The organism is Cupriavidus sp. GW822-FHT03E04 (assembly GCF_058801495.1).
In genome coordinates, this window is sequence record NZ_JBXANI010000013.1 from 170,200 (window position 1) to 227,162 (window position 56,963).

Genomic DNA, 56,963 nt, shown 5'->3' on the forward strand with positions numbered 1-56,963 from the left:
CCTCGACTGAGCCGTGTGCGGTCAGGATCAGCACGGGCATGGCATTGCGCCGTTGCCGCAGGCGCCGCAGCACCTCCAGGCCATCGAGCTTGGGCAAGCCCAGGTCGAGGATGACCAGCGCGTAGTCCTGAGTCGAGAGCAGGTGATCTGCCGCGCGGCCATCGTGCATGCAGTCCACGGCGAAGCCCGCCTGGCTGAGCGCCTCGACCAGGGCATTCGCCAGCATCACATTGTCTTCAACGAGCAGGATTCGCATTCTCTTGGCGGGCAGGGCGCCCGGGTGAAATCGGTAAAAGCGGGGGAGGGCCGCGAAGGCGGGCCGCGCTGAGAAATACAGGTATCCGGCCCGACTTTGAAGCTAGGGAAACTCCCAACCCCGAACGCCGGCGCGGCGATGAAATCCGTCGAATTTCGAAAGCGAACTGAAAGTGCGCCTGCCATACCATGCGTGCCATCCCGGGGGCCTGCCCGGACATCACCACAACAATCACAACTCACAAATCACAAGAGGAGACAGCATGAAGCTGAAATCGATCGCGCTGGCAGCAGTCGGCATGAGCCTGGCCGGTGGCGCAGCGGCGCAATCCAGCGTGACCCTGTACGGCATCATGGATGCCGGCATCGAATACGCCAGCCATGCCGGCCCGAATGGTTCGGTGGTCAAGATGACTTCGGGTGGCAAGAACACGTCGCGCTGGGGCATGCGCGGCAGCGAGGACCTTGGCGGTGGGCTCAAGGCACTGTTCCAGCTGGAGAGCGGCATCGCCATCGATACAGGCCGGCTGGATTCCGATGGCACGCTGTTCGATCGGCGCGCCATTGTTGGCTTGTCCAGCAAGTACGGCCAAGTGGTGCTGGGCCGCACCTTCACCACCACCTATGATTTCATGCTGCCGTTCGACCCGATGGGCTACGCGCCGAATTACTCGTGGGCGACCTCGGCGACCGCTACCGGCGAGCGCAAGGATGGCTTGTTCTCGCGCGCGTCCAACGCGATCCGCTACGACGGCACTTTTGGTGGCGTGAAGCTGGGCGCCACGGTGGCACTGGGCGAAGTGGCCGGCAGCTTCAAGAGCTCGTCCAAGTACGATCTCGGCGTGGGCTACAGTGCGGGCGGCTTTGCCGCGGCCGCCACCTGGGACCGCCAGAACGGCGCAGGCACCAGCACCACGCCGGCCGATGTCACGGACTACATTCAGGGCATCCACGCTGGCGCCAGCTATGACTTCGGCGACCTGAAGCTTTACGCGGGCTATCGCAACTACAAGCGGACCTTCACCACGGCAGCCGCGTCTCATCGCAGCGATATGTATTGGGGCGGCGCGTCGTATGACTTCACGCCGGCGTTCACGTTGTATGGCGCGGTCTACAAGCAGAATATCAAGGGCGGCAGCGATGCCGATCCGATCCTGTTCTCGGTGCGCGCCCAGTACGCGCTGTCCAAGCGCACCACGGCTTACCTGTCGGGCGGCTATGCCAAGGCGCGCAACGGGCAGAATGTGAGCTTGTCCAGGGACTTCATCGGCTATGCAAACAACCAGGTGGGGGTGACCGCCGGCTTGCAGCATCGCTTCTGATGCGCGCAGTGATGGCGGCGTGAAACGCCGCCGAGCAAGAAAAAAGCGCCTGGTGCTACGGCACCAGGCGCTTTTTTTGCTCTTGCACGGCGCCAGAGGCGCGCAACGTCAGGGCACGATGACGATCTTGCCGGTGACCTTGCGGGCTTCCATGTCTTTCAGGGCTTGCGGCGCCTGCTCCAGCGCATAGCGCGCGGAGATATGCGGGCGGATCTTGCCTTCCTTCATCCAGCCCAGCATCTGCGCCATGTTGGCTTGATTGGCCTTGGGCTCGCGCCGCGCAAAGTCACCCCAGAACACGCCCACCAGCGAGGCGCCCTTGAGCAGTGCCAGGTTCAGCGGGAGCTTGGGGATTTCGCCATTGGCGAAGCCCACCACCAGGTAGCGGCCGCGCCAGCCGATCGAGCGGAACGCCGGTTCGGCGTAGATGCCGCCCACCGGGTCATAGATCACGTCGGGGCCGCGGCCATCGGTCAGCGCCTTCACGCGTTCGCGCAGGTCTTCGGTGCTGTAGTTGATCAGCGCATCGGCGCCATGGTCCTTGCAGACCGCGAGCTTTTCGTCGGTGGAGGCGGCCGCGATCACGCGCGCGCCGATGGCCTTGCCGATTTCGATGGCGGCCAGGCCCACGCCGCCGGCAGCGCCGAGCACCAGCATGGTCTGGCCCGCTTTCAGCTCACCGCGGTCGATCACCGCGTGGTGCGAGGTGCCGTAGGTGAGGGTGAATGCCGCGGCGGTCTCGAAGTCGATGCCCGGCGGCATCGGCACCACGGCGGCGGCGGGGGCCTTGGCCTGCGAGGCAAAGGCGCCGTTGCCCAGGTAGGCGATGACATTGTCGCCGGGTTTGACGTGCGTCACGCCTTCGCCCACCGCGTTGACCACGCCGGCCAGTTCCGAGCCGGGCGAAAAGGGCAGTTGCGGCTTGGCCTGGTATTTGTTCTGGATGATGAGGACGTCGGGAAAATTCACGCCTGCTGCCTTCACATCGATGACGACTTCGCCCGCGCCGGGCACCAGGTCAGGCAGGGTTTCGAGCACCAGCGAATCAGGCGGGCCCCAGGCTTTGCAAAGTACGGCTTTCATCATGTCTCCGGTGATATGTTCGATGCCCGGCAGAAGACGGCGCAAAAGGGTGCATGCACGGTGCACGCGTGGTCCATGCCAGTTGCGCCAGGCAGGCCCGGGCAAGTGTAGCGCAAAAATAGCACGGTCGTTCTGTTACAAGCTGGCGAGCCGCCGCCGGTTACTGGTTTTGCAGCAGGATTTGCGCTGCGGACGGGCCGCTTGCGGCAGCCTTGTCAGGTACAATCCCGGCCATGCATATCCTCCTCGCAAACGATGACGGTTACCTGGCGCCGGGGCTAGCCGCGCTACATGCCGCGCTGGCGCCGCTGGCGCGCATCACGGTGATTGCACCTGAGCAAAACCACAGCGGTGCATCCAACTCGCTGACCTTGCAGCGGCCACTGTCCATCTATGAAGCCCGGGAGGGCGTGCAGAAAGGGTTCCGCTTCGTCAACGGCACGCCGACCGATTGCGTGCATATCGCGCTGACCGGCTTGCTCGACGAGAAACCCGACCTGGTGGTGTCCGGCATCAACCAGGGCCAGAACATGGGCGAGGACGTGCTGTATTCCGGCACCGTCGCCGCCGCTATCGAGGGCTTCCTGCTTGGCATTCCCTCGATCGCTTTTTCGCAGGTGGACAAGGGCTGGACCCATCTTGACGCCGCCGCGCGCGTGGCACGCGACATTGTCGAGCGCTATATCGCCAGGCCCTCGGCCGAGCCGTTCCTGCTCAACGTCAATATTCCCAGCCTGCCGTTCGAACACATCAACGGCTACCGTGCCACCCGGCTCGGCAAGCGCCATCCGTCCCAGCCGGTGATCAAACAGGTCAACCCGCGCGGCGATACCAACTATTGGATCGGGCCCGCCGGCGACGCGCGCGATGCGAGCGAGGGCACGGATTTCCATGCCACGGGCGAAGGCTTCGTGTCGCTGACCCCTTTGCAGCTGGACCTGACTCACCGCGGGCAGCTCGAGCAGGTCAACCAGTGGCTGGCATAAGCCCTTGCCCGCGCAGTAGCCGGCCGTCATGAGTTCCGTCCCGCGTCGCCCAAAATTTCCCCTGTCGCTGGACGCGGTGGTCGAGCGCAAGCCCGCGCCGGCGCGTACCGCTGGCATGCCTGCCGTGGGCGGCGCGCGCGGCGCGGCGATGGCTGCCAAATCGCGCGCGGCCAAGGCGCCCGCTGCGCCCACCCCGGCAGCGAGCGCCGTGCAGGCGCGCGCCAGTGCCGCCACGGCGGGCGGCGGCGGCATGGCCTCGGAACGCGCGCGTGGCGCGCTGGCGGCGCGGCTGCGCGCAGCCGGCATCCGCGACGACCGCGTGCTCGACGCGATTGCCACCATCCCGCGCCACCTGTTTGTCGAGCCCGGCCTGTCGTCGCAAGCGTATGAAGATGCGGCGTTGCCGATCGGCCACCAGCAGACCATCTCCAAGCCGTCGGTGGTGGCTCGCATGATCGAGCTGTTGCGCGATGGCCTCGGCGCGGATGAGCCGCTGGAGCGCGTGCTGGAAATCGGCACCGGCTGCGGCTATCAGGCGGCCGTGCTGAGCCTGGTGGCGCGCGAAGTGTTCTCTATCGAGCGGATTCGTCCGCTGCACGAACAAGCCAAGGCGAACTTGCGGCCGCTGCGGGTGCCAAACCTGCGCCTGCATTATGGCGATGGCATGCTGGGTTTACCCCAGGCGGCGCCGTTTTCGTCGATTATCCTGGCGGCGGCCGGCATGGAGGTGCCTCAGGCGTTGCTGGAGCAGCTTGCCATTGGCGGGCGGCTGATCGCGCCCGTGGCGGTGCCTCCCTCCGCCGGCGGCCCAGGGCAGACCGTCACACAGCAATTATTGTTGATCGAGCGGCGTAACCGGCATCGATTTCACCGGACCGCGCTTGAAGCCGTTTTCTTTGTGCCATTAAAATCGGGCACTATCTGAGTCGAACTATGCACAATATCGTGAACACGGAACGTTTCGCCCGCGCCGGGCAGCTCGCTACCGCCTCCCTGCTGCTGGCCTTGCTGGCCGCCTGCGCCTCCTCGCCCATGCCGGCGCCCGTGGTGGACCGCACCTCCGGAGCCGGCGTCGCCGGTGTCGTCCCGCTGGAGCCCGCGCCGCCTGGGTACTATCGCGTCAAGCGAGGCGATACGCTTTATCGAATCGCGCTCGAGAACGGCCAGTCCTATCGCGATGTCGCGGCCTGGAATTCGCTGGCCAATGCCAACCAGATCGAAGTGGGTCAATTGTTGCGCGTGGCGCCTCCTGGCGCCGACGTCAACGCGGGCACCGGCGTCGCCACCATGCCGGTGGCGCCAGGCGGCGTGCAGGGCCAGCCGATCGACCAGGCGCGTCCAGTGCCCACGCCGGTTCCGTCGACAGCCACTGCTGGCGGGGCTTCCGCGCCCGTGGCGGCGGGCTCCGCGCCAGCCGCCGATGGCTCGGTCAAGCTGGCATGGCCGGTCACCGGCCAACTGATCGGGCGTTTCGACGAAAAAGGCAACAAGGGCATTGATATTGCCGGCAAAAAGGGCGATCCGGTGCAAGCAGCCGACGATGGCCGCGTGATTCACGTTGGCCCCTTGCGCGGCTACGGGAATCTTGTCATCATCAAACACAACGATACATATCTCACTGCGTACGGCCACAACGACAAGGTGCTGGTGACGGAGCAGGCAACGGTCCGCAAGGGACAAAAGATTGCAGAGATGGGCAACAGTGACACCGATCGTGTGAAGCTGCATTTCGAGGTACGCAAGAACGGGAAACCAGTCGATCCGATGCGGTATTTGCCGCCACAGTGAGGGTTCATGCCACGCCAGAAAACTGTCTCCACCGGAAGCACCAGCCGCGCTCGGCGTCCCAAGCAGCCGGAGTTGCAGCAGTCCACTGGCGTGGCGCAAGCCGATGCCGATGCAGATTCCGAGTCCTACGGCCAGGACCCGGCCGCCGACTTGGTGCCGCTTACCGATGAGCCCATCACCACGGGTACGGCGGTAGGCCTGCGCGAGGCCGACCTGATGGTCGAGGAAGTCGAGCGCCAGGCCCGCGACGAGGACGAAGAAGAGTCCGAGGACGAAGAAGAAGGCGAGGCCGCAGCCGAGCCGGCTGCGCCCGATCATGACGACTTCCGCACCGTGCTGCACACCGAACTGGCAGCCGACACCGTCCAGCATTACCTGAATCGCATCAGCATCAAGCCGCTGCTGTCTGCGCCGGAGGAGCTGCATTTTTCTACCCTGGCCAAGGGCGGCGATTTCTCGGCGCGGCAGGTCATGATCGAGCGCAACCTGCGGCTGGTGGTCAGCATCGCCAAGGGCTACCTCAATCGCGGCGTGCCGCTGCTGGACCTGATCGAGGAAGGTAATCTCGGCCTGATGCACGCCATCGAGAAATTCGACCCCTCCCGCGGATTCCGTTTCTCGACCTACGCCACATGGTGGATCCGCCAGAGCATCGAGCGCGCCATCATGAACCAGGCGCGCACCGTACGCCTGCCGGTCCACGTCATCCGCGAACTCAACCAGGTGCTGCGCGCCAAGCGTCATCTGGAGAAGGGCGGCACCGACGGCCGCGATGCCAGCCTGGAAGATATTGCCCACCTGCTGGGCAAGACCCCTGACGAAATACAAGACGTGCTCGCGCTCAACGAGCACACCACCTCGCTCGACACGCCATTCGATCTCGATCCCGGATCCAGCCTGCTTGATTTCCTCTCGGACGAGCACAACGCCGCGCCCGACCAGGAAGTCGCCCACCGCGAGCTGGAAAACCTGATGAAACAATGGTTGGCGCGTTTGTCCGAAAAGCACCGCTATGTTGTCGAGCGCCGCTTCGGGCTTAATCACATCGAGCCGGCCACACTGGAAGAACTTGCCGAGGAAATGGGGCTGACGCGCGAGCGTGTGCGCCAGATCCAGCAAGAGGCGCTGGTCAAGCTCAAACGCCATTTTGCTTCGCAAGGCGTGCGCAAGGACGCTGTTCTATGACACCTGTGCTGGTATTCGACATCGAGACGATTCCCGATGTCGATGGTTTGCGTCGTCTGCACGACCATCCCGATTCCATGACCGATGCCGAGGTCGCCGAACATGCTTTCGCGGCCCGCCGCGAGAAAAACGGCACCGATTTCCTGCCACACTACCTGCAGCGCATCGCGGCCATTTCCTGCGTGCTGCGCCGTAATCAGCGCGACGGCACACCGGTTTTCCATGTGGGCTCGCTTGGCACGCTGGAAGACGGCGAGGCGGTGCTGATCCAGAAGTTCTATGACCTGGTGGCGCGCTACTCGCCCCAGATGGTGTCGTGGAACGGTGGCGGCTTCGACCTGCCCGTGCTGCATTACCGCGGGCTGGTGCATGGCATCGTGGCGCCGCGCTACTGGGAAATGGGCGAAGGCAGCGAGTCCGACAGCCGCGAATTCAAGTGGAACAACTACATCAGTCGTTACCACATGCGGCACCTGGACCTGATGGACTTGCTGGCGATGTACCAGCCGCGCGCTAGCGCACCGCTGGACGATCTCGCCAAGCTGTGCGGGTTTCCCGGCAAGATGGGCATGGACGGCAGCAAGGTCTGGCAGGCCTACCAGGACGGCCAGTTGCCCGCGATCCGCGATTACTGCGAAACCGATGTCGTCAATACCTACCTGGTGTACTGCCGTTTCCAGTTGATGCGCGGCGGCCTGACGCCGAAGCAGTTCGATACCGAAATCGAATTCGTGCAGGAGTCGCTCGCCGAGTTGCCGGGTTCGCAGTGGATCCAGTACCTCCAGTCTTTCCGCATCAAGCCGGTATATGCCGGCGGCGATGACGACGAAGAACCGGAAATCTAAGCGCCGCTCCGTTACAGGCCCCTATTCGTCCGCCAGCGACAGGTAGATCGGCTGGTGGTCGGATGCCCGTGTTTCGCCATCCACCTCGCAGCACAGCACGCGCGACAGCAGGTCCTCTGTCAGGAATGCGAAGTCACAGGCAAACGGCGCCTGCGGCCATTGCTCCTTGTCATACAGGGCGCAAGTTGGCGCATGGGGCTTGCCGGGGTGGGTATGCGTCCAGGCGTCGTGCCAGCCGATGATGCCGGTTTCGTGGCAACCGTCGTATGGCGCCAACATGCGCAGGTAAGCGATATCGTCCGGCGCGCCGTTGAAATCGCCGCACAGCACGGCGGAAGCGGGCCGCGCTTCGGGCGTGAACGGGCCGGGCCCAGTCTCGCGCAGGCCGGGTTGGCTGGCGTGCTCGCAGGCCTCGCGGTGCCAGGCGCGCAGCGCGTCGGTCTGGGCCGCGCGCTGATGTGTCGAGTAATACTCCAGGTGGGTGCAGATTACGCGCAGGCGACGCTCTCCCGCCATTACCGTCGCTTCCAGCGCCACGCGCGGCATCGACGGGACGGTTGGATCGGTGGGCCAGGGCAGGGCATGGCGAAACACTTCGAGCAAGGGCAGGCGGGTGGCGATGAGGTTGCCGAACTGGCGTGGCGCGCCGTCCGCGGTGAAACGGTCCACCGCAGGCGCGTAGAGGATCCGGTAGCCGGGCAGCAGCGCTACCAGCTCGGCCACCTGGTCGGGCCCAGGCTCGCCTGCGAGGTCGGAATAGCCGCGCGTCACCTCCTGCAGGCAGATTACATCGGCGTCGGCGATCGCGTGCAGCGTCCTGACGGTACGGGCCAGGTCGACGCGCCCGTCGGCGCCACGACCCCACTGGATGTTCCAGGAAATCAGTTCCATGTCGCCCCCTGCTCGGTTGCCACGGCGCGCGGTGCCGGTGTTCTGTGCCGGGAGTGCCTCGCGCGTGCTGCACCCATGTTGCGCCTATCTCGCGCGCTTGTCCCGGTCTTCATGCCGCCGGGCTTGCCGCAGGGCCGCCCGGCTGTGCGTCTGGACTACAATCGCGCTTTCACAAAACAATACGTCAGGTTCCCCAGGTGTCTCAAGCCGTGACTCTTACGCAAGCCCATTCTGCGCCAGAAGGTGGCGCCTTCGCCTCCCCGGCCGTACCCGCACCGGTCAAGCCTGCGCCCGTGCAACTGCCCGTCGTGCAGATCCACAGCCTCGACATGGAGGCGCGCGGCGTTGGCCGGCTGGTCAATGAGGATGGCAGCCCGGGCAAGGTGATTTTTGTCGAGGGCGCGCTGCCGGGCGAAACCGTCAGCTACAGCAGCTTCAAGCGCAAGGCCAGCTTCGAGCAGGCCAACCTGGGCATGATCAAGAAGGCCTCGTCGATGCGCGTGAAGCCGGGCTGCGAGTATTTTGGCGTTTGCGGCGGTTGTTCGATGCAGCACCTGGACGCACGCGCGCAGGTGGCCATCAAGCAACGCGTGCTGGAAGACGATCTCTGGCACTTGTCGAAGCTGCGCCCGGACGTGGTGTTCCGCCCGATCGCCGGCCCGGACTGGGGCTACCGCTACCGGGCGCGCCTGACGGTGCGCTACGTGGCAAAGAAAGGCGTGGCGCTGGTCGGCTTCCATGAGCGCAAGAGCAGCTATGTGGCCGATATGGCGAGCTGCAAAGTTCTGCCGCCGCACGTATCGGACCTGCTGGTGCCGCTGCGGGAACTGATCACGGGTTTGTCGATCCGAGACCGCCTGCCGCAGGTCGAGCTGGCAGTGGGGCAGGATGTGACGGTGCTGGTGCTGCGCATCCTGATGCCGCTGACCGAGGCCGACGAGGCACTGCTGCGCGCCTTCGCCGACCAGCACGGCGTGCAGTTCTGGCTTCAGCCCAAGGGCCCGGACACCGTGGTGCCGTTCTACCCGCTGGACCGCGAACTGGCCTACACGCTGCCGGAATTCAGTATCCGCATGCCGTTCAAGCCGACCGACTTTACCCAGGTCAACCACCAGATCAACCGCGCGCTGATTGGCCGGGCGCTGCGCTTGCTGGATGCCCAGTCGGATGACCGGCTGCTCGACCTGTTCTGCGGCATTGGCAATTTCACGCTGCCGCTGGCCACGCGCGGCCGCTCGGTGATGGGCATCGAAGGCAGCGAGGTCCTGACCACCCGGGCACTGGCCAATGCGGTCATCAACGGGTTGGACCACAAAACCGAGTTTGCCTGCAGGAACCTCTTCGAAGTGGGTGCGGAAGACATCGCCGCACTGGGCCGTTTCGACCGCTGGCTGATCGACCCGCCGCGCGAAGGTGCGCTGGCGGTCAGCAAGGCACTGGGTGAACTGGCCCAGGCTGGCAGCGACGTGCTGCCCAAGCGCATCGTCTACGTCTCGTGCAACCCGGCCACGCTGGCGCGCGACGCCGGCCTGCTGGTGCACGAGGCCGGCTACCGGCTTTCCGGTGCTGGCGTGGTCAACATGTTCCCGCACACCTCGCACGTGGAATCGATTGCGGTGTTCGACCGCGCCTGAGCGGCTGAGGAAGGCGGGCGCGGCCTTGCGGCCGCGGCAAAGAAAAAGGCCAGCGCGGATGCGCTGGCCTTTTTAGTCCGGGGCAGGGCGGCCGGGCCGCCGCCTTAGTCGCGGTTGCCGCCGAAAATGCCCAGCAGCGCCAGCAGGTTGGCGAAGACGTTGTACACGTCCAGGTAGATCGCCAGCGTTGCCGTGATGTAGTTGGTCTCGCCACCGTTCAGCACGCGCTGCACGTCAAAGAGGATGTAGGCGGAGAAGATGCCGATGGCGATCACCGAAACCGTGATCATCAGCGACGGCAGTTGCAGCCAGATGTTGGCGACGCTGGCCAGGATCAGCAGGATCACGCCGACGAACAGGAATTTGCTCAGCCCGGAGAAATCGCGCTTGCTGACAGTCGCGATGGTGGCCATGGCGCCGAACACCGCCGCTGTGCCGCCAAAGGCATACATGATCAGTGCAGGACCATTGGAGAACTGCAGCACCGACCCGATCAGGCGCGACAGCATCAGCCCCATGAAAAAGGTGAAGGCCAGCAGCAGGACCACGCCCATGCTGCTGTTCTTGGTCTTCTCGATGGCATAGAAGAAGCCGAACGCGATGCCCAGGAACAGGATCATCGACAGGCCGGGGCTGCCTTTCATCAGGCTGAAGCCCGTGGTGACTCCGATCCACGCACCGATGACGGTGGGGATCATCGAAATGGCAAGCAACCAGTAGGTGTTGCGCATGACCCGATTGCGCACCACGACGTCGCTCGTCGCGGTGCCGCTGCCGAAACTGTATGTGTTCAGCTTGTTATCCATGGTGACTCCTGTCTCAAAACGGTGAGGCGCCGGGGTAACCCAGGCGGGCACAACGCCAATGTGGCATCGCAGTAATGGAATTGCAAGGGTTGAGGGAACGTATCAGCCACATTTTCGCAAAATCCGCGCTGCCAGTGGTGATTTGATCGCAACTGGCCTCTCGCGTTCCCTGCGCGTGGCACGTCATTAAAAGTGCATTATTGGTAACTTTATGGTGTGTGCCGTGCCTTGGTTGGCTCCCGGGAACCTGCGGCCATGGGCCTTCTCGAAACCATAACCGTCTCGTGCTAGAATTGCACGTTTACTTGACTTGTAACCCCTTCATTTTTTGGAGTTTTTATGGCGATCGAACGCACCCTGTCGATTATCAAGCCGGATGCCGTGGCAAAGAATGTCATCGGCCAGATTTACGCTCGTTTCGAGGCCGCAGGCCTGAAGATCGTGGCTGCCAAGATGGTTCACCTGTCGCGCGGTGAAGCCGAGCAATTCTACGCAGTGCACGCTGCGCGCCCGTTCTTCAAGGACCTGGTGGACTTCATGGTTTCCGGCCCGGTCATCATCCAGGCCCTGGAAGGCGAAAACGCCATCACCAAGCATCGCGACCTGATGGGCGCAACCGACCCGAAGAAGGCTGAAGCCGGCACGATCCGCGCTGACTTCGCTGACAGCATCGACGCCAACGCCGTTCACGGCTCGGACGCAGCAGAAACCGCTGCCGTCGAGATCGCTTTCTTCTTCCCCGGCATGAACGTTTACAGCCGCTGATTGTCTGGTCTATTCCACAAGACTAGACTGCCTTAGAAGTTGATACTGCCGTCATGAACACTCTCGTCAACCTGCTCGATCTGGATGCGGACGCGCTTACCGCCTATTGCGGAGAGCTCGGCGAGAAGCCGTTTCGTGCGCGGCAGTTGCAGCGCTGGATTCACCAGTTCGGCGCCAGCCGTTTCGATGCCATGTCCGATCTCGCCAAGTCGCTGCGCGAAAAGCTCGCCACGCGCGCCGAGATCCGCTCGCCTGCCGTCATCACCGACAACCTGTCGGCCGACGGCACGCGCAAGTGGCTGCTGGACGTTGGCGCCGGCGATGCGGTGGAGACGGTGTACATCCCTGAGGAGACGCGCGGCACGCTGTGCGTGTCTTCGCAGGCGGGGTGCGCCGTCAATTGCCGGTTCTGCTCGACCGGCAAGCAAGGCTTCTCGCGCAACCTGTCTACTGGCGAGATCATCGGCCAGCTGTGGATGGCCGAGTTTGCCATGCGTGCCCAACTGGGCCGTGGCGCCAAGGACGACCGCGTCATCTCCAACGTGGTGATGATGGGCATGGGCGAGCCGCTGCTCAACTATGACCAGGTTGTGCCCGCCATGCGCCTGATGCTGGACGACCATGCCTACGGGCTGTCGCGCCGGCGCGTGACGCTGTCCACCTCCGGCGTGGTGCCGATGATGGACCGGCTGGCCAAGGATTTGCCCGTGGCGCTGGCGGTATCGCTGCACGCGTCCAATGATCCGCTGCGCGACATGCTGGTGCCGCTCAACAAGAAGTACCCGCTGGCCGAGCTGATGGCGGCTTGCCGCCGCTACCTGGAATTCGCCCCGCGCGATTTCATCACTTTCGAATACTGCATGCTGGATGGCGTCAATGACGGCGTCGAGCATGCCCGGGAACTGCTGAAGCTTGTGGCCGATGTGCCCTGCAAGTTCAACCTGATCCCGTTCAACCCCTTCCCGGAGTCGGGCCTCAAGCGCTCAAACAACGAGCAGATCCGCCGCTTCGCCCAGGTCCTGATGGACGCCGGCATCGTCACCACCATCCGCAAGACGCGCGGCGACGATATCGATGCCGCCTGCGGCCAGCTCGCGGGCGAGGTCAAGGACCGTACCCGCCTGGCCCAGCGTGGCAAGTTCGGCAAGATCACGCCGATTGTGGCGGCGCCCGCGGCCGGCCAGCCGCAAGAGGCCCGGCCTGCATGACCCGTCTGATAGTTGCGGCGCTGATGGGGCTGGTGCTGCTGTCCGCGTGCCAGTTGCCGCCGCCGGTCAAGCCCGAGTTGCAGACCGCATCCGACCAGACCGAGCTGAGCCGGCGTGCCACCATCCGTCTCCAGTTGGCTACCAGCTACCTTGAGGCAGGGCAGTACACCGTCGCGCTGGACGAGGCCAAGCAGGCCATTGCCATCGACCCGACGCTGGTCGACGCGTACCATATCCGCGCGTTGGTCTACATGAACATGAACGAGCGCGTGCTGGCGGAAGAGAGCTTCCGTAGCGCGCTGGCCATGCGTGCCGATGACGGCGACGTGCTGAACAACTACGGCTGGTTCTTGTGCGTGAACGGACGCTATGCCGAGGCCGTGCCTTACCTGGAGCGCGCGGTCAACGCGCCCTCGGCAAGCGGGCCTGGCAAGGCACTGACCAGCCTTGGCGCCTGCCAGCTACGCAATGGCAGCAGCGAGGCAGCCGAGAAGAGCTTGTTTGGCGCCTTGCGCTACGATCGCAACAACCCGGTAGCCAACAACAACCTGGCGCTGCTGTATTACCAGCGCGGGGACTACCAGCGTGCCCAGCAGTATGTCGGCCGCATCAACAGCAGCAATTTCGTCAGCGCGCAATCCCTCTGGCTGGGTGCGCGCATTGCCCGCCGTCAGGGTGATGTAGCGGCGCAGAATGCCCTGGTGGCACAGTTGCGCAGCCGTTTCCCCGATTCGCGTGAGTTGACCGCATACGAACAAGGAGCATGGGATGAGTGAGCACGAGCGCGCCGAAGGCCAGACTGCAGCGACGGGTCATGCGGGGGGGACCCCTGCGGATGCCGGGCGCGAGGCGGTGGCGCGCGAGATTGGCGAACGCCTGGCGCAAGCGCGCAAGGACCAGCGTTTCTCGCTGGAGGATGTCAGTGCGCGGCTGAAGGTCGCCTCGCACAAGCTGGCCGCCATCGAGCAGGGCGACGTCGCGGCGCTGCCCGACGTGACCTTTGCCAAGGGTGTGATGCGCGCCTACGCGCGCATGCTCCAGATCGACATCGACGCCTTGCTGGCGCGTTTCCACGCGCAGGCTGTGCCGGTGGTGGAAATCGGCATGCGCCGCGAAGGTGGCCTGAACGAGAGCTTCGACGACCGTAACCGCTTTGGCTCCGGCGGCTCCGGCGGCCGGTGGATCTGGCTGGCCCTGGTGGTCGCCGTGATCGGTGGCGGGGTGCTGTTCGGGCTGGACCACTTCAAGCAATGGATCGAAGCGCGCAAGGAAACCCTCACGGCGGCCCCGGCGGCGCAAGCCACGGTGCAAGGCAGCGAGCCCGGTACCGTCACGGCCGCACTGCCGCCGGTGATGGCCGCGTCCGATGCCCCCGCGCCGTCCGAGTCGCTGCCCGCCAGCGGCCCGGTGGCGGTGGCGCCAGCGCTTTCGGCAGCACCCGCACCTTCGGCGGCGCCGTCTCCGGCCGCCGTGGCCGCCGTCTCCGCGGTAGCTGCTTCAGCGGCAGTGCCTGCCCCCGCAGCGGCAGACGGTGCTGCCGAGCTGCGCATCCGTTTCGCATCGGATACCTGGTACGAGATCCGCGACCGCAGCGGCAAGGTTGTGCTCGGCGGTACTGCGCGTGCGGGCCAGGATCTCAGCGGCGGCGGTACGCCACCGTACAAAATCGTGATCGGCAACGTCAAGGGCGTCGAGTCGCTGACGCGCAACGGCACGCCGGTCGACCTGCAGGCGGCCAACCGCAATAACGTGGCGCGCCTGACGCTGCCCTGAACATCGTTTCTCCAGCCATGCGCAACGCCGCATTGCAAGGTGGTAATGCTATGAACCAAAAGGCTTGTATGCCGGTGCTGCCCGGCCCGCTGCCCCGCCGCAAAACGCGCCAGGCGCGCGTGGTGTGGGGCGACAATGTGGTCACGATCGGTGGCGACGCTCCCGTGCGCGTGCAGTCGATGACGAACACCGACACGGTGGACGCCATCGGCACCGCGATCCAGGTCAAGGAGCTGGCGCGTGCCGGTTCCGAAATTGTGCGCATCACGGTCAATACGCCGGAAGCCGCGGCTGCGGTGCCCGCCCTGCGCGAGCAGCTGGACCGCATGGGCGTGAACGTGCCGCTGGTGGGCGACTTCCACTACAACGGCCACACGCTGCTGCGCGATTATCCCGACTGCGCCCAGGCGTTGTCGAAGTACCGCATCAACCCCGGCAACGTGGGGCAGGGTGCCAAGCGCGACACGCAATTCGCGCAGATGATCGAAATGGCCTGCCGCTACGACAAGCCGGTGCGCATCGGCGTGAACTGGGGCAGCCTGGACCAGTCGCTGCTGGCGCGCATCATGGACGAGAACGCCCTGCGCGCCGAGCCGTGGCCGGCGCAGAACGTGATGGTCGAGGCGTTGATCACCTCCGCGATCGAGTCGGCGAAGAAGGCCGAGGAAATCGGGCTTTCGGGTGATCAGATCATCCTGTCGTGCAAGGTCTCGCAGGTGCAGGAACTGATCGCTGTGTACCGCGAGCTGACCAAGCGCTGCGACTACGCATTGCACCTCGGGCTGACCGAGGCGGGCATGGGCAGCAAGGGGATCGTGGCCTCCACCGCCGCGCTGTCGGTGCTGCTGCAGGAAGGCATTGGCGACACCATCCGCATTTCGCTGACGCCGGAACCCGGCGCTGCGCGCGAGAAGGAAGTCTACGTGGGGCAGGAGATCCTGCAGACCATGGGCCTGCGCAACTTCACCCCGATGGTGATTGCCTGCCCGGGCTGCGGCCGTACCACCAGCACCACCTTCCAGGAACTGGCGTCCAGCATCCAGAGCTACCTGCGCGAGCAGATGCCGACCTGGAAGACCGCCTACCCTGGCGTAGAAGAAATGGATGTGGCCGTGATGGGCTGCATCGTGAACGGGCCGGGCGAAAGCAAGCATGCCAATATCGGCATCTCGCTGCCGGGCTCAGGCGAATCGCCGGCGGCGCCGGTATTTGTCGACGGCGTGAAGGTCAAGACGCTGCGCGGCGATCGCATCGCCGAGGAATTCCAGGCGATCGTGGACGATTATGTGCGCACCCACTACGGCAACAAGGCCGGGAGCGCCGGCAATGAGGTGGCAGCCTGAGCCGTTGCGGCTAGGCGCTACAGGGAAAGACAAGACACAATGAACCAACCCGTGAATCCGGCGGCCGCCAGCGATGGCGCCAAGGCTGCCGACAGCAAGGCAGAGAGCAAGAGCAAGGCAGTGAAAGCCCTGCAGGGCGTCAAGGGCATGAACGACATGCTGCCCGCCGACGCACCGCTGTGGGAGCATTTCGAGAACGCCTCGCGCGCGATGCTGCGTGCCTACGGCTACCAGCAGGTCCGCACGCCCATCGTTGAGCACACGCAGCTGTTCGTGCGCGGCATCGGCGAAGTCACCGACATCGTCGAGAAGGAAATGTATTCCTTCACCGATGCGCTCAACGGCGAGCAACTGACGCTGCGCCCCGAGGGCACGGCGGCCGCAGTGCGGGCCACCATCGAGCACAACCTGCTGTACGACGGCCCCAAGCGCCTGTGGTACACCGGCCCGATGTTCCGCCACGAGCGTCCCCAGCGCGGGCGCTATCGCCAGTTCCACCAGCTCGGCGCCGAGGCCCTCGGCTTTGCCGGCCCGGACGTGGACGCCGAGATCATCATGATGTGCCAGCGCCTGTGGGATGACCTGGGCCTGGTCGGCGTGCGCCTCGAGCTCAATTCGCTGGGCCAGGCCGAGGAGCGCGCCGCGCACCGCGAAGAACTGATCAAGTACCTGGAAGGCTTCCAGGACATTCTTGACGAAGACAGCAAGCGCCGCCTGTACACCAACCCGCTGCGCGTGCTGGATACCAAGAATCCCGCGCTGCAGGAAATGGCAAGCAACGCGCCCAAGCTGATCGATTTCCTGGGCGAGGAGTCGCTTGCCCACTTCGACGGCGTGCAGCGCCTGCTCAAGGCCAACAACATCCCGTTCAAGATCAATCCGCGCCTGGTGCGCGGGCTGGACTACTACAACCTGACGGTGTTCGAGTGGATCACCGACAAGCTCGGCGCGCAGGGCACCATCGCCGGCGGCGGCCGCTACGATCCGCTGATCGCGCGGATGGGCGGCAAGGCGGCACCAGCTTGTGGCTGGGCGATGGGCATCGAGCGCATCATCGAACTGCTGCGAGAGGAAAAGCTCGTGCCGCAGGCGGAAGGTGCCGATGTGTACCTCGTCCACCAGGGCGAAGCGGCTGGCCAGCAGGCCATGATCATCGCCGAGCGCCTGCGCGATGCCGGCCTCGACGTGCTGCTGCATGCCACGCCCGACGGCAAGAGCGGCAGCTTCAAGTCGCAGATGAAGCGCGCCGACGGTAGCGGTGCGGCCTATGCCGTTATCATTGGCGAGGATGAGGTGGTGGCGGGCACGGCACAGGTCAAGGACCTGCGCCAGGGCGCCCAGGCCGAAGGCGGCGGCGCGCAGGTGACGGTGGAGGCTGAAAAACTGGTTGACCACATCATCGACGCCATGGTTGGCGCCAGCGAGTAAGCCTGCTGGTCAGCAGGCAGTATCGGAACCAGGGACCGCAAGAGCGCGGTCCTTCATACAAACAAACGCGGGTGGATCCCTCGACATGGCTTACGATCTAGAAGAACAGGAACAGCTTGAGAGCCTCAAGGCCTGGTGGCGCCAGTACGGCAACACCGTGACCTGGGCCTTGATCGCCGGCTTGCTGGCCTTCGCTGCCTGGAGCGGCTGGAACTACTGGCAACGCAAGCAGGCTGGAGAAGCGGCGCTGCTGTACGAGCAGGTGGTCAAGGCGGCCGAGAGCCGCGATGTCGAGCGGATCAAGCGCGCCGCCGGCGACCTCGAGGAAAAGTTCGGCAAGACCGCCTATGGCCCCATGACCGCGCTGGTATCGGCCAAGGTGCTGTACGATGCAGGCGACCTGGCAGGTACGAAGGCCCAGTTGCAATGGGCGATCGACCATGGCGATGGCGAGTACGCTCACCTCGCGCGCGTGCGCCTGGCTGGCGTGCTGCTTGACGAGAAGGCCTACGACCAGGGCCTGGCATTGCTCAAGGACGAGCCGCCGGCACCGTTCGTGGCGCTGTATGCGGACCGCCGGGGCGATCTGCTGGCTGCCCAGGACAAGCGCCCGGAAGCCCGCTCGGCCTACCAGAAGGCGCTAGACAAGCTGAGCGCCAACGATGCCGCCATGCGCCAGATCATTCAGTTCAAGCTTGACGCGCTGGGCACCGCCTGAAGGCGGTTGGCCCGGCTCGCCGGCAGGCCCGCGGGATTCGCATGCCATGCATGCCCCGCTTGCCCGCACCCTTGCGCCTCAACTTAAATCAGGATCGGAACCTCATGAAGTCATTGTTTTCCGGCACGGCCCAGAACCAGCAACACGGCAAATCTGTCCGCGGCCTGGTGGTGGCCGCCGCTTGTGCGGCCAGCGTCGCCAGCCTGGGCGGCTGCTCGCTGTTCAGCAAGGCTGACAAGCGCACGCCGGTCGAACTCAAGCCGATCACACAGACGTTGTCGGTGCGCCAGGCCTGGAAGGCCAGCGTCGGCAAGAGCGGCCCGTACTCGCTGCAACCCTCTGTCTCCGGTGGCACCGTCTATGCATCTTCCAATGGCGGCAAGGTGCTGGCGCTCGATGGCGTCACGGGACGCACCTTGTGGGAGGCCAAGACCGACATCGACCTGACCTCCGGCCCCGGCAGCGACGGCACCGTCACGGCGGTGGCGGGCGAGAAGGGCGCGGTCTTTGCCTTTGACGCCAGCGGCAAGCAGATCTGGAAGAAGCAGGTCAATGGGGAGGTTCTCTCGGCGCCGCTGGTCGGCAACGGCCTGGTGGTCGTGCGCACGACCGATACCCGGGTGCTTGGCCTGGATGCGCAGACCGGCGAGCGCCGCTGGATCTACCAGCGCTCGCAGACCGCGCTCAACCTGCGCGCCTCGATGGGCATGGTGTTCGCCGGCGACGGCATCGTGATGGGCTTCCCCGGCGGCAAGCTGGGTGTGCTGGCTCCGGGCAACGGCGTGCTGCGCTGGGAGAGCACGGTTTCCTATCCGAAGGGCGTGTCCGAGATCGAACGGCTTAATGACGTGACGGGCCAGCCCATGGTCAATGGCCGCCAGGTCTGCGCGACCACGTTCCAGGGCCGGATCGCCTGCCTTGAGCTGACCAATGGCCAGCCGCAGTGGGGCAAGGATTTTTCTTCGCCGACCGGCCCCGCGCAGGATGACACTTCGCTGTACGCCGGGGATGAGCGCTCCGTGGTCCATGCATTTGACCGCCAGAACGGCACTGAACGCTGGAAGAACGATCAACTGCTGTATCGCCGTCTCGGCACGCCGCTGGCGGTGGGACGTTCGGTGGTGGCGGGCGATTACGAAGGCTATGTACACTTCTTGTCGCGCGAGGACGGCCAGTTCGTGGCACGCCTGAAGACCGATGGCAGCGAGATTACCGCTGCGCCGGTGGTGGCGGGCCCGTCGCTGGTGGTACAGACACGCGACGGCAACCTCTACGGCTTCGTGCCGGACTGAGGCGGTCGACATTCATGGCGACTGTCCGTGCACCTGTCGGCACGGGCGGCGCCAATCCGGTAGCACGGCCCTTCTGGCCGTGCAGGTGAACGAGGTCGGGTTGCAATGCAAGCCTGATCACCCGACAGGAAAAGTGGCCAGGCGCGCGACGCCCGGCCGTCGGACCCATATCACTCCGGAGTTCCTGGGGGGCGGCATCTGCCGGCCCCCATTTCCGTTTATTGCATGAAACCAGTTATCGCTCTGGTCGGCCGTCCCAATGTGGGCAAGTCGACGCTATTCAACCGCATGACCCGTTCGCGCGACGCGCTTGTCGCCGATCTGCCCGGGCTCACGCGCGATCGCCACTATGGCGAAGGCCGCATCGGTGAACGTCCGTTCATCGCCATCGACACCGGCGGCTTCGAGCCGGTGGCCAAGGAAGGCATCGTTGCCGAAATGGCCAAGCAGACCCGCCAGGCGGTGGTCGAGGCCGACGTGGTGATCTTCCTCGTCGACGGCCGCCTCGGGCTGGCGCCCCAGGACCGCGTGATCGCCGATTACCTGCGCAAGACCGGGCGCCGCGTCATGCTGGCCGTGAACAAGGCCGAGGGCATGAAATACACCACCGTGGTGTCGGAGTTCTACGAGCTTGGCATGGGCGATCCCTATGCCATTTCGTCGACCCACGGCGATGGCGTGCGCGAGCTGGTCGACGAGGCGCTGGAACTGGCGGTGAAAGAGCGCCCGGAACTCGCCGAGGAAGACGAGGGCGCCCAGCGCGGCGTCAAGATCGCTATCGTGGGCCGGCCGAACGTGGGCAAGTCCACGCTGGTCAACACCCTGATCGGCGAAGAACGCGTGATCGCGTTCGACATGCCCGGCACCACGCGGGATGCCATCTATGTGGAGTTCGAGCGCGGCGGCAAGCCCTATACGCTGATCGACACGGCCGGCCTGCGCAAGCGCGGCAAGGTGTTCGAGGCCATCGAGAAGTTTTCGGTGGTCAAGACGCTGCAATCGATTGCTGATGCGAACGTCGTGGTGCTGCTGCTCGACGCGCAGCAGGACGTGTCGGAGCAGGATGCGCACATCGCCGGCTTCATCGTGGAATCCGGGCGCGCGCTGGTGGTTGGCGTCAACAAGTGGGACGGCCTCGACGGCCATAGCCGCGACCGTATCAAGCACGATCTGGAGCGCAAGCTGCAGTTCCTGGACTTCGCCAACTTCCACTTTGTGTCCGCGCAGCAGCGCACGGGCATCAGCGCGCTGCTGCGCTCGGTGGACGACGCGTATGCCGCGGCCATGGTCAAGCTGCCCACGCCGCAGCTCACGCGGATCCTGCAGGAAGCGGTCGAGTTCCAGCAGCCGCGGCGTGTCGGCGCGACGCGGCCCAAGCTGCGCTACGCGCACCAGGGCGGGTCCAATCCGCCCATCATCATCGTGCACGGCAATTCGCTTTCCGGCATCGCCGACACATATCGGCGCTATCTCGAAAACCGTTTCCGCTCGGCTTTCAAACTGAAGGGCACACCGCTTCGCATCGAATTTAGAACGAACAAAAACCCATATGCCGACTCGAAGGATTGAGTCAGTCGACGGGAGCCCGGGCGGGCAAGTTTCGTTTGCGTTCGTTTGGAACTGAGGCTAAATTCACGGTAGCAGGGGGTTCCCTGCGAGGCGATGCTAGCTTGGTACCGTTTTGATCTTTTTTTGGCGCGGCTTGCGCCGTTTGACTTGAATCGGGGATTACCGTCCCCATCATCTATCACTAAATCTATAAATTTGGAGTGTGCCATGAGCAACAAAGGGCAATTGCTACAAGACCCGTTCCTGAACGCGCTGCGCAAAGAGCACGTACCGGTTTCCATCTACCTCGTCAATGGCATCAAGCTGCAAGGCAATATCGAGTCGTTCGACCAGTACGTCGTCCTGTTGCGCAACACCGTGACGCAGATGGTCTACAAGCATGCGATTTCCACCGTCGTACCGGCCCGCGCCGTGAATTTCCGCGTGGACGAAACGGCTGAAGGCTGATCATTCGCGGATAGCACCGCAGTTTTCCGGCAGGCCAGTCGTACCACGGCACGGCCGCCAGTTGCCGGTGTCGCGCAGGGGCCAGATGCTCCGGCGCGACACCAAAAGACGCCAGCCCATCCTGGCTGCAGAGTGGCCACGGGCACGGACATGCTTCACCCTGGTGCATTCCGCCACGGACAGAGTCCCCGCTTCAAGCGTCTTCCCCAGGCCAGGGCTTCTGCCTAACGGCGCCAGCCGCTGCCTCCCAGTAGCCTCCAACCCGTTTTCCTTTCTCGCGTTTCGCGATCCTCCCGTTTGCAATCTAGAGCCACTTCCAATTCCGAGTCCTCCCGCGCCATCCTCGTTGGTGTCGATTTCGGCAAGCATGATTTCCAGGAAAGCCTGAGCGAGCTGGCGTTGCTGACGTCGACCGCGGGGTCCACGCCGGTGCACACGTTGACCGGACGCAGGTCCCGTCCCGACCCGGCGCTGTTCATCGGCTCCGGCAAGGCGGAGGAGCTGAAGGAGGCCGCCGATGCACTCGATGCCGACGTGGTGGTGTTCAACCACTCGCTCAGCCCTGCCCAGCAACGCAATCTAGAGCGCTTCCTGCAGCGCCATGTCATCGACCGAACGGGGCTGATCCTGGACATCTTCGGCCAGCGGGCGCAGAGCCACGTCGGCAAGGTGCAGGTCGAGCTCGCCCAGGTCCAGTACCAGGCCTCGCGGCTGGTCCGCGCCTGGAGCCACCTGGAGCGGCAGAAGGGGGGCATTGGCATGCGTGGCGGCCCGGGCGAGCGCCAGCTCGAGCTCGACCGCCGCCTGCTGGATGAGCGCGCCAAGCGGCTGAAGGCTGACCTGACGCGACTGCAGCGCCAGCACAGCACCCAGCGGCGCGCGCGCGCGCGCAACGACACCCTGAGCATCTCGCTGGTCGGCTATACCAACGCCGGCAAGTCGACACTGTTCAACGCCCTCACCAAGGCCCGGGCCTACGCCGCTGACCAGCTGTTCGCCACGCTGGATACCACTTCGCGCCGGCTGTACCTGGAAGGCGTGGGCAACGTGGTGCTGTCGGATACCGTGGGCTTCATCCGCGACCTGCCGACCCAGCTGGTGGCCGCGTTCCGCGCCACGCTGGAGGAGACCGTGCACGCGGACCTGCTGCTGCATGTGGTTGATGCTTCCAGCCCGGTGCGCCATGAGCAGGTCGAGCAGGTCAACCGTGTGCTGGCCGAAATCAATGCCGACGACATCCCGCAGATCGTGGTGATGAACAAGATCGACGCGTCGCCGGAACTGCTCGAGCAGGGCCCCCGCGTGGAGCGCAACGAGGAGGGTGTGCCGACCCGCGTGTTCGTCAGCGCGCGCGACGGCATTGGCCTGGATGCCTTGCGCGAGGCGCTGGTGGAGGTGGCGCGCTGGCTGGCCGAGCGCCCGCCAGAGCGCCCCCCGCTGGATCCGCGCCTTGCCGATGCGCAGCCTTACCCGGACGACGATCTCGACAGCGGTTTTGACGGCGATGACACCCGGGTGGATCCGGAAGAACCCGACACGCAGTGAGCCAGTTCGACGGAAATCGCAGCCAGATTGCCCCAAATGGGTAAAAGTGGCGTCGATGACTGTTAGAATCCCCTTGTTCCAACTATCCCGGACCCGTGCACTTCATGCCCCTGTTTCCCCGGAATTCTGAATCGAGCCATGCCTTTGGCAGCCGCGCAGGTGGCCGCAACGGCGGCCATGCACCGTCGCGAACGGCCTGGCAGCGTTTGCGCGCGATCCTGTCTTTGAACGATCCCCGTTGGGGTAGGGGCGGCCCGGATGACGAAGACAAAGACAAGGACAAGGATAGTCGCGACAACAATCGCCAGCAAAACCAGCGTCCGCCCCAGGATGGCCCGCCCGACCTCGACGAGCTCTGGCGCGATTTCAACCGTCGCCTGAACGGCCTGCTTGGCCGCAAGGACAACGGTGGTGGCGGCAACCAGGGCTTTGGCGGCGGTGCGCGCACGCCGGGCAAGGGCTCGGGGATCGGCGCCGGCGTGGTGGTGATCGCAGCGGTTGGCATCTGGCTGGCCAGCGGTTTCTTCATGGTGCAGGAAGGCCAGACGGCCGTTATCCTCCAGTTCGGCAAGTTCAAGTACACCACGGGCCCGGGTATCAACTGGCGCCTGCCGTACCCGATCCAGTCCGCCGAAATCGTCAACCTGTCGGGCGTGCGCTCGGTTGAAGTGGGCCGTTCCACCTCGATCAAGGACAGCAACCTGAAGGACGCGTCGATGCTGACGCAGGACGAGAACATCATCGACGTCCGCTTCACGGTGCAGTACGACATCCAGGACGCGAGCGAATTCCTGTTCTACAACAAGACCGACCGAGGTGGCGACGAAGAACTGGTGACCCAGGCTGCCGAGACCTCGGTGCGCGAGATCGTCGGGCGCAACAAGATGGACGCGGTGCTTTACGAGAACCGTGAACAGATTGCCCAGAACCTGGCCAAGTCGATCCAGTCGATCCTGACCGCGTACAAGACCGGCATCCGCGTGATTTCCGTCAACGTGCAGAGCGTGCAGCCGCCCGAGCAGGTCCAGGCGGCCTTTGACGATGTCAACAAGGCCAGCCAGGACCGCGAACGCGCCATCAGCGAAGGCCAGGCCTACGCCAATGACGTGATTCCGCGTGCCAAGGGTACCGCCGCGCGCCTGAACGAAGAATCTGAAGCCTACAAGGCGCGAGTGATCGCCCAGGCCGAAGGCGATGCCTCGCGTTTCCGCCAGGTCCAGGCCGAGTATGCCAAGGCCCCGCAGGTGACGCGTGATCGCATCTATATCGAGACCATGCAGCAGATCTATACCAATTCGACCAAGGTGCTGGTGGATTCACGCCAGGGTAACAATCTCCTCTACCTGCCGCTGGACAAGCTGATGTCGCAATCGGCGGTGGATGCGCGCGCGCCGGCTTCCGGCACCGCGCAGGCCCCTGCCGCGGGCAGCGGCACGTCTCCCGCGCCCGATGCCAGCGGCGATAACCGGTCGCGCGAGCTGTTGCGCAACCGTGACCGCGATTCGCGCTGAGGAGACCCGACATGAACCGACTGATTTCCGTAGTAATCGGCCTCTTCATCGTGCTGGCGATTGGCTCCTCGATGGTGTTCGTGGTGGACCAGCGTCAGTACGCCGTGGTGTTTGCCTTTGGCCAGATCAAGCAGGTGGTGAACGAGCCGGGCCTGCACTTCAAGTTGCCGCCGCCGCTGCAGAACGTGATTTTCATGGATCGCCGCCTGCTGACGATCGACGTGGCCGCTTCGGAGCGCTTCCTGACGGCCGAGAAGAAGAGCATGGTGGTGGACTGGTTCGTCAAGTGGCGCATCACCGATCCGCGCAAGTTCTACGTGGCCTTCAATGGCAACATCCGCGGGGCGCAGGACCGCATGACCCAGCGTATCGACTCCGTCGCCCGCGAGGAATTCGGCAAGCGCACGGTGGCGGAGCTGGTGGCCGGCGAGCGCGAGAAGGTGATGCAGAATATCCGCTCCGCGATGGCCGACTATGCGCAGTCCGTGGGCGTCGAGATCATCGACGTGCGCCTCAAGCGTGTCGACCTGCTGCCCGCGATCAGCGAATCGGTGTATCGCCGCATGGAAGCCGAGCGCAAGCGCGTGGCCAACGAGCTGCGCTCCACCGGCGCGGCCGAGGGCGAGAAGATCCGCGCCGATGCCGATCGCCAGCGTGAAGTCGTGCTGGCCGAGGCCTACCGCGATGCGCAGAAGATCAAGGGCGAGGGCGATGCCCGCGCCTCGCAGATCTACGCCGAATCGTTTGGCCGAGATCCCCAGTTCGCGCAGTTCTGGCGCAGCATGGAGGCTTACCGCAATACGTTCCGCGACAAGCGCGACGTGCTGGTGCTGGAGCCCAATTCCGAGTTCTTCCGCTATATGCGGTCGTCGGGCGGCGCAGCGGCGCCGGCGGCGGCGCCTCCGGCGAGCCGTCGCTAAGCTAGGCGGTTCCGTCCGCCAGGCGCTTCGACAAAACCCCGGCTTGCCGGGGTTTTGTCCGGCTGGAGGGGCGGCAAGTGAGGCTCCCGAGGGGCGTCGCTGCCGTCTCATCCGCCATGCCAGGTGACTGGCTCCCCGCTTGCGGCTGGTGCCCCCGGCACGGCACGCGGCGGGATCGAATTTCAACGGGTGGCTCAAGGCCCCCCGGCAACTGTGTGAAGTGAAGAGATTTACCATGTCCAATCACTGGCTCCTGCCTGAAAACATCGCCGACGTGCTGCCGTCGGAGGCCCGCAAGATCGAGGAACTGCGCCGCCGCATGCTGGACTTGTTCCGCACCTACGGCTACGAGCTGGTCATGCCGCCGATGCTGGAATACCTGGAATCGCTGCTCACCGGGACCGGGCACGACCTCGACCTGCGCACGCTCAAGCTGGTCGACCAGCTCTCCGGCCGCACCATGGGCCTGCGCGCCGACATCACGCCGCAAGTCGCCCGCATCGATGCCCACTTGCTGAACCGCTCCGGCGTGACCCGGCTGTGCTACGCCGGCAATGTGCTGCACGCTCGCCCGGCCGGCTTTCGCGCAACCCGCGAGCCGATCCAGGTTGGCGCGGAGATCTACGGCCATGCCGGCCTGGAAGCGGATGTGGAAATCCAGGCCCTGATGCTGGCCGCGCTGCAGGTTGCCGGCCTGACCGAGATCCGCCTCGACCTTTGCCACGCGGGCATCCTGGAAGCCTTGCTGGACGGCCTGCCGTCCAGCCGCAGGATCGAGGATGTGCTGTTTGCGGCCCTGGAGACCAAGGATGTGTCAGCGCTGCGCGAGTTGACCGAAGGCATGCCGCAGGCCGAGCGCGACGCGCTGCTGGCGCTGCCGACGCTGTACGGCGGCGTGGAGGTGATCGAGCGCGCCCGCGCGACCCTGCCGGCGAGCCCGGCGATTGGCCGTGCGCTGGACGAACTGGCTGCACTGGCCGCGGAAGTGAGCGGGGCGAGCGTCAATATCGATTTGTCCGACCTGCGCGGCTACCATTATCACAGTGGCGTGATGTTCACTGCCTACGTGGCTGGCCTGCCCAACTACGTGGCGCGCGGTGGCCGCTACGACAAGGTCGGCGAGGCCTTTGGCCGCGCGCGGCCGGCAACCGGCTTTTCGCTGGATTTGCGCGAAGTTGCCTCGCTTTCTCCGCTGGAAGTGCGTGCTTTTGCCATTTTCGCGCCGTGGGATGCGGATCCTGCCTTGCGTGCCGCGATTACCGCGCTGCGCGCCGCCGGCGAGATCGTCATCCAGTCGCTGCCGGGGCACACGCACCAGCTCGACGAGTTCAACTGCGACCGCCAACTGGTCCGCCAGGATGGCGGCTGGACGGTGATTCCACGCAGCGCCGGGGCCTGAGCGCAAGCGCCAGGCCGCGGAATTCCCCCGCGTTGCAGGCCGATCTCCCCAAAATCGGGGAGTTGACCTGCAACGAGAGTAAAATACGTTTTTAACCCACTGACCAAAATCAACATGTCCGCTTCTGCAGTAAGCCAGGGACGCAATGTCGTCGTGATCGGCACCCAATGGGGTGACGAAGGCAAGGGAAAAATCGTCGATTGGCTTACCGATCATGCAAAGGGCGTGGTGCGGTTCCAGGGCGGCCACAATGCCGGCCATACGCTCATCATCGGCGGCAAGAAGACCATCCTGCGCCTGATCCCCTCGGGCATCATGCGTGAAGGCACGATCTGCTACATCGGCAACGGCGTCGTGCTGTCGCCGGAGGCGCTGTTCCGTGAGATCGAGGAACTGGAAACCGCCGGCCTGCAGGTGCAGAACCGCCTGCGCATTTCCGAAGCGACCACGCTGATCCTGCCGTACCACGTGGCCATCGACAAGGCCCGTGAAGTGCGCCGTGGCGCCGACAAGATCGGCACCACCGGCCGCGGCATCGGCCCGGCCTACGAAGATAAGGTGGCCCGCCGCGCGCTGCGCGTGCAGGACCTGTTCGATCCCAAGTGCTTCGCCGAGAAGCTGCGCGAGAACCTCGACCTGCATAACTTCATGCTGACCCAGTACCTGGGCGCGGAAGCAGTCGACTTCCAGCAGACTTTGGACGAAATGCTGGCCTACGCGCCGCGCTTGGCCCCGATGGTGGCCGATGTGTCGGCGGAGCTTTACGCGGTCAACGCTGCCGGCGGCAACCTGATGTTCGAAGGCGCGCAAGGCACGCTGCTCGACGTCGACCACGGCACCTATCCGTTCGTCACCTCCAGCAACTGCGTGGCCGGTGCGGCCGCCGCCGGTGCTGGCGTTGGCCCGGGCCGCCTGAATTACATCCTGGGCATCACCAAGGCGTACTGCACCCGCGTGGGCGCAGGTCCGTTCCCCAGCGAGCTGTACGACAACGACAACCCCAAGCGCCAGGACCCGGTGGGTGTGCGCCTGGCCAACGTCGGCAAGGAATTCGGCTCGGTGACCGGGCGACCCCGCCGTACCGGCTGGCTCGATGCCGCCGCGCTCAAGCGTTCAGTGCAGATCAACGGCGTGTCGGGTCTTTGCATGACCAAGCTCGACGTGCTGGATGGCCTTGAAACCCTCAAGCTGTGCGTGGGCTATGAGCTGGACGGCAAGACCGTCGACATCCTGCCGCGTGGTTCGGATGCCGTGGCGCGCTGCGTGCCGGTGTACGAGGAATTCCCGGGCTGGAACGAATCCACCTTCGGCGTGAAGGCCTGGGATGCGCTGCCGGAACAGGCTCGCACCTACCTGAAGCGCGTCGAGGAAGTGGTCGGCATCCCGATCGACATGATCTCGACCGGCCCTGACCGTGACGAAACCATCCTGCTGCGTCACCCGTACGTAGCCTGATGCTGTCTTGCCCGTAAGGGCGCCGCGCGGCTGAACGAAGCCGCGCAGGCAAAAAGACGGCAGATGCACAAGAGCAAATCGGCCCGCGCAAGCGGGCCGAAACTTTATCGGTCGACAGACCTTATGCCTAAAGCCGAAGAGCTAAAACAATCATGACCCTGCCATCGAACGACGAAGAGAACCTGTGGATCTCGTGGGACGACTACCACAGCCTGATCGCGCGCCTGGCGCTGAACGTCCACGAGTCGGGCTGGAAGTTCGACAAGATCCTGTGCCTGGCCCGCGGTGGCCTGCGCGTCGGCGACCAGATGTCCCGTATCTTCGACGTGCCTCTCGCCATCCTGGCCACCAGCAGCTACCGCGAGGCAGCGGGCACACAGCAGGGCGACCTCGATATCGCGCAGTACATCACCATGACCAAGGGCGACCTCTCCGGCAAGATCCTGCTGGTCGATGACCTGGTGGATTCCGGCGTCACGCTGGAGCGCGTGGGCCGCCATTTGCAGGAGCGCTATCCCGCCGTGACGGAAGTGCGTTCGTCCGTGCTGTGGTACAAGGCCTGCTCCAAGGTCAAGCCGGACTACCACGTGACCTTCCTGCCGACGAATCCCTGGATTCACCAGCCGTTCGAAGAGTACGACACGCTGCGTCCGCATAACCTGGCGGCCTGGCTCAAGCGCGGCAAGCACGCCGCCGGCAGCTCGCAGGCCTGATTCCCGGGCGGCCCGATATCGAAGATGGCCGCCGAGGTGAGCGGGCTCGCCCCATCCTTGTGCCCCCATCGTGCAGGCAGTGCGCAATGCACCGCCGCGGAGCAGGCGCTTCGGCTAACCTGCGCTTTCACGGCTCGCCGCAAATGGCCGCCAGCAGGGCGGCCATTATTCTTTATGCCCTCCGTCGTGCTTGCCGCGATGGCCACGCGCCATGGCACGCATGTTTCGGAGGCACCTGCCTGTTTCCTGCTTAGTATGCGACCGTGTAGCGCTGGCGCGAGTGCGCCGGTTTTTCCACTTCGTCGATCATGGCGATGGCATAGTCCTCCATCGAGATCCAGCTCTTGCCGCTGGCGTCGGAGAGCAGCGTCTCCTCGCCCACGCGGAACTTGCCCGTGCGCGTGCCCGGCTCGAACAGGGCGGCGGGGGACAGGAAGGTCCAGTCGATCGCTGTCTCGTTGCGCAGGGCGTTGAGGAAGTCGCGTCCAGCGAGGGCCTCCGCCTTATAGGCTTCCGGGAACTGCGGCGTATCGACCAGTTGCGCGCCTGGTGCTACGAAGAGGCTGCCCGCGCCGCCCACCACCAGCAGGCGAGGCACGCCGGCGGCCTTGACCGCGGAGGTGATCTGTTCGGCCGTGGTCTGCAGGAAACGTACTGTGCTGATTGCCACGTCGTGGCCGGCGAGGGCGGCCGCCAGGGCCTTGGTGTCCGCGACATCTGCATTGATCGTGGCGAGGCCCGGCCGCGTGGCCAGCTTGTCGGCCTGGCGCGCGATGGCGGTGACCGTGTGGCCGCGGCTCAGGGCTTCGTCGATGAGGCGGGTGCCGACACGGCCGGTGGCGCCGATGATTGCGATCTTCATGTTGACTCCTTTGTTGCGCTGTTGAATATCGATATGAAACTAATTTAGTTACATATCGGGATAAAAATTTTTACGGCTTGCGTTGCCGGGCCGCGCGCTCCACATCGGCGAGCATGCCGGCAATCGTGATCTCGGCCAGCGCACCATCCATCGCGGCCTGGGCGCGGTCCGCGGCGTGCTTCAGCGCGCCGGTAATTTCCCGTCCCACCATGCACGCCGGATTGGGCACGCTGTGGTGCGGCGCGATCAGCGTGGCCGACTCCACCGCACGGAACACATCGAGCAACGTGATCGATGCCGCCGCGCGCGCCAGCGAGGCGCCGCCGTTGCTGCCCATCACCGTGCTCACCAGCCCCGCCTCGGCCAACTGGCTGACCAGGCGGCGGATCAGGACCGGGTTCGTGCCCACGCTGCCCGCGATCAATGACGACGGCAAGGGCTCCGCGGCGCTGGCCAGCAAGGTGAGGATGTGGACGGCGACGGCGAATCGGCTGCTGGTGGTCATGGTGGGTGAGGCGATGTGAAACTATATTAGTTACAGATGGCCGTCGCTGTCAAGCGACTGGCGGGCCACGCAGGCATGCCGGTGTGGCATACGCCTGCAGCAATAGGGTGGTTTGCGCCTGAATACGTCGGAAAACGCGACATTCCAGCGTGTGAATGGCGGAAGAATGCCGGGAGCGCCACTGAAACTGATACACTCACCCGCAGCGCAGCAGTCGGCTGCTGCTCCGGTCGCGCCCTGGCAGTTCGTGTGAGCGCCAGGCTGTGTGGATGCCTCTGCCTCAACAGGCAAGAGCGGACTCCACGCCCCGGAGCGGTCGTTGCTGCGACTGGTATTTAGTCAATAGTTAATAGTTAAGTCGCGCAGTCGCGCCAATATCGAATCGGGAGTGCCAAGTTGCAAGATCAGACGCCGGAAAACAAAAAACCCGCAGGGCTCGAAAGCGCTGCGGGTTTTCCGTTTGATCTGGTGCCCAGGAGAGGACTCGAACCTCCACAGTGTTGCCACCGCTAGGACCTGAACCTAGTGCGTCTACCAATTTCGCCACCTGGGCGGGCGTCGAAACAACCGAAGCGCTCATTATAGCGACCGCAAATCGTTTGTCAAATAATTCTAGAAAAAATTGAATCAGAATAACTATCCGATCCCTAGTCGGGAAGAAATCCTTGGCGTCCTGCGGACGTCGGGGTCGCCCTTGTCGGGCGGCGATATCGCCAAGGCGCTCGCTGTCACGCGCAAAGAACACGACGGCTTCCAGAAGCGCCTCGCCGCCATGGAGCGCGATGGCCAGATCGAACTCAACCGCAAGGGTCGCTACGAGCTGGCCAACCAGCCTAACTTTGTGGTCGGCCGTGTGCAGGGCCACCGCGATGGCTTCGGCTTCCTGATCCGCGACGATGGCGATGACGACATCTTCCTGCCGGAGCGCGAGCTGCAGAAGGCCATGCACAACGACCGTGCCCAGGTGCGCGTGATCGGCTACGACCGGCGCGGCCGGCCCGAAGGCCAGATCGTCGAGATCCTTGAGCGCGCCAACCGCTACGTGATCGGCCGCCTGCTGAGCGAAGGCGGCGTGCTCGTGGTGGCGCCCGAAGACAAGCGCATCAGCCAGGACATCCTGATCCCGCCGAAGTCGCAAGGCAAGGCGCAAGTCGGCCAGGTGGTCAGCGTCGAGATCATCGACTACCCCGATCGCTACGTGCAGCCCGTGGGCCGAGTGGTGGAAGTGCTGGGGGACTTCGACGACCCCGGCATGGAAATCGAAATCGCCGTGCGCAAGTACGGCGTGCCGCATGAATTCTCGGATGCCTGCGCCAAAGAAGCCGCCGGCCTGCCCGACGAGGTGCGCGAGTCCGACCTGGAGCACCGCATCGACCTGCGCGACGTGCCGCTGGTGACGATCGACGGCGAAGACGCGCGCGACTTCGACGACGCCGTCTACTGCGAACCCGTCAAGATCGGCCGCTCGAAGGGCTGGCGCCTGGTGGTGGCGATTGCCGATGTGTCGCACTACGTGCGCCCTGGCACGGCGCTCGACGCCGATGCGCTGGATCGCGCCACCTCGGTGTACTTCCCGCGCCGCGTCATCCCGATGCTGCCGGAAAAGCTCTCCAACGGCCTGTGCTCGCTGAACCCGCAAGTCGACCGCCTGTGCATGGTGTGCGATGCGGTGATCACCGCCAAGGGCGAGCTCAAGGGCTATCAGTTCTATCCCGCCGTGATGCATTCGGCGGCGCGCCTGACCTATAACGAGGTCTGGTCGGTGCTGTCCAACACCAAGGGCCCGGAGGCGCACAAGCGTGCCGACCTGGTGCCGCACCTGCAGAACCTGTACGAGTTGTTCCAGGTCCTGCTCAAGGCGCGGCGCGAGCGTGGCGCGATCGACTTCGATACCACCGAGACCTATATCGTCTGCAATGCGCAGGGCAAGATCGAGCAGATCCTGCCGCGCACCCGCAACGACGCCCACCGCCTGATCGAGGAATGCATGCTGGCCGCCAACGTGTGCGCCGCCGACTTTCTCGAACGCTTCAAGCATCCCACGCTGTACCGGATCCACGCCGGCCCGAGCGAGGAAAAGCTGAAGAACCTGCGTGAGTTCCTGCGCACCGTCGGGCTTTCGCTGGCCGGTGGCGACAAGCCGCAAGCGGGCGACTACGCCGACGTGATGGACAAGATCAAGAGCCGTCCCGACGCGCCGATGTTGCAGACCATGCTGCTGCGCTCGATGCAGCAGGCGGTCTACAGCCCGGACAACATCGGCCACTTCGGCTTGTCGTACGAGGCTTACGCCCACTTCACCAGCCCGATCCGCCGCTATCCGGACTTGCTCACGCACCGCGCCATCAAGGCCGTGCTGGCCCATACCAAGTACCGGCCGGCATTTGCGCCGGGCACCGCGCTGAACACCGCGATCGCGCCCAAGGCGCGCCGCATGCAGGCCAAGGACGCCGCCGAGAAGGCAGAGCGAAGCGCCGCGCGCGCCCAGCGCAACGAAGCCATCTGGGACGAACTCGGCCTGCACTGCTCGGCCAACGAGCGCCGCGCCGATGAAGCCTCGCGCGATGTGGAGGCCTGGCTCAAGTGCTACTTCATGCGCGACAAGCTTGGCAGCGAGTATTCGGGCACCATCAGCTCGGTCACCTCGTTCGGCATCTTCGTGCAGCTCGACGAGCTCTATGTCGAAGGCCTGGTCCATGTCACCGAACTGGGCAGCGATTACTTCCAGTACGACGAGGCGCGCAATGAACTGCGCGGCGAGCGTACCGGCATCCGCTACCGCCTCACCGACCGCGTTCGCGTGCAGGTTTCGCGCGTGGACCTCGATGCGCGCAAGATCGACTTCCGCCTGGTGCAGGAGCCCTCAGCCAAGAACCTGCGTGGCCGCGCCCCGACCGTCGATGCCGCGCCGCGCGTGCCCGCCGCGCACGCCGTGCCCGCGCGTAAGAAGGGCCGTCAGCTGGCCGCGCTGCTGGGTGGCAGCTCCAAGCCGGAAGAGTCGTTCGACGAAACGCTGGACCGCGTGATCGAAGAGCAGCCGGTGTTCGAAGCTGTCATGACGCCGGTCAAGCCGCACGTGGGGCAGGGCGCCAAGGCCGGCGGCAAGCCGGCCAAGCGCGCCGCCAAGCCCAAGCCGCAGCATCTGGGCTCGACGCACAAGGGCGGCGCCAAGCCGGCCGGCAAGAGCAGCCGCGCTTCGCGCAAGCGCACCTGACGGCCATGGCGCCGGCGCCGGCTTGCCCGGTTCCGGCGCCATGGCTGCGGACACGGGGCAAGCTCCGGCGGGAATGTACAATCTCGCCATGGCTAAACAAAAACTCCTGATCGGCTTTCACGCCGTCACCGCGCGCCTGCGCCAGGACGCCGCTGGCGTCACCGATGTCTACGTAGAATCCGCGCGGCGTGACCGCCGCATGCAGGACTTCATCCGCCTTGCCGAAAGCCTCAAAGTGCGCCTGCATCCGGTGGATGCCGAGCGCCTGCGCGGCATGGCCGGCACCGACCGCCACCAAGGCGTGGTCGCCCGCGCCGAAGATGTGGCGCTGGCCCTCAATCTTGATGAACTGCTCGACGGCATCGAGGGCACGCCCTTGCTGCTGGTGCTCGACGGCGTCACCGATCCGCACAACCTGGGCGCTTGCCTGCGCGTGGCCGATGGCGCTGGCGCGCACGCTGTGATCGCTCCGAAGGACCGCAGCGTGGGTTTGAACACCACGGTGGCCAAGGTGGCCAGCGGTGCGGCGGAAACCGTCCCCTACATCACTGTCACCAACCTGGCACGCACGCTGCGCGAGTTGCAGGAACGCGGCATCTGGGTGATCGGTACGGACGACGGCACGGAAAAGACGCTCTATGACGTCGATTTCAAGGGGCCGGTTGCCCTGGTGATGGGCGCCGAAGGCGAGGGCATGCGCCGCCTCACCCGCGAAACCTGTGACGAGCTCGTGAGCATCCCGATGGCCGGCGGCGTGGAAAGCCTGAACGTTTCCGTGGCCAGCGGCGTGTGCCTGTATGAGGCGGTGCGCCAGCGCCGCCTGAAGCGCTGAGCGCTGGGGCGGCATCCATGACGGCGTACATCGACGCGCAGGCGCTCGCGGCATCGCGCCGCCTGATCGGCGAAGCCACCAATATCATGGTGCTCACCGGCGCGGGCGTATCCGCCGAGTCCGGCGTGCCCACGTTCCGCGATGCCATGACCGGCTTGTGGTCGCGCTTCAATCCCGAGGAGCTGGCCCAGGAAGACGCCTACCGGCGACAGCCCGCGCTGGTCTGGGAGTGGTACCTGCACCGGCGCGAGCTGGTGGCGGCCACCGATCCCAACCCAGCGCATATCGCCCTGGTGGCGCTCGCCGCGCAGAAGGCCGTGACCCTGGTCACGCAAAACGTGGATGGCCTGCATCAGCGCGCCGGCAGCCGCGAGGTGATCGAGCTGCACGGCAACCTGTTCGCCAACAAGTGGCTTGACGGCTGCGGCCGTTGCGACCCGGCGACCGCCGTGCCGGGCATGCCGCCGCGCTGCTCCCTTTGCAATGCCATGATGCGCCCCGGCGTGGTGTGGTTCGGCGAGGAACTGCCGCGCGTGGCCCGCTATCGCGCCGAGCACGCGGCCGAGCAGTGCGATCTGTGCATCGTGGTGGGCACCTCCGGGCTGGTCTATCCGGCAGCCGGCTTGCCCGGCGCTGCCAAGGACCATGGCGCGCATGTCATCGTGGTCAATCCCGAGCCTTCGGCGCTGGACCAGACCGCCGATCTGGTGCTGCGCGGACCGGCCGGGGTGGTCTTGCCTTTGCTGTGGGACGGTGTGAGCGCGACACCAGCTTGAACCGGCTCGCCGCCTGGATTCCCGGGCGGCTTCTGTTTTCTCCCTCTCAATTCCCCCCTCTCAAGCCGTAATCAACGCCTCCAGCTTGACCGCATCCGCCGCAAATGCGCGGATCCCCTCTGCCAGCTTTTCCGTCGCCATCGCGTCTTCATTGAGCTGCCAGCGGAAAGCCGCCTCACCGCACTCGATGCGGGCGATATTGCCGGCCTGCGCCTGGTCGACCGACAGCTTGCGCTCCACGGTGCCTTCGCTGGCGGCCAGCTTCTCCAGCAGGTCCGGGCTGATGGTGAGCAGATCGCAGCCGGCCAGCGCCAGGATCTGCTCGGTGCTGCGGAAGCTGGCACCCATCACTTCGGTGGGGTGGCCGAACTTCTTGTAGTAGTCGTAGATCTGGCGCACGGAACGCACGCCGGGATCGTTGTCGGCCGCGTTGGCGGCAGTGTCCCATTTGTCGCCGGCTTGCTTCTTGTGCCAGTCCAGGATGCGGCCAACGAAGGGCGAGATCAGTTGCGCGCCGGCCTCGGCGCAGGCAACGGCCTGGGCCAGCGAGAACAGCAGCGTCATGTTGCAGTTGATGCCTTCTCGCTGCAGCACTTCAGCTGCGCGGATACCTTCCCAGGTGGAGGCGATCTTGATCAGCACGCGCTCGCGGGCCACGCCGCGCTGCTCATACAGCGAGATCAGGTGGCGGGCCTTGGCCAGTGTGGCTTCAGTGTTGAAGGACAGGCGGGCGTCGACCTCGGTTGACACACGGCCCGGCACGATGGCCAGGATCTCGCAGCCAAAGGCGATCAGCAGGGCGTCCATCACGGCGTCGGTGCCTTCATTGCCGCGCACGGCCTTTTCCAGCAGGGGACGGTACTCGGCCTTCTGGACGGCCTTCAGAATCAGGGAAGGATTGGTGGTGGCGTCCTGCGGCGTGTACTGCTTCATCACCTGGAAATCGCCGGTGTCCGCCACCACGGTGGTGAACTGCTTGAGCTGATCGAGCTGGTTCATGGTCAGTGAGTTGCTTTTAAGGGTTGGTGATGGCGCAGGACCAAAACGGCAGGCCCCGGGCGCCGCGCTGATGCATGCCTCGGGTCATTGTACCGTCGGCTCGCGCCTACGCCGGGGATGTCACGGCATTCCGGTACACTATGCGGTTTCCCCCAAAGCAGATGGGCTGTTGTCATGACACAGGATGAACTCAAGGCGCTGGTGGCGCAAGCCGCGGCCGACTATGTCAAAGAGGTAGTGCCGGCGGGCGCGGTGCTGGGCGTGGGCACGGGCTCCACGGCCAACCTCTTTATCGATGCGGTGGCGGCGTTCAAGGAACGCTTTTCCGGCGCGGTCTCCAGCTCGGAGGCGTCCACGCGCCGCCTGCAGCAGCACGGCTTCCAGGTCTTGGACCTGAATGAGGTCGACGAGATCCCCGTGTATGTCGACGGCGCGGACGAGATCGATGCCAGCGGCGCCATGATCAAGGGCGGCGGCGGCGCGCTGACGCGCGAGAAGATCGTGGCCTCGGTGGCCAAGCGCTTTGTCTGCATCGCCGACGGCAGCAAGCTGGTGGATGTGATGGGCGCGTTTCCCCTGCCGGTGGAAGTGATTCCGATGGCACGCGCCGCGGTCGCACGCCAACTGGCCGCATTTGGCGGCCAGCCGCGCCTGCGCATGACCAAGGAAGGCGGTATCTTCAAGACCGACAACGGCAATGTGATCCTGGATGTGGCAGGCCTGAAGATCAACAATCCGAAGTCGATGGAAGAAGCCATCAATCACATGCCGGGCGTGGTCACGGTGGGGCTGTTTGCCCTGCGCGGCGCGGACGTACTGTTGCTGGGCACGCCAGAGGGCGTGAAGCGCAGCGATTATTGAGTTTGCCGGTCCCGTTGGAGGATCGTTACATGAAAAAGGGTGCCGTAACAGGCACCCTTTTTGTTTTCCACCGCGCGGCGCCAAGCCGCGCTCAGCCAGATCAGGCAGCCGGCGGCGGCACGTAGCCCTGTGCCTGGTCCGCGCCTTCGCCGAAGAAGTACTTCTCGGTCTGCTTGAGCAGGTACTGGCGAGCGCGGGTGTCGGCCATGTTCAGGCGGTTTTCGTTGATCAGCATGGTCTGGTGCTTGAGCCAGCCGGCCCAGGCTTCCTTCGACACGCTTTGCCAGATCTTCTTGCCAAGTTCGCCCGGCAGCGGCGGCAGGTCTAGCCCTTCGGCTTCTTTGTTGAGCTTGACGCATTGAACCATGCGGGCCATGGGAACTCCTTGTTGTCGTGTGATGTAGCCGGCGCGGCGAGGGGCCGACCGTTGCGGTGCCGCTATTGTAACGAAGCGGGGGCCGGCCTTCAGGCTACCCCCACCGCCGTCACAGTTTCTTCATCAGCACCATCGACTTGCGCTGCCAGTTGTAGAGCTTGCGCTTGTCTTCCGGCAGGTCGTCCACGGTGGCGTGGACAAAGCCGCGCTTGAGGAACCAGTGCTCCGTGCGGGTAGTGAGCACGAACAGGCGGTCAAGGCCGAGGCTGCGGGCGCGGCGCTCGATGCGCTTGAGCAGGCGCTCGCCGTCGCCGGTGCCCTGGGCTTCGGATGACACAGTCAGGCAGGCCATCTCGGCCATGCCTTCGCGCGGGTAGGGGTAGAGCGCGGCGCAGCCGAACAGCACGCCATCGTGCTCGATCACCGAGAAGTTGGCGATGTCGCGCTCGATCAGGTGGCGCCCGCGTGGCACCAGCGTGCCGTCCTGCTCCAGCGGGGCGATCAGCTGCAGGATGCCGCCGACGTCGTCCAGCGTGGCTTCGCGCAGGCTTTCCAGGTCGGTGTCGGAGATCATGGTGCCGACGCCGTCGTGCAGGAACAGCTCCAGCAGCACCGAGCCGTCCAGCTGGAAGGGGATCAGGTGGGCGCGCGGCACGCCGCCCTTGAGCGCCTTGACCAGGTGTTCCAGGTAGTAGGAGACATCGGGCGGCAGGTGGTTGTTCTGCAGCCGCTCGATGGCGGTGCGCAGCGACATTTCCGGCATCAGCTTGCCAACGGGGTCCTGCACGCCTGGCACTTCGGTGATGAATACCAGCTTGTCGGCCTTCAGGGCGATGGCGGTAGCGCTGGCCACGTCTTCCATCGACAGGTTGAAGGCCTGGCCTGTGGGCGAGAAGCCAAGCGGCGAGAGCAGCACGATCTTGCCGTGCGACAGCGACATGCGAACCGACTCGCCGTCGATCTTGCGCACCAGCCCGGTGTGCTGGTAATCCACGCCGTCGACGATGCCGAGCGGGCGGGCGGTGACGAAGTTGCCGGAGATCACCGACAGCTGGGCGCCAGCCATGGGCGTGTTAGGCAAGCCTTGGCTGAAGGCGGCCTCGATATCCAGGCGCAGTTCGCCGGCGGCTTCCTTGGCGCACTCCAGCGCCGCGTTGTCGGTCACGCGCACGCCGTCGGCGAATTGCGACTCGACATGGCGCAGAGCCAGCTGCTCTTCCACCTGCGGGCGCGAGCCGTGCACCAGCACGATCTGCATGCCCATGGCGTGCAGCAGGGCCACGTCATTGACCAGGGCGTTAAGGATGTTGGCCTTGACCAGCTCACCGCCGAAGGCGATCACGAAGGTCTTGCCGCGGAAGGCGTGGATATAGGGCGCAACCGCTCGCAGCCAGTCGACGAACTGCTGGTGGTCGGGGGCGCCACGCTCGACGGGGTCGGCGCCGGTAGCGTGCGCGGGCAGCGTGGAAGGGGCGGTGACGGGCAGGGGCTCGTCCATTTCGGACGGCGCGGGCGCGTCGGCTGGCGTGTCGGTTCTTGCATTCATGCCGCGGATTATAATCCCGGCCAATGTCAGCACAACGCCCCGCCAAACCTTTGTCGCCGGATCGGAAAACCGATGCCGGCCGCCCCGCGCCCAAGGCCGCCCCCTCGCCAGCCCAGCCTGCTGTCCAGCCTGTCGCCAGGCCGGCGCGCGCGCCGGCCGTGTCCACCACGCCGGCCGCCGGCCCGCCGGCCGAACGCCAACCTCGGCAGCCGGGCCAGGCCCGGCAAGCCAGGCCGCAGCCGGCAAACGGCACGCCCCGGCCTCCCCGGCCGCCTCGCCCGGAGCGCACCGAGCGCACCGAACGCCCGCCCCGCGAGGCACGCCGCCCGGTGCGCCAGGCCAACCTGCTCCCGCCCATCACCTTCCCCGAGGCGCTGCCGGTATCCGGCCGCCGCGAGGAGATCGCACAGGCGCTGCTGGCCAACCAGGTGGTGATCGTCTCCGGCGAGACCGGCTCCGGCAAAACCACCCAGTTGCCCAAGATCTGCCTGTCGATCGGGCGCGGTCCGGGTGCCGACGGCACCGGCGGCCTGATCGGCCACACGCAGCCACGCCGGATTGCCGCCACCTCCACGGCCAAGCGCATCGCGCAGGAGATCGGCACGCCGCTCGGCGAGCACGTGGGCTACCAGGTGCGTTTCAACGACACCATGTCGGCGGGCGCGTCGGTCAAGCTGATGACCGACGGCATCTTGCTGGCCGAGACGCAGAACGATCCGTTGCTGCGCGCCTACGACACCATCATCATCGACGAGGCGCACGAACGCAGCCTCAATATCGATTTCCTGATCGGCTACCTGAAGGAGATCCTGCCAAAGCGGCCAGACCTCAAGCTGGTCATCACCTCGGCCACCATCGACGCCAATCGCTTTGCCGAGCACTTTGCGCAGGGCGGCAAGCCCGCGCCGGTGATCGAGGTCAGCGGGCGCCTGTATCCGGTGGAGATCCGCTACCGGCCGATCGAGAAGGACAAGCCGGCGCCCGGCGAGGGCGCGCCCAAGTCCGCGCAATCGAAAGATCGCGACCTGTTCGACGGCATCGTCGAGGCGGTGGACGAACTGTGCCGCCTCGGCCCGGGCGATGTGCTGGTGTTCCTGCCCGGCGAGCGCGAAATTCGCGAGGCTGCCGAGGCGCTGCGCAAGCACCATCCGCCGCATACCGAGATCCTGCCGCTGTTCGCGCGCTTGTCGGTGCAGGAGCAGGAACGGGTGTTCCGGCCTTCCAACGCGCGGCGCATCGTGCTGGCCACCAACGTGGCAGAAACCTCGCTGACCGTGCCGGGCATCCGCTATGTGGTGGATACCGGGATGGCGCGGGTCAAGCGCTATTCCTACCGCAACAAGGTCGAGCAGTTGCAGATCGAGGCGATCTCGCAGGCCGCCGCCAACCAGCGTGCCGGGCGTTGCGGCCGGGTGGCCGACGGCGTGTGTATCCGGTTGTACGAGGAGGCCGATTTCGTCAGCCGGGCGCGCTTTACCGATCCGGAGATCCTGCGCTCGTCGCTGGCCGCGGTGATCTTGCGCATGAAGGCGCTGAAGCTGACGGCGATCGAGGAATTCCCCTTTATCGAGCCGCCGCTGGGCCGCGCCATTGCCGACGGCTACCAGCTGTTGCAGGAGCTGGGCGCGGTGGAAAGCGTGGGCGACGACGCCAACGCGCTGACCCAGGTCGGCCGCCAGCTGGCCCGCCTGCCGCTGGACCCCCGCGTGGCCCGCATGACGCTGGCCGCGCGCGAGCACCATTGCCTGCGCGAGGTGCTGATCATCGCCAGCGCGCTGTCGGTGCAGGATCCGCGCGATCGTCCGCAGGAGGCGCAGGAAGCCGCCGACCAGGCCCACCGCAAGTTCATGGACGAACGCTCCGAGTTCCTGGGCTGGGTCAAGATGTGGAAGTGGTTCGAGGACGCGGTGGCGCACAAGAAGACCAACCGCCAGCTGCAGGACCAGTGCCGCGCCAGTTTCCTGTCGCATGTGCGCCTGCGCGAATGGCGCGACGTGCATTCGCAGCTGCTGACTACCGTCACCGAGCAGGGCTGGAAGCTCAACGAGAGCGAGCCCACCTATGAGCAGGTGCATAAGGCGCTGCTCACGGGGTTGCTCGGCAACGTAGGTTGCAAGATTGAAGACGCCGACGGCCGCGGGCGCGAGTACCTGGGCGCGCGCGGCATCAAGTTCCACCTGTGGCCCGGCTCGCTGATCGCGCGCAAGGTCGGCCGCTGGATCATCGGCGCCGAGCTGATCGAAACCAGCCGGCTGTTTGCGCGCACGCTGGCCAAGATCGAGCCGGAATGGCTGGAGCAGGTCGGCCGCCATTTGCTCCGCGTCAGCTGGAGCGATCCGCATTGGGAGAAGAAATCCGGCCAGGTGATGGCAATGGAGCGCGCCACGCTGTATGGGCTGGTGGTCTACCAGCACCGGCGCGTGCACTACGGGCCGATGAACCCGGCCGAGGCGCGCGAGCTGTTTATCCGCCGCGGGCTGGTGGAAGGCGAGTTCGATACCAAGCTGCCGTTCTTCGCCCATAACCAGCGCTTGACGCGCGAGATCGAAAACCTGGAGCACAAGGCGCGCCGCCAGGACGTTCTGGTCGACGATGAGCTGATCTTCGCGTTCTACGATCGCCTGATCCCCGCCGAGATTCACCAGCAGGCCACCTTCGAGCAGTGGTACCAGGCCGAGAGCGCGCGCGAGCGCAAGCTGCTTTACCTGAACCGCGAGGAGCTGATGCGCCACGAGGCGGCCGGCATCACCACGGACCTGTTCCCCAAGCTGATGCCGGTGGCGGGCGTGGATATGTCGCTGACGTACCACTTCGAGCCCGGCAGCCATCGCGACGGCGTGACGCTGACGGTGCCGCTGTATGCGCTCAACCAGGTGCGCCAGGAGCGTGCGGACTGGCTGGTGCCGGGCATGGTCAAGGAGAAGGTGCACCTGCTGCTCAAGTCGCTGCCGCAGAAGCTGCGCCGCCATTGCGTGCCGCTGCCGGATTACGCGGCGGGCTTCGTCGATCGCAATGCCTTTGGCGAGGGCGAGTTGCTGGATGTGCTGATTGCCGACATCCGCGAGCAGACCGGCACCATGGTCAAGCGCGCCGACTTCAAGCTGGAAACCTTGCCCGCCCACCACGCCATGAACTTCAAGGTGGTGGACGAGCACGGCCGGCAACTGGACATGGGCCGCAACCTGGCGCAGTTGCGCGCCGAGTTTGGCGGGCAGGCGCAGCAGTCGTTCCAGAACATCGCCGCGCGCGATGTGCCGGCGGCCGAGGCGGGGCAATACGAAAACCTGACCAGCTGGTCCTTCGGCGAACTGCCCGAGCTGCTGGAGGTCCGCAAGGGCAACCAGACGCTGTACGGCTATCCTGCGCTGGTCGACCACGCCACGCATTGCGACGTGGAGGTGTTCGACGATCCGCAGGAAGCTGCGCGCATCCATCAAGCCGGGCTACGCCGCCTGTTTGCGTTGCAGTTGCGCGAGCAGGTGAAGTTCCTGGAGAAGAACATCCCCGGCATGCAGCAGATGGCGATGCAGTACATGACGCTGGGCACGCAGGAAATGTTGCGCGACCAGATCGTGATGCTGGCGCTGGAGCGGGCCTGCCTGCAGGCGCCGCTGCCGCGCAACGAGGCTGAGTTCGCCGCCCGCAAGGAAGAAGGGCGCTCGCGCCTGAGCCTGCTGGCGCAGGAGATTGCCCGGCTGGTAGGGGCAGTGCTGGCCGAGTACGCGACGCTGCCGCGCAAGCTGATCCAGGCCAAGCCGTTCGCCGCGGCGCACGCCGACATGCAGGCGCAGCTGACGCGGCTGATGGGCAAGCACTTTGTGGCCGATACGCCTTACCTGCAACTGGTGCATTTCCCGCGCTACCTGAAGGGCATCGCCATGCGCATCGACAAGATCAAGGGCGATCCCGCGCGCGACACCCAGCGGTTGCAGGAAATCACGCCGCTGCTGCAGCAATGGCAGCGGGCCGAGACGCAGTTGCGGCAGCAGGGGCGGGGCGTGGAAGACGCGCGCCTGGACGAGTTCCGCTGGATGCTGGAAGAACTCCGTGTGGCGCTGTTCGCGCAGGAGTTGCGCACGCCTGTGCCGATGTCGGTCAAGCGTCTGCAAAAGGTGTGGGAAGCGATGCAGCGCTGAAACCAGGGTTGCCGGCCTTTCGCGCGAACGCTAGCCCGCGCGGAGATTGTGACCAAATGTTAGTTTGTTGCGCTTCGTCATCGGATCACAGTCCGAAAACGTTAGAATGGTCGATTAAGTCATTGTTTAACAGTCTTATGCTCGCATTGCGTCGTGTAGTTTCCGGGTTTGCCGCCATCGGCACCCTGGCCCTGGGGATGGTAGCGGCGCCGGCGTTGGCGGAAGTGGTGGTGGTGCTCAATTCGGGTGATGCTACCGTCACCTTGATCGACAAGGACACCCAGAAGGTGCTGGAGACGTTCCCGGTCGGGAAGGAGCCGCACCACTTGATCGCCACGCCCGACGACAAATCGCTGATCGTTGCCAATGCGGTCGGCAACGACCTCGTGTTCCTCGACCCGGTTACCGGCAAGGTCCAGCAGCGCGTGGCCAATATCGACGATCCCTACCAGATCGGCTTCTCGCCCGACCAGAAGTGGTTCCTGACCACGGGCAACCGCCTTGATCGCGTCGACGTGTATCGCTGGGACGGCAAGGCGCTCAAGATCGCCAAGCAACTGCCACTGGCCAAGACGCCGAGCCATATCGCCTTTACCGCCGACAGCCGTGTTGCCTTCGTCACGCTGCAGGACTCCAACGAAGTGGTCGCCATCGACCTGCCCACGCAGACCGTGATGTGGCGCATGAACGCCGGTTCGGCGCCGGCGGGCGTGTGGGTTACGCCGGACCAGAAATACCTGCTGGTGGGCATGACCGGTGCCGACTATGTCGCCGTGATCGACTGGCATACCCGCACCGTGGTCAAGCAGATCCAGACCGGCAAGGGCGCGCACAATTTCCGCGCGGTGGGCGACAAGCGCCATCTGTTCTTGTCCAACCGGGTCTCCGGCACCATCAGCATCATCGACCAGCAGACCCTGACCAAGGTTGGCGACATCACCGGCCTGCCGGCTGGCCCCGATGACATGGAGCTGACCGCCGACGGCAAGACCTTGTGGGTGAGCTTCCGCTGGGCGCGTTCGGTGGGCCTGATCGACGTGGCCAGCCGCAAGCTGGTCAAGACCATCCGCGTGGGCCGCTCGCCGCACGGCATTTATTTCCGTACCCGCGCACCGCTTTATTGAGAGAGGGCGCCCGTCCGGGAACGCCATGGCGGGCGCGGCATCGAACTAGTATGGCCGCCGCCACTCCAATGCAGTCACAGGAAATCAGGACAGGCATCATGAGCAAGCATTCGCAGCCCCGGTTGCCCCGCGCTTTGGTCCGCGCGGTGGCTGCCGGGCTTGCAGCCACCGGACTGGCGCTGGCCGCCGGGCCGGCCAGTTCGGCGGGCCCGGTGCCTGCCGGCGCGCCCCAGGCCTGCCGCGCCGGCACGCTCTACCTGACCTTCGACACCGGCAGCATGAGCCAGGCGGCGCTGATCGCCGATACGCTGCGCCGGCACCATATCAAGGCCACGTTCTTCCTCGCCAACGAACCCACCATCAACAAGGACAGCTCGCTCGACCCGGGCTGGGCGGCGTACTGGAAGACGCTGGCCGCCGATGGCCATGTTTTTGGCAGCCACACGTTCGATCATGTCTACCTGCGCGGCGTACGCGACGGCAAGGTCACCATGCGGCCGCAGTTCGGCGCGCATGCGGGGCAGGACGTGGTGATGGACCAGCAAAGCTTTTGCAGCGAGCTGAACCGCAGCGCGCAGGCGCTGAAGCACCTCAGCGGCGCGACCATGTCGCCGCTGTGGCGGGCGCCGGGCGGCCATACCGCGCCGCAGACGCTGCAATGGGCCGAGCAATGCGGGTTCAAGCACGTGGCCTGGGCGCCAGCCGGCTTCCTGGGTGACGAGCTTTCGTCCGAGCGTTTCCCGAACAAGGCGCTGCTGGAGCGCGCATTGAGCGGCCTGCGCGATGGCGACATCGCCATGGCGCACCTCGGGATCTGGTCGCGCAAGGACCCCTGGGCGCCCGGCGTGCTCGAGCCGCTGATCAGCGGCCTGGAGCGCAAGGGTTTCTGCTTTGCCACGTTGCGCGAGCATCCCGCCTATCGCGACTGGCAGCGCGGGCAGTCCGCCACGGTGGCCGGACAACCAGCCGGGAGCCGCTGATGCTCGACCTGCTCAACGGCTGGATCGGCCAGATTGAAGCCACGCTGTTCCAGGACGTGATCCTGCCGGTGGTCTACCAGCTTGGGCTGGGCGGCTATGCCGAGGACGCCTTCACCGGCACCGAATGGCTGCTGGTCGGGCTGGTGCAGATCGTGGTGATGGTGCTGATCCTCGGGCCGCTGGAAAAGCTGCGCCCGGTCGAAGCCGTGACCGACCGCGCCGCCATTCGCACCGACATCCTCTACACCGTCGTGCATCGCCTCGGCCTGTTCCGGCTGGCCATGTTCTTCCTGCTCGGTCCGCTGATGGACGGTGTGGAAGGGCATCTGCGCCTGCTCGGCTGGCAGCGGGTCAATGTGGAAGACTGGTGGCCGGCGGTGACGTCGATCCCGCTGGTCAGCTTCTTTATCTACCTGCTGCTGTTCGACCTGCTCGACTACTGGTACCACCGCCTCTCGCATACCTACCGCTGGTGGTGGAGCCTGCATTCGCTGCATCACAGCCAGCGCCAGATGACGCTATGGAGCGATAACCGCAACCACCTGCTCGACGACATGCTGCGCGACGTGGTGTTTGCGGTGGCGGCGCTCGCGGTGGGCGTGGAGCCTTCCCAGTACGTGCTGCTGGTGGCGCTGTCGCAACTGCTGCAGAGCCTGCAGCATGCCAACCTGCGCCTGCACTTTGGCACATTGGGCGAGCGGCTGCTGGTCTCACCGCGCTTTCACCGCACCCACCATGCGGTTGGCGTCGGCCACGAAGCCATCGGCCGGCCCACCAAGCTGGGCGGATGCAACTATGGGGTGATCTTTCCGTGGTGGGACATGTTGTTCCGCACCGCCGTGTTCACCGACGCCTACTACCCCACCGGTGTGCGCGACCAGATGCCGCCACCGGCAGGCAAGGGGCGCGACTACGGCGCTGGCTTCCTGTCCCAGCAGTGGTACGGGATCAAGCGCCTGTTGCGGCTCGGCTGAAGCGGCGGGGCGCCTGCCGTGGCAGCCCCGTGAGCGCGTATTTCCTCGCAAGGTGCGCGCCCCGCGCCCTGCCGTCTTGCGCTAGCGGCGCACGCGTCCCCCGCGGCACTTATGACGTGTGCTAGTCTAGTTATCCCCGCCTTTGTGGAACCCCAATTTACTGCATGAACGATATTTTTCGCGCGCTAGGCCGTGCCCTGATCAGCCAGTTGCATCCGCGCATGCTGATGCTTACCGTCATTCCTTTCCTGCTCGCCACCGGGCTGTGGGGTGGCCTGCTGCTGTGGGGGTGGGAGCCGATCATGACGGCCGCGCGCGGCGTGCTCGAGACGTCGGTGCTGACCAGCTGGATCTACGGCGCGCTCGACTGGTTCGGCCTGCAGTCCTTGCGCACGGTGGTGGCGCCGCTGTTCGTGATAGCGCTGATGATCCCGCTGGTGATTGCCTCCATGCTGGTGTTTATCAGCTTGTTCTCGGTGCCAGCCGCGGTGCGGCACCTGGAGCGCAGCTATCCGGACCTGGTGAAGGCCAAGGGTGGCAGCATGGTGGGCAGCGTGTTTCAGGCGCTGGGCAGCACCATGGTGTTCCTGTTGCTGGCGCTGGTGACGCTGCCGCTGTGGCTGATCCCGCCTTTCTTTGCCTTGATCCCACCCGTGCTGTGGGGCTGGCTGACCTATCGCGTGATGACCTACGACGCGCTCGCGCAGCATGCCACGCCAGAGGAGCGCAAGACGCTGATGAAGCGCCATCGCATGGCGTTGCTCTCCATCGGCGTGGCAGTGGGCCTGCTGGGCTCGGCGCCGACGCTGATCTGGGTGGCTTCGGCGGCGCTGATTTTCCTGTTCCCGTTCGTGCTCGCGGGCACGCTGTGGCTGTATGTGCTGATCTTTATTTTCTCGGCACTGTGGTTTGGCCATTTCTGCCTGCGCGCGCTGGAGCAATTGCGCGCCGAGCGCGCTGCCGCGGCAGCCGCGGCGGCGCCGGTGGTGGACGTTATCGACCTGGCGCCGTCCGATGTACGGCGCATTGAACAATCCTGAAGCGAGGGCATCATGGGTTTCGGCCTGATCGTCATTGGTGACGAGATTCTGTCGGGGCGGCGCGAAGACAAGCATATGCGCCGTGCCATCGAACTGCTGGCGGCGCGCGGGCTGGCGCTGGACTGGGCGGAGTACGTGGGCGACGAGCGCGCGCGCATCACCGCCACACTGCGCCGCACGTTCGCGGGCAATGATGTGGTGTTCTGCACCGGCGGCATCGGCGCCACGCCCGATGACCACACCCGGCAGTGCGCCGCGGCCGCGCTCGGCGTGCCGCTGGAACTGCATCCGGACGCCCGCGAGCAGATCGCCTTGCGGATCGCGGAGACCGCGGCGGGCGATCCCGCCAAGGCCGACCTGAACCTGCCGGAGAACCAGCATCGCTTCAAGATGGGCGAATTCCCCGCCGGGGCGCGCATCATCCCGAACAGCTACAACCGCATCCCGGGTTTTTCCGTGGCGGACCATCATTTCATGCCTGGCTTCCCGGTCATGGCGTGGCCGATGATGGAATGGGTGCTGGATACCTACTATTCCCACCTGTTCCATCAGGCGGTGCAAGTGGAGCGGTCGTTCCTGGTGTTCGAGGCGCCGGAATCCACGCTGACGCCGCTGATGGAGCGGGTCGAGGCCGCCTTCGAGGGCGTCCGCGTGTTCAGCCTGCCGTCAGTGGGCGACGCCAAGCGCGGCGAGCTCTATGCGCGCCGCCACATCGACCTGGGTGTAAAGGGATTGGCCGACCTGGTCGAGCCAGCCTATGCCATGCTGCGCGAAGGCGTGCAGGCGATGGGCTTCGAGCTGGTGGAGGTGGCGGCGCGGCGCCCGGGAGATCCGGCAGGGGACTGAGCCGTGGTGGCGGGCGTGGCCGGTGCAATGAAAAAACGGGACAGCCATGCTGTCCCGTTTTGCTTTTTTTGCGCGATTTACGCGTTCCCGAGCTTCAGGCGCCGTGCCAGGGCAGGCCGCGGAAGCACCAGCCTTCCACCGTCTTGCGGTGGTGCTGTTCATCGCGAGCGCCTTCGAAGCCTTCCAGCACGTCCATGGCGAACTGATAGCCGGCTTCCGTGGCGACGCGGGCGGCGTGCTTGGAGCGTGCCGCACTGCGGCACAGGAACAGCACGGGCACATCCGCGCGCACGCGAGCCTTGAGCTGCGCGATAAAGGCGGCGTTCTGCGCGCCGCCCGGATAGCTGCTCCATTCCACATGCGCCGATTGGGCTTCCGGCAGGTCCGGCCCGCCGATCCAGTCGAGCTCAGCTTGCGTGCGCACGTCCACCATCACGGCGGTCGGGTCGCCCTGCAGCAGTGCAAAGGCTTCCTGCGGGGAGAGGGCGCCGAAGTACGGCAGTTGGTTTTGCTGCTGGCGCTCACGCGCCGCTTGGAGTAGATCGTCTCGGGTGGTCATCTGGGTGACAAAATCGGTGGGTGAAATGGCATCTGGCAGAGGCTGCGGGATATTCTAGCGCGGCGGGCGTGCTCGCCGGCGGCCTTTGGATGCGAACGGCAGCTAGCGGCATCGGTTGTGCCGGAGTTGCGCCGGCTTGGTCGCGCGCTGCGGGTACCTTGGTAGCAGGATCTTGCACCGCAAGCAGGCAACGGCATTCGCTTTGCACCAAAATGTTCTAATCTGGTGCGTAGGCACCAAAATTGGGCAATGAGGCGTGCGTATGCACGTTTTTGGTGATTTTCATGGAGGGCGGGGAGAGCCGCTGGCGTTCCCGGAATGAGGCGGAAGCCAAACGGATTTATGCGTATGCCATATGCGGCACCCGAAACGCGCCTGGGCCCCCGTATCGCGCCGTCTGGCTGCACTTTTTTCGGGAACGCAGGGGTAACTAGGGGGTTGCCTTGGCATGCTTTCTGCTAACATTCCTCGTCCCTTTCGTGGCCGATCTTTGTATTGATGCAAACGTCTTTGATGCGTTGCACAGCGGGGATCGACGCAAGAATGGCTTTTCTAGATTCAGCCGAATTTCCAGGAGATAGGCATGGCCCACAGCGTTGCAGATGTGATGAAGCTTGTGAAGGAAAACGACGTCAAGTTCGTCGACTTCCGTTTCACCGATACCAAAGGCAAAGAGCAGCACGTGTCGGTACCCGTGTCGCACTTCGATGAAGACAAGTTTGAAAGCGGCCACGCTTTCGACGGTTCGTCGATCGCCGGCTGGAAGGGTATCGAGGCTTCGGACATGCTGCTGATGCCGGATCCGAATACCGCTAACGTCGATCCGTTTTACGAAGAACCGACCCTGATCCTGACCTGCGACGTGGTTGAGCCGTCGGATGGCAAGGGCTACGACCGCGACCCGCGTTCCATCGCCAAGCGCGCCGAGGCTTACCTGAAGAGCACCGGCCTGGGCGACACCGCCTACTTTGGCCCGGAACCCGAGTTCTTCATCTTCGACGGCGTGACCTGGAACATCGACATGCAGGGTTGCTCCGTCAAGATCAACTCGGAAGAAGCACCGTGGTCGTCGGGCAAGGAATTCGAGCACGGCAACAGCGGTCACCGTCCGGGCAAGAAGGGCGGCTACTTCCCCGTTGCCCCGATCGATACGTTCCAGGACATCCGTTCGGAAATGTGCCTGATTCTGGAATCGCTGGGCATCCCCGTGGAAGTGCACCACCACGAAGTCGCCGGCCAGGGCCAGAACGAAATTGGCACCCGCTTTAGCACGCTGGTGCAGCGCGCCGACTGGACCCAGCTGCAAAAGTACGTGATCCAGAACGTCGCCCACACCTACGGCAAGACCGCCACCTTCATGCCGAAGCCGGTCGTTGGCGACAACGGTTCGGGCATGCACGTGCACCAGTCCGTATGGAAGGATGGCCAGAACCTGTTCGCGGGCAACGGCTACGCCGGCCTGTCGGAGTTCGCGCTGTACTACATTGGCGGCATCATCAAGCACGCTCGCGCGCTGAATGCCCTGACCAACCCGGGCACGAACTCGTACAAGCGTCTGGTGCCGGGCTTCGAAGCACCGGTCAAGCTGGCTTACTCGGCTCGCAACCGTTCGGCATCGATCCGTATTCCGTACGTTGCCAACCCGAAGGGCCGTCGTATCGAGACCCGCTTCCCGGATCCGCTGATGAACCCGTACCTGGGCTTCTCGGCGCTGCTGATGGCTGGCCTGGACGGCGTGCAGAACAAGATCCACCCGGGCGAAGCTGCCGACAAGAACCTGTACGACCTGCCGCCGGAAGAGGATGCAAAGATCCCGACCGTGTGTAACAGCCTCGATCAGGCTCTGGAGTACCTCGACAACGACCGCGAGTTCCTGACGCGCGGCGGCGTCTTCTCCAACTCCATGATCGATGCCTACATCGAGCTGAAGATGGAAGAAGTGACCCGCTTCCGCATGACGACGCACCCGATCGAGTTCGATATGTACTACTCGCTGTAAGGCGAGGCGTTGCCAGGTTGTGACCGGGCAACAGTTGCACCAGGAAGGGGCGGCCTCGGCTGTCCCTTTTTGTTTTGTTCGCCGGTTTGATCGCTAGAATGGGGCTCCTTTCCCACCATCCCTGCTGATGTCAATGGACGCGCTCGAATTCCCGCTTTCCTCGCTTCGACCGATGCACCGGTTCAGTGCCTCCATGCACGTATCGGCGGCTGCCTGCGCCATGCTGGCGCTTGTGCTGGTGTGCTGGAGCCGGCCGGCCCCGGCGCAGTCGGATATCTATGTCTGCGCTGGCCCCAACGGCGTGCCTGAATACCGCAACGGCAACGGGGGCAAGGGCTGCAAGCGGCTCAGCCTGCCGGAAGTCACGACGGTGCCGGGCGGGCGCGTGAGCGCCCCTTCGGCGGGCAAGGGCGCCGGGCCCGCGATGGCGCCCACCGCGTTTCCGCGCGTGGACAGCGCGACCCAGAAAAGCCGCGATGGCGAGCGCCGCGCGGTGCTTGAGCAGGAGCTGCAAAGCGAGGAGGCCAAGCTGGCCGCGCTGCGCGCCGAGTTCAACAACGGCCAGCCCGAGCGCCAGGGCAATGAACGTAACTACCAGAAGTACCTCGACCGCACCGCCACGCTGCGCGACGACATCGCGCGTGGCGAGGCCAATGCCGCTTCGCTGCGGCGCGAACTCTCCAATTTGAAGGACTAGCACTATGCGTCGCCTGATTCGCAGCGTCTCGCGCAAGGTGGCTTCGGCCGGGGCTGGCACGCCGGCCGAGGGTGGAGCCATGGTGCTGCCATTGGGCGATGTGTCCTACCACCAGGGGCTGGACGTGGTCGCCAACCCCGTGTTGCTGGTGCGCCAGCCCGGCCTGCGCATCGTCTACGCCAATCCCGCCGCCGAGGCCAGCTTCGCGGTGTCGCGCAAAGCCATGGTGGAGTTGTCGCTGGCAGACCTGTTCGGCGCTTCGGAAGAGCTCGGCAGCATGATCGAGACCGTGATTTCACGGCAGTTCGATGCGCGCAGGCAGGATGTGGTACTGCATCCGCCCCTGCAGGAGCCGATGCACGCGCACGTGGTGATCGGCGCGCTGGATGCCACGGCCGACACGGTCCTGGTGGAAGTGCTGCCCAACGAGCAAAAGGTCCGCAGCGACCGCGAGGAGCGCATCCTCGACCTGACCTCGGCCAACAAGGAGCTCATCCGCAATCTGGCGCATGAGATCAAGAACCCGCTGGGCGGCATCCGCGGCGCGGCGCAATTGCTCGAGTTCGAGTTGCCTGACCGTTCGCTGCGGGAGTACACCCAGGTCATCATCAAGGAGTCGGACCGCCTGCAGACGCTGGTGGACCGCCTGCTGGAGCCGCACCGCCATCCGCACATCGTGTCCGACCTCAACATCCACGAGGTGCTGGAGCGCGTGCGCTCGGTGGTGCTGGCCGAATTCCCCTCCGGGCTGGATATCGTGCGCGACTACGACGCGAGCCTGCCCGACCTGCGCGGCGACATGGAGCAGTTGATCCAGGCCGTGCTCAACATCGTCCACAACGCGGCCCAGGCACTCGCGGAGCGCGTGGCGCGGGGCGATGCGCAGATCATCCTGCGGACCCGGGTGGCCCGCCAGGTAACCATAGCGAAGCGATTGTTCAAGCTGGCATTGGACTTGCATGTCATTGATAACGGTCCGGGCATCCCCGAGGATATCCGCGAACGCATCTTCTACCCGCTGGTGTCGGGCAGGGATGGCGGTAGCGGCCTCGGTCTCACACTCGCTCAAACCTTCGTGCAGCAGCACGAGGGCTTGATCGAATGCGAGAGCCGGCCGGGCTGTACCGACTTCCGTATCCTGCTGCCCCTGCATTGATCGCATCGGCGACAGCAATTGGAACTGCCCCAATGATTGCTGCCGACCGGCTTGCCGGCGGTGTGCGGCCAGGTTCACGGAAGACCAAATGACACCGAGCAGACAAGCGACGCACATGAAGCCGATCTGGATAGTCGACGACGATCAATCAATCCGCTGGGTTCTTGAGAAGGCCCTCGCCCGCGAAAGCCTGCTCTCACGCAGCTTCACCAACGTGCGCGACGTACTGGCCGCACTGGAAGACGACGAGCCACAGGTCCTGATCTCCGATATCCGCATGCCGGGTGGCTCGGGCCTGGACCTGCTGCAAGCGCTCAAGGCACGCCATCCGGGGCTGCCCGTCATCGTGATGACGGCATACTCCGACCTGGATAGCGCGGTAGCGGCCTTCCAGGGCGGCGCCTTCGAATACCTGGCCAAGCCCTTCGATGTGGATAAGGCGGTCGAGCTGATTCGCCGCGCGCTGCAGGAAAGCCTGCGCGAGGAGGAGCTCGAAGACCGCCTGGTCGACGCGCCCGAAATCCTCGGCCAGGCGCCGGCCATGCAGGACGTGTTCCGCGCCATCGGCCGCCTGTCGCAATCGAACGTGACAGTGCTGATCACCGGCGAGTCCGGTACCGGCAAGGAACTGGTGGCGCAAGCGCTGCACAAGCACAGCCCGCGCGCCAACGGGCCCTTTATCGCCCTCAATACCGCGGCCATTCCGAAGGACTTGCTGGAGTCGGAGCTGTTCGGCCATGAGCGAGGCGCCTTTACCGGCGCGCAGACCATGCGCCGCGGCCGCTTCGAGCAGGCCGAGGGCGGCACGCTGTTCCTCGACGAAATCGGCGACATGCCGTTCGACTTGCAAACGCGCCTGCTGCGTGTGCTGTCGGATGGCAACTTCTACCGCGTGGGTGGCCACAATCCGCTGCGCGCCAACGTGCGCGTGATTGCCGCCACCCACCAGAACCTGGAAACGCGCGTCAAGGAAGGGCTGTTCCGCGAGGACTTGTTCCACCGCCTCAACGTGATCCGCCTGCGCTTGCCGCCGCTGCGCGAACGGCCGGAAGACATCACGCTGCTGGCGCGTCATTTCCTGCAAAAGAGTGCCAAGGAACTGGGCGTGGAGCCCAAGCGCATGTCGGACGAGGCCCTGGCCTATGTCAGCACACTGCCGTTCCCTGGCAACGTGCGTCAGCTGGAGAACCTGTGCAACTGGCTGACCGTGATGGCGCCCGCGCAGACCATCGAGGTCAAGGACATGCCAGCCGAGATGATCGGCACCGGCACGGCGCCGGGCGGCGGTGCCGGCGCGGCGCGCCAGGCGGAGTTCCGGGCAGAGGGCAGGGCGGACGATGCCGACGGCCATGACGCCGTCGACTACGGCGCCGCGCCTTCCACCCTGGGTGGGGAGCCAGACACCGCGCTGGCTTACGCCGGCCGCTCGGCCGCGGCCAGCGCGCTGGCCGGCTGGGAGCACCTGCTGGCGGGGGAGGCCCGCGCCATGCTGGAGTCCGGCCAGCCGGAAGTCATGGATGCGCTGACGCGGCGTTTCGAGAAGGCAGTGCTGGAGGCTGCGCTGGGCGTTACCCGCGGGCGCCGCGTCGAGGCGGCCACGCGCCTGGGCATCGGCCGCAATACCATCACGCGCAAGCTGCAGGAGCTGGGCTTCGATTGAATCGGGTCATGGCCGTCGTTGCAGCGCATAAAAAAACAGCCGGGCTTGCCCGGCTGTTTTTTTATTGTCGGCGCGCTCTTGGCAGGTCAGCCGCGCGCGGCCAGCAGAAGTTCGGCCATTTCCGCAAAGCCCTCGCCGCAGGCCGCCTCGGTGATATAGGCCGGCTTGGCTGGCAGCTGAGGCAGGATGTCGCGGATGTTGGCCACCCCGACCGACAGCGGGAAATGAGCAAACATGCTGGCGTCGTTCGCTGAGTCGCCGATAAACAGCCATTCCTCCCGTTCGGCATCCAGGTCGGCGCCCAGTAATTCCGCGGCGCACAAACGGCTCATGCTGAGCTTGTCGTGATCACCGAACCAGCCATTGACGTGAATGGACGAGACCGTGGCGGTCATGCCCGCTTCGCGCATCAGCCCGGCAATGCGCTCGACCGCGGCGGGCGGCAGGGGCGCGACGTCCTCGGCGTGGTCGACGGCCAGGTCGGCGGCGTGCCAGGCCTGGTCCGAGGCCAGCGCGCAGCCTGGCACCTCTTGCACGATGCGTTTGCCAAGCGCGTGGATGCGCGCCAGGTTGTCGGCTCGGGTGGCGGCGTCGTCCAGGTAACGGGTCACCAGCTTGCCCGCGCGCAGGTGGGAGTAGAACGCACCGTTTTCGCCGATGATGGCGTCCACCGGCCATAACCGCGTCAGGATCTCGGCCCAGGCGATGCAGCGTCCCGTGACCGGGATCACGTGCAGCCCGGCTGCCTTGAGGCGGTCGAGCGCCAGGTAGGTGGCCGCCGGCAGCCTGCCGTCGGTGGTGATGGTGCCGTCGATATCGGTCAGTACGCCGCGAATCCGGCGCAACGCCGGGGCGGGAAGGCTTTGTATGGCTTGCATAGCGCGAGATTCTACCCTGTCAAGCTGCCGATAAATCGTTGTCATATTATTGTAATTTAGTAGAAATGCCCGGTTTTCCAATCCAACAAGGCGGGGTAACATCCGCCTGTCACAAAAACTGCATACAGTCGGACGATTTTTGTCCAATGCCGCAAGATAGAACAGGAGAGATTTCCATGACCGTAAAACGTACCGCGTTGACCCTGGCCGCTTTTGCCATGCTGGCCGGCGCAGGATCGGCCAATGCCGCCGTCGAGATCCAGTGGTGGCATTCGATGGAAGGTGCGCTCAACGAGAAGGTGAACGCGATCGCCACGCAGTTCAATGCCAGCCAGTCCGACTACAAGATCGTACCGATCTACAAGGGCCAGTACGACGAGTCGCTGGCCGCGGGCATCGCTGCCTTCCGCTCGGGCAACGCGCCGGCGATCCTGCAGGTATTCGAGGTGGGCACGGCTACCATGATGAGCGCCAAGGGTGCCATCAAGCCGGTGGCGACGGTCATGAAGGACGCTGGCGAGAAGTTCGACGCCAAGATGTACATCCCGGCGGTGGCTGGCTACTACACCTCGAACAAGGGTGAGATGCTGTCGTTCCCGTTCAATAGCTCCACCACGGTGATGTACTACAACAAGGACGCCTTCAAGAAGGCCGGGCTGGATCCGAACAAGCCGCCCGTGACCTGGCAAGAGGTGGCCACCGATTCCGCCAAGCTCAAGGCTGCCGGCATCTCTTGCGGTTACACCACCGACTGGCAGTCGTGGGTGCAGCTGGAAAGCTTCTCGGCCTGGCACAACGTCTTGTTCGCCACCGAGAACAATGGCTTCGGTGGCACGGGCGCGCGCCTGGTGTTCAATTCGCCGCTGCACGTCAAGCATATTGCCAACCTGCTCGACATGCAGCAGAAGGGCTACTTTGTCTATGGCGGCCGCAAGGACGAGCCGAAGGCGAAGTTTATTGCCGGCCAGTGCGCGATGCTGACCGGTTCCTCGGCGGCGCTGGCGAATATCCGCAAGAACGCCAAGTTCGATTTCACCGTGGCGCAGCTGCCGTACGAGCAAGGCGTGCCGGGCGCTCCGCAAAACACCATCATCGGCGGCGCTTCGTTGTGGGTGATGGGCGGCAAGAAGGCCGAGGAATACAAGGGCGTAGCCAAGTTCTTCACCTATCTGTCGCGCCCCGAGGTGCAGGCCGACTGGCACCAGTCGACCGGCTACCTGCCGGTGACGACGGCAGCCTACGAACTCACCAAGAAATCGGGCTTCTATGAGAAGAACCCCGGCGCGGACGTGGCGGTCAAGCAGATGATTGTCAAGACCACCGACAAGTCGCGAGGCATCCGCCTGGGCAACTTCCCACAGATCCGTACGGTGATCGACGAAGAACTCGAAGCGGTGTGGACCGGCAAGAAGCAACCTAAGGAAGCACTGGATTCGGCGGTTGCGCGCGGCAATGAATTGCTGGAGCGTTTCCAGAAGACGGTCCGCGAATAAGCGCTGCGGCTTCTTGAGTGTTTGGGAGGCGGAGGCTGTGCCTCCGTCTTTGGTTTGTGCGGCAGCCTCGCCGCACTGGCTATGACTGATGACGCGCCGCGCATAGCGGTGGCTTGGATGCGTGATGGAAAAACGGGTCGTATTCCGATCTTCATGGTTGCCTTATCTGCTGGTGCTTCCGCAGATGGCGGTGACGCTGATCTTCTTTTTTTGGCCGGCCGGGCAGGCGCTGTACCAGTCTGTGCTGCGGCAGGATGCCTTCGGTATTGATCTCCAGTTCGTCGGCCTGGAGAACTTCCGCGATCTGTTCAGTGATGCGCAGTACCTGAACTCGTTTCGCGTCACGGGGGTGTTCGCCGTCGGGGTGACGCTGGTCGGGCTGACGGTCTCGCTGATGCTTGCCTACTTCGCCGATCGCGTGGTGCGGGGCGCCAGTGGCTACAAGATGCTGCTGATCTGGCCGTATGCCGTGGCGCCGGCGGTGGCGGGCGTGCTGTGGATGTTCATGTTCAACCCGACGCTGGGCGTGGTGTCCTACGCGCTGCATCGGTTCGGTGTGGACTGGAACT

Annotated in this window: 50 protein-coding genes and 1 tRNA gene (2 of these 51 only partly in view); 39 read left to right on the forward strand and 12 right to left on the reverse strand. The window is 65.0% G+C overall.

From position 1 onward, the window contains the following. A protein-coding gene (locus tag AC1RQC_RS20455) for a response regulator (protein ID WP_492809167.1) crosses the window boundary here: on the reverse strand, positions 1-256 show its 5' end (the start). 443 nt of this gene lie to the left of the window's left edge; the window shows 256 of its 699 coding nt (coding positions 1-256); the start codon lies at positions 254-256; its stop codon lies beyond the left edge, outside the window. 262 nt (positions 257-518) lie between these two features. Here AC1RQC_RS20455 and AC1RQC_RS20460 point away from each other — a divergent pair, with 262 nt between their 5' ends. Next, a complete protein-coding gene (locus AC1RQC_RS20460) occupies positions 519-1,577 on the forward strand; it encodes a porin (protein ID WP_492372438.1) in 1,059 nt (352 codons plus the stop codon). A 108-nt stretch (positions 1,578-1,685) separates the two neighbouring features. On the opposite strand, the gene AC1RQC_RS20465 is transcribed toward AC1RQC_RS20460, so the two are convergent. After that, the gene (locus AC1RQC_RS20465) at positions 1,686-2,660 is read right to left on the reverse strand and encodes an NADPH:quinone oxidoreductase family protein (RefSeq protein ID WP_150993125.1); all 975 of its coding nucleotides are present in this window, start codon (positions 2,658-2,660) and stop codon (positions 1,686-1,688) included. Between the two features lie 233 nt (positions 2,661-2,893). Here AC1RQC_RS20465 and surE point away from each other — a divergent pair, with 233 nt between their 5' ends. The 5 genes from surE to AC1RQC_RS20490 are packed head-to-tail and all read left to right on the forward strand — an operon-like array spanning position 2,894 to position 7,464. Beyond that, entirely contained in the window at positions 2,894-3,646 is a 753-nt protein-coding gene (gene surE, locus AC1RQC_RS20470; RefSeq protein ID WP_492372437.1) for a 5'/3'-nucleotidase SurE, read from the forward strand. A gap of 28 nt (positions 3,647-3,674) precedes the next feature. Then, positions 3,675-4,571, forward strand: coding sequence for a protein-L-isoaspartate(D-aspartate) O-methyltransferase (locus AC1RQC_RS20475; RefSeq protein ID WP_043347478.1), 897 nt, complete (start codon positions 3,675-3,677; stop codon positions 4,569-4,571). A gap of 8 nt (positions 4,572-4,579) precedes the next feature. Beyond that, complete coding sequence (locus AC1RQC_RS20480) at positions 4,580-5,434, forward strand: peptidoglycan DD-metalloendopeptidase family protein (RefSeq protein WP_492372436.1); 855 nt, start codon at positions 4,580-4,582, stop codon at positions 5,432-5,434. 6 nt (positions 5,435-5,440) lie between these two features. Then, the gene (gene rpoS / locus AC1RQC_RS20485) at positions 5,441-6,619 is read left to right on the forward strand and encodes an RNA polymerase sigma factor RpoS (protein ID WP_492372435.1); all 1,179 of its coding nucleotides are present in this window, start codon (positions 5,441-5,443) and stop codon (positions 6,617-6,619) included. After that, on the forward strand, positions 6,616-7,464 hold the full coding sequence (locus AC1RQC_RS20490) for a 3'-5' exonuclease (protein ID WP_174423309.1): 849 nt from the start codon (positions 6,616-6,618) through the stop codon (positions 7,462-7,464). Before rpoS ends, AC1RQC_RS20490 begins: the two co-directional genes overlap by 4 nt. A gap of 21 nt (positions 7,465-7,485) precedes the next feature. Here AC1RQC_RS20490 and AC1RQC_RS20495 read toward each other — a convergent pair whose 3' ends face one another. Next, positions 7,486-8,355, reverse strand: a complete 870-nt coding sequence (locus tag AC1RQC_RS20495; RefSeq protein ID WP_492372434.1) for an endonuclease/exonuclease/phosphatase family protein — start codon at positions 8,353-8,355, stop codon at positions 7,486-7,488. A 299-nt stretch (positions 8,356-8,654) separates the two neighbouring features. Between AC1RQC_RS20495 and rlmD the strand changes: the two genes are divergently transcribed. Continuing rightward, positions 8,655-9,989: a 23S rRNA (uracil(1939)-C(5))-methyltransferase RlmD gene (gene rlmD / locus AC1RQC_RS20500; protein ID WP_492884436.1), complete on the forward strand. Its 1,335-nt coding sequence runs from the start codon at positions 8,655-8,657 to the stop codon at positions 9,987-9,989. 104 nt (positions 9,990-10,093) lie between these two features. Here rlmD and AC1RQC_RS20505 read toward each other — a convergent pair whose 3' ends face one another. Beyond that, positions 10,094-10,795, reverse strand: coding sequence for a Bax inhibitor-1/YccA family protein (locus AC1RQC_RS20505; RefSeq protein ID WP_006157746.1), 702 nt, complete (start codon positions 10,793-10,795; stop codon positions 10,094-10,096). A 339-nt stretch (positions 10,796-11,134) separates the two neighbouring features. Here AC1RQC_RS20505 and ndk point away from each other — a divergent pair, with 339 nt between their 5' ends. The 16 genes from ndk to AC1RQC_RS20585 all read left to right on the forward strand — a co-directional run bounded on the left by ndk (position 11,135) and on the right by AC1RQC_RS20585 (position 28,881). Beyond that, on the forward strand, positions 11,135-11,560 hold the full coding sequence (ndk, locus tag AC1RQC_RS20510) for a nucleoside-diphosphate kinase (RefSeq protein ID WP_492372433.1): 426 nt from the start codon (positions 11,135-11,137) through the stop codon (positions 11,558-11,560). A gap of 53 nt (positions 11,561-11,613) precedes the next feature. Beyond that, a complete protein-coding gene (gene rlmN / locus AC1RQC_RS20515) occupies positions 11,614-12,768 on the forward strand; it encodes a dual-specificity RNA methyltransferase RlmN (RefSeq protein WP_006157748.1) in 1,155 nt (384 codons plus the stop codon). Continuing rightward, complete coding sequence (gene pilW / locus AC1RQC_RS20520; RefSeq protein ID WP_492372432.1) at positions 12,765-13,544, forward strand: type IV pilus biogenesis/stability protein PilW; 780 nt, start codon at positions 12,765-12,767, stop codon at positions 13,542-13,544. The genes rlmN and pilW overlap by 4 nt, the downstream gene beginning before the upstream one ends. Further along, a complete protein-coding gene (locus tag AC1RQC_RS20525) occupies positions 13,537-14,541 on the forward strand; it encodes a RodZ domain-containing protein (RefSeq protein ID WP_492372431.1) in 1,005 nt (334 codons plus the stop codon). Before pilW ends, AC1RQC_RS20525 begins: the two co-directional genes overlap by 8 nt. A 50-nt stretch (positions 14,542-14,591) precedes the next feature. Further along, on the forward strand, positions 14,592-15,884 hold the full coding sequence (gene ispG, locus AC1RQC_RS20530) for a flavodoxin-dependent (E)-4-hydroxy-3-methylbut-2-enyl-diphosphate synthase (protein ID WP_492372430.1): 1,293 nt from the start codon (positions 14,592-14,594) through the stop codon (positions 15,882-15,884). A gap of 147 nt (positions 15,885-16,031) precedes the next feature. After that, positions 16,032-17,312 (forward strand): histidine--tRNA ligase, encoded by a 1,281-nt coding sequence (gene hisS, locus AC1RQC_RS20535; RefSeq protein ID WP_492372451.1) that lies wholly within the window; start codon positions 16,032-16,034, stop codon positions 17,310-17,312. Positions 17,313-17,397: 85 nt separating this feature from the next. After that, positions 17,398-18,030: a YfgM family protein gene (locus tag AC1RQC_RS20540; RefSeq protein WP_441640348.1), complete on the forward strand. Its 633-nt coding sequence runs from the start codon at positions 17,398-17,400 to the stop codon at positions 18,028-18,030. Positions 18,031-18,134: 104 nt separating this feature from the next. Beyond that, positions 18,135-19,322 carry an outer membrane protein assembly factor BamB gene (bamB, locus tag AC1RQC_RS20545; protein ID WP_492372429.1) on the forward strand — a complete coding sequence of 396 codons (1,188 nt, stop codon included), beginning with the start codon at positions 18,135-18,137 and terminating at the stop codon, positions 19,320-19,322. A gap of 225 nt (positions 19,323-19,547) precedes the next feature. Further along, positions 19,548-20,891, forward strand: a complete 1,344-nt coding sequence (der, locus tag AC1RQC_RS20550) for a ribosome biogenesis GTPase Der (protein ID WP_043347450.1) — start codon at positions 19,548-19,550, stop codon at positions 20,889-20,891. Positions 20,892-21,098: 207 nt separating this feature from the next. Then, the gene (gene hfq, locus AC1RQC_RS20555) at positions 21,099-21,338 is read left to right on the forward strand and encodes an RNA chaperone Hfq (protein ID WP_006157757.1); all 240 of its coding nucleotides are present in this window, start codon (positions 21,099-21,101) and stop codon (positions 21,336-21,338) included. A 297-nt stretch (positions 21,339-21,635) separates the two neighbouring features. Beyond that, positions 21,636-22,883 carry a GTPase HflX gene (gene hflX / locus AC1RQC_RS20560; RefSeq protein WP_492809171.1) on the forward strand — a complete coding sequence of 416 codons (1,248 nt, stop codon included), beginning with the start codon at positions 21,636-21,638 and terminating at the stop codon, positions 22,881-22,883. A 104-nt stretch (positions 22,884-22,987) separates the two neighbouring features. Beyond that, positions 22,988-24,394 (forward strand): FtsH protease activity modulator HflK, encoded by a 1,407-nt coding sequence (gene hflK, locus AC1RQC_RS20565; RefSeq protein ID WP_492372427.1) that lies wholly within the window; start codon positions 22,988-22,990, stop codon positions 24,392-24,394. Between the two features lie 11 nt (positions 24,395-24,405). Beyond that, positions 24,406-25,314 (forward strand): protease modulator HflC, encoded by a 909-nt coding sequence (gene hflC, locus AC1RQC_RS20570; protein ID WP_492372426.1) that lies wholly within the window; start codon positions 24,406-24,408, stop codon positions 25,312-25,314. A gap of 235 nt (positions 25,315-25,549) precedes the next feature. Further along, positions 25,550-26,713: an ATP phosphoribosyltransferase regulatory subunit gene (locus AC1RQC_RS20575; RefSeq protein ID WP_492372425.1), complete on the forward strand. Its 1,164-nt coding sequence runs from the start codon at positions 25,550-25,552 to the stop codon at positions 26,711-26,713. A 114-nt stretch (positions 26,714-26,827) separates the two neighbouring features. Then, positions 26,828-28,168, forward strand: a complete 1,341-nt coding sequence (locus tag AC1RQC_RS20580; RefSeq protein WP_174423299.1) for an adenylosuccinate synthase — start codon at positions 26,828-26,830, stop codon at positions 28,166-28,168. Between the two features lie 152 nt (positions 28,169-28,320). Then, complete coding sequence (locus tag AC1RQC_RS20585; RefSeq protein WP_043347431.1) at positions 28,321-28,881, forward strand: phosphoribosyltransferase; 561 nt, start codon at positions 28,321-28,323, stop codon at positions 28,879-28,881. Between the two features lie 250 nt (positions 28,882-29,131). Here AC1RQC_RS20585 and AC1RQC_RS20590 read toward each other — a convergent pair whose 3' ends face one another. The 3 genes from AC1RQC_RS20590 to AC1RQC_RS20600 form a co-directional block, all read right to left on the reverse strand. Beyond that, positions 29,132-29,743, reverse strand: coding sequence for an NAD(P)-dependent oxidoreductase (locus AC1RQC_RS20590; RefSeq protein ID WP_492372424.1), 612 nt, complete (start codon positions 29,741-29,743; stop codon positions 29,132-29,134). 70 nt (positions 29,744-29,813) lie between these two features. Continuing rightward, positions 29,814-30,248 carry an Rrf2 family transcriptional regulator gene (locus AC1RQC_RS20595; protein WP_043347423.1) on the reverse strand — a complete coding sequence of 145 codons (435 nt, stop codon included), beginning with the start codon at positions 30,246-30,248 and terminating at the stop codon, positions 29,814-29,816. Positions 30,249-30,714: 466 nt separating this feature from the next. Beyond that, positions 30,715-30,801, reverse strand: a tRNA-Leu gene (locus tag AC1RQC_RS20600). Between the two features lie 69 nt (positions 30,802-30,870). On the opposite strand from AC1RQC_RS20600, the gene rnr reads away from it, so the two are divergent. The 3 genes from rnr to AC1RQC_RS20615 all read left to right on the forward strand — a co-directional run bounded on the left by rnr (position 30,871) and on the right by AC1RQC_RS20615 (position 35,070). Then, positions 30,871-33,462 (forward strand): ribonuclease R, encoded by a 2,592-nt coding sequence (gene rnr, locus AC1RQC_RS20605; RefSeq protein WP_174423294.1) that lies wholly within the window; start codon positions 30,871-30,873, stop codon positions 33,460-33,462. Between the two features lie 88 nt (positions 33,463-33,550). Further along, positions 33,551-34,294, forward strand: coding sequence for a 23S rRNA (guanosine(2251)-2'-O)-methyltransferase RlmB (rlmB, locus tag AC1RQC_RS20610; RefSeq protein WP_043352050.1), 744 nt, complete (start codon positions 33,551-33,553; stop codon positions 34,292-34,294). 17 nt (positions 34,295-34,311) lie between these two features. After that, the gene (locus AC1RQC_RS20615; RefSeq protein WP_492372423.1) at positions 34,312-35,070 is read left to right on the forward strand and encodes an SIR2 family NAD-dependent protein deacylase; all 759 of its coding nucleotides are present in this window, start codon (positions 34,312-34,314) and stop codon (positions 35,068-35,070) included. Positions 35,071-35,130: 60 nt separating this feature from the next. On the opposite strand, the gene tal is transcribed toward AC1RQC_RS20615, so the two are convergent. Further along, positions 35,131-36,069: a transaldolase gene (gene tal / locus AC1RQC_RS20620; RefSeq protein WP_492372422.1), complete on the reverse strand. Its 939-nt coding sequence runs from the start codon at positions 36,067-36,069 to the stop codon at positions 35,131-35,133. Between the two features lie 174 nt (positions 36,070-36,243). Here tal and rpiA point away from each other — a divergent pair, with 174 nt between their 5' ends. Continuing rightward, positions 36,244-36,930, forward strand: a complete 687-nt coding sequence (gene rpiA / locus AC1RQC_RS20625; RefSeq protein WP_492372421.1) for a ribose-5-phosphate isomerase RpiA — start codon at positions 36,244-36,246, stop codon at positions 36,928-36,930. A 100-nt stretch (positions 36,931-37,030) separates the two neighbouring features. Here the strand turns inward: rpiA and AC1RQC_RS20630 are convergent, their stop codons facing one another. Together AC1RQC_RS20630 and argA are read right to left on the reverse strand one after the other, a co-directional pair. Further along, a complete protein-coding gene (locus tag AC1RQC_RS20630; protein WP_006157784.1) occupies positions 37,031-37,306 on the reverse strand; it encodes an oxidative damage protection protein in 276 nt (91 codons plus the stop codon). A gap of 109 nt (positions 37,307-37,415) precedes the next feature. Continuing rightward, positions 37,416-38,852, reverse strand: a complete 1,437-nt coding sequence (gene argA, locus AC1RQC_RS20635; RefSeq protein WP_492372420.1) for an amino-acid N-acetyltransferase — start codon at positions 38,850-38,852, stop codon at positions 37,416-37,418. A gap of 23 nt (positions 38,853-38,875) precedes the next feature. Between argA and hrpA the strand changes: the two genes are divergently transcribed. The 6 genes from hrpA (at position 38,876) to AC1RQC_RS20665 (ending at position 47,952) form a co-directional block, all read left to right on the forward strand. Then, on the forward strand, positions 38,876-42,988 hold the full coding sequence (gene hrpA, locus AC1RQC_RS20640) for an ATP-dependent RNA helicase HrpA (RefSeq protein WP_492372419.1): 4,113 nt from the start codon (positions 38,876-38,878) through the stop codon (positions 42,986-42,988). 197 nt (positions 42,989-43,185) lie between these two features. Further along, positions 43,186-44,112, forward strand: coding sequence for a YVTN family beta-propeller repeat protein (locus AC1RQC_RS20645; protein ID WP_492372450.1), 927 nt, complete (start codon positions 43,186-43,188; stop codon positions 44,110-44,112). 98 nt (positions 44,113-44,210) lie between these two features. Beyond that, positions 44,211-45,092: a polysaccharide deacetylase family protein gene (locus AC1RQC_RS20650; protein WP_492372418.1), complete on the forward strand. Its 882-nt coding sequence runs from the start codon at positions 44,211-44,213 to the stop codon at positions 45,090-45,092. After that, positions 45,092-46,066 carry a sterol desaturase family protein gene (locus tag AC1RQC_RS20655; protein ID WP_492372417.1) on the forward strand — a complete coding sequence of 325 codons (975 nt, stop codon included), beginning with the start codon at positions 45,092-45,094 and terminating at the stop codon, positions 46,064-46,066. The genes AC1RQC_RS20650 and AC1RQC_RS20655 overlap by 1 nt, the downstream gene beginning before the upstream one ends. Positions 46,067-46,230: 164 nt before the next feature. After that, positions 46,231-47,106 carry an EI24 domain-containing protein gene (locus tag AC1RQC_RS20660; protein ID WP_492809172.1) on the forward strand — a complete coding sequence of 292 codons (876 nt, stop codon included), beginning with the start codon at positions 46,231-46,233 and terminating at the stop codon, positions 47,104-47,106. A gap of 12 nt (positions 47,107-47,118) precedes the next feature. Further along, on the forward strand, positions 47,119-47,952 hold the full coding sequence (locus AC1RQC_RS20665; RefSeq protein WP_492372416.1) for a competence/damage-inducible protein A: 834 nt from the start codon (positions 47,119-47,121) through the stop codon (positions 47,950-47,952). Positions 47,953-48,046: 94 nt separating this feature from the next. Here the strand turns inward: AC1RQC_RS20665 and AC1RQC_RS20670 are convergent, their stop codons facing one another. Continuing rightward, complete coding sequence (locus AC1RQC_RS20670) at positions 48,047-48,511, reverse strand: rhodanese-like domain-containing protein (RefSeq protein WP_441640956.1); 465 nt, start codon at positions 48,509-48,511, stop codon at positions 48,047-48,049. A 583-nt stretch (positions 48,512-49,094) separates the two neighbouring features. On the opposite strand from AC1RQC_RS20670, the gene AC1RQC_RS20675 reads away from it, so the two are divergent. From AC1RQC_RS20675 to ntrC, 4 genes are all read left to right on the forward strand, one after another. Continuing rightward, entirely contained in the window at positions 49,095-50,510 is a 1,416-nt protein-coding gene (locus AC1RQC_RS20675; RefSeq protein ID WP_459371289.1) for a 3-hydroxylaminophenol mutase, read from the forward strand. A gap of 133 nt (positions 50,511-50,643) precedes the next feature. Further along, positions 50,644-51,207, forward strand: a complete 564-nt coding sequence (locus AC1RQC_RS20680) for a DUF4124 domain-containing protein (RefSeq protein WP_416049048.1) — start codon at positions 50,644-50,646, stop codon at positions 51,205-51,207. A 4-nt stretch (positions 51,208-51,211) separates the two neighbouring features. Next, positions 51,212-52,363, forward strand: a complete 1,152-nt coding sequence (gene glnL / locus AC1RQC_RS20685; protein ID WP_253927479.1) for a nitrogen regulation protein NR(II) — start codon at positions 51,212-51,214, stop codon at positions 52,361-52,363. A gap of 115 nt (positions 52,364-52,478) precedes the next feature. Next, complete coding sequence (ntrC, locus tag AC1RQC_RS20690; protein ID WP_183035096.1) at positions 52,479-54,023, forward strand: nitrogen regulation protein NR(I); 1,545 nt, start codon at positions 52,479-52,481, stop codon at positions 54,021-54,023. An 86-nt stretch (positions 54,024-54,109) separates the two neighbouring features. Here the strand turns inward: ntrC and AC1RQC_RS20695 are convergent, their stop codons facing one another. Beyond that, the gene (locus tag AC1RQC_RS20695) at positions 54,110-54,901 is read right to left on the reverse strand and encodes an HAD-IIB family hydrolase (RefSeq protein WP_492372414.1); all 792 of its coding nucleotides are present in this window, start codon (positions 54,899-54,901) and stop codon (positions 54,110-54,112) included. 176 nt (positions 54,902-55,077) lie between these two features. Between AC1RQC_RS20695 and ugpB the strand changes: the two genes are divergently transcribed. Together ugpB and ugpA are read left to right on the forward strand one after the other, a co-directional pair. Further along, positions 55,078-56,394 carry a sn-glycerol-3-phosphate ABC transporter substrate-binding protein UgpB gene (gene ugpB / locus AC1RQC_RS20700; RefSeq protein ID WP_174423279.1) on the forward strand — a complete coding sequence of 439 codons (1,317 nt, stop codon included), beginning with the start codon at positions 55,078-55,080 and terminating at the stop codon, positions 56,392-56,394. A 124-nt stretch (positions 56,395-56,518) separates the two neighbouring features. After that, positions 56,519-56,963 carry the 5' portion of a sn-glycerol-3-phosphate ABC transporter permease UgpA gene (gene ugpA, locus AC1RQC_RS20705; protein ID WP_174423278.1) on the forward strand. Its footprint extends 437 nt past the window's final position, so 445 of the gene's 882 nt are visible here — the first part of the coding sequence; its start codon is at positions 56,519-56,521; its stop codon lies off the right edge, out of view.

Bases quoted from the DNA above. Each gene is read 5' to 3' on its own strand.
- glnL (WP_253927479.1), top strand. From the start codon at position 51,212: ATGCGTCGCCTGATTCGCAGCGTCTCGCGCAAGGTGGCTTCGGCCGGG.
- hflC (WP_492372426.1), top strand. From the start codon at position 24,406: ATGAACCGACTGATTTCCGTAGTAATCGGCCTCTTCATCGTGCTGGCG.
- AC1RQC_RS20490 (WP_174423309.1), top strand. From the start codon at position 6,616: ATGACACCTGTGCTGGTATTCGACATCGAGACGATTCCCGATGTCGAT.
- AC1RQC_RS20645 (WP_492372450.1), top strand. From the start codon at position 43,186: ATGGTAGCGGCGCCGGCGTTGGCGGAAGTGGTGGTGGTGCTCAATTCG.
- AC1RQC_RS20615 (WP_492372423.1), top strand. From the start codon at position 34,312: ATGACGGCGTACATCGACGCGCAGGCGCTCGCGGCATCGCGCCGCCTG.
- AC1RQC_RS20540 (WP_441640348.1), top strand. From the start codon at position 17,398: ATGGCTTACGATCTAGAAGAACAGGAACAGCTTGAGAGCCTCAAGGCC.
- AC1RQC_RS20495 (WP_492372434.1), bottom strand. From the start codon at position 8,355: ATGGAACTGATTTCCTGGAACATCCAGTGGGGTCGTGGCGCCGACGGG.
- pilW (WP_492372432.1), top strand. From the start codon at position 12,765: ATGACCCGTCTGATAGTTGCGGCGCTGATGGGGCTGGTGCTGCTGTCC.
- rpoS (WP_492372435.1), top strand. From the start codon at position 5,441: ATGCCACGCCAGAAAACTGTCTCCACCGGAAGCACCAGCCGCGCTCGG.
- AC1RQC_RS20480 (WP_492372436.1), top strand. From the start codon at position 4,580: ATGCACAATATCGTGAACACGGAACGTTTCGCCCGCGCCGGGCAGCTC.
- AC1RQC_RS20580 (WP_174423299.1), top strand. From the start codon at position 26,828: ATGTCCGCTTCTGCAGTAAGCCAGGGACGCAATGTCGTCGTGATCGGC.
- AC1RQC_RS20655 (WP_492372417.1), top strand. From the start codon at position 45,092: ATGCTCGACCTGCTCAACGGCTGGATCGGCCAGATTGAAGCCACGCTG.
- ndk (WP_492372433.1), top strand. From the start codon at position 11,135: ATGGCGATCGAACGCACCCTGTCGATTATCAAGCCGGATGCCGTGGCA.
- AC1RQC_RS20670 (WP_441640956.1), bottom strand. From the start codon at position 48,511: ATGACCACCCGAGACGATCTACTCCAAGCGGCGCGTGAGCGCCAGCAG.
- AC1RQC_RS20525 (WP_492372431.1), top strand. From the start codon at position 13,537: ATGAGTGAGCACGAGCGCGCCGAAGGCCAGACTGCAGCGACGGGTCAT.
- AC1RQC_RS20575 (WP_492372425.1), top strand. From the start codon at position 25,550: ATGTCCAATCACTGGCTCCTGCCTGAAAACATCGCCGACGTGCTGCCG.
- AC1RQC_RS20675 (WP_459371289.1), top strand. From the start codon at position 49,095: ATGGCCCACAGCGTTGCAGATGTGATGAAGCTTGTGAAGGAAAACGAC.
- AC1RQC_RS20665 (WP_492372416.1), top strand. From the start codon at position 47,119: ATGGGTTTCGGCCTGATCGTCATTGGTGACGAGATTCTGTCGGGGCGG.
- bamB (WP_492372429.1), top strand. From the start codon at position 18,135: ATGAAGTCATTGTTTTCCGGCACGGCCCAGAACCAGCAACACGGCAAA.
- ugpB (WP_174423279.1), top strand. From the start codon at position 55,078: ATGACCGTAAAACGTACCGCGTTGACCCTGGCCGCTTTTGCCATGCTG.
- AC1RQC_RS20475 (WP_043347478.1), top strand. From the start codon at position 3,675: ATGAGTTCCGTCCCGCGTCGCCCAAAATTTCCCCTGTCGCTGGACGCG.
- rlmN (WP_006157748.1), top strand. From the start codon at position 11,614: ATGAACACTCTCGTCAACCTGCTCGATCTGGATGCGGACGCGCTTACC.
- AC1RQC_RS20595 (WP_043347423.1), bottom strand. From the start codon at position 30,248: ATGACCACCAGCAGCCGATTCGCCGTCGCCGTCCACATCCTCACCTTG.
- AC1RQC_RS20695 (WP_492372414.1), bottom strand. From the start codon at position 54,901: ATGCAAGCCATACAAAGCCTTCCCGCCCCGGCGTTGCGCCGGATTCGC.
- surE (WP_492372437.1), top strand. From the start codon at position 2,894: ATGCATATCCTCCTCGCAAACGATGACGGTTACCTGGCGCCGGGGCTA.
- AC1RQC_RS20650 (WP_492372418.1), top strand. From the start codon at position 44,211: ATGAGCAAGCATTCGCAGCCCCGGTTGCCCCGCGCTTTGGTCCGCGCG.
- AC1RQC_RS20660 (WP_492809172.1), top strand. From the start codon at position 46,231: ATGAACGATATTTTTCGCGCGCTAGGCCGTGCCCTGATCAGCCAGTTG.
- hfq (WP_006157757.1), top strand. From the start codon at position 21,099: ATGAGCAACAAAGGGCAATTGCTACAAGACCCGTTCCTGAACGCGCTG.
- AC1RQC_RS20630 (WP_006157784.1), bottom strand. From the start codon at position 37,306: ATGGCCCGCATGGTTCAATGCGTCAAGCTCAACAAAGAAGCCGAAGGG.
- AC1RQC_RS20590 (WP_492372424.1), bottom strand. From the start codon at position 29,743: ATGAAGATCGCAATCATCGGCGCCACCGGCCGTGTCGGCACCCGCCTC.
- ispG (WP_492372430.1), top strand. From the start codon at position 14,592: ATGAACCAAAAGGCTTGTATGCCGGTGCTGCCCGGCCCGCTGCCCCGC.
- AC1RQC_RS20505 (WP_006157746.1), bottom strand. From the start codon at position 10,795: ATGGATAACAAGCTGAACACATACAGTTTCGGCAGCGGCACCGCGACG.
- rpiA (WP_492372421.1), top strand. From the start codon at position 36,244: ATGACACAGGATGAACTCAAGGCGCTGGTGGCGCAAGCCGCGGCCGAC.
- hrpA (WP_492372419.1), top strand. From the start codon at position 38,876: ATGTCAGCACAACGCCCCGCCAAACCTTTGTCGCCGGATCGGAAAACC.
- hisS (WP_492372451.1), top strand. From the start codon at position 16,032: ATGAACGACATGCTGCCCGCCGACGCACCGCTGTGGGAGCATTTCGAG.
- tal (WP_492372422.1), bottom strand. From the start codon at position 36,069: ATGAACCAGCTCGATCAGCTCAAGCAGTTCACCACCGTGGTGGCGGAC.
- argA (WP_492372420.1), bottom strand. From the start codon at position 38,852: ATGAATGCAAGAACCGACACGCCAGCCGACGCGCCCGCGCCGTCCGAA.
- der (WP_043347450.1), top strand. From the start codon at position 19,548: ATGAAACCAGTTATCGCTCTGGTCGGCCGTCCCAATGTGGGCAAGTCG.
- rlmB (WP_043352050.1), top strand. From the start codon at position 33,551: ATGGCTAAACAAAAACTCCTGATCGGCTTTCACGCCGTCACCGCGCGC.
- AC1RQC_RS20460 (WP_492372438.1), top strand. From the start codon at position 519: ATGAAGCTGAAATCGATCGCGCTGGCAGCAGTCGGCATGAGCCTGGCC.
- AC1RQC_RS20465 (WP_150993125.1), bottom strand. From the start codon at position 2,660: ATGAAAGCCGTACTTTGCAAAGCCTGGGGCCCGCCTGATTCGCTGGTG.
- AC1RQC_RS20680 (WP_416049048.1), top strand. From the start codon at position 50,644: ATGGACGCGCTCGAATTCCCGCTTTCCTCGCTTCGACCGATGCACCGG.
- hflK (WP_492372427.1), top strand. From the start codon at position 22,988: ATGCCCCTGTTTCCCCGGAATTCTGAATCGAGCCATGCCTTTGGCAGC.
- AC1RQC_RS20585 (WP_043347431.1), top strand. From the start codon at position 28,321: ATGACCCTGCCATCGAACGACGAAGAGAACCTGTGGATCTCGTGGGAC.
- ntrC (WP_183035096.1), top strand. From the start codon at position 52,479: ATGAAGCCGATCTGGATAGTCGACGACGATCAATCAATCCGCTGGGTT.